This is a genomic window from Rhodoferax sp. ZS1R25 (genome assembly GCF_056521335.1).
The window spans coordinates 1-56,454 of the sequence record NZ_JBWMAZ010000001.1 but is presented as its reverse complement, the minus strand read 5'-3'; the positions used below and the strand labels follow the sequence as shown (position 1 = coordinate 56,454).

53 protein-coding genes (1 of these 53 only partly in view) are annotated in these 56,454 nt (G+C 63.5%); 36 read left to right on the top strand and 17 right to left on the bottom strand.

Annotated elements, in window-relative coordinates; genetic code table 11:
- Window positions 1–6: the final stretch of an Lcl C-terminal domain-containing protein gene (locus tag AC097R_RS00265; RefSeq protein WP_479595523.1), read on the top strand. 522 nt of this gene lie to the left of the window's left edge; only the last 6 of its 528 coding nucleotides appear in the window; its start codon lies off the left edge, out of view; it ends in the stop codon at window positions 4–6.
- A gap of 9 nt (window positions 7–15) precedes the next feature.
- Complete coding sequence (locus tag AC097R_RS00260) at window positions 16–1,599, top strand: methyl-accepting chemotaxis protein (protein ID WP_479595522.1); 1,584 nt, start codon at window positions 16–18, stop codon at window positions 1,597–1,599.
- A gap of 240 nt (window positions 1,600–1,839) precedes the next feature.
- On the opposite strand, the gene AC097R_RS00255 is transcribed toward AC097R_RS00260, so the two are convergent.
- Window positions 1,840–2,433 (bottom strand): nucleoside/nucleotide kinase family protein, encoded by a 594-nt coding sequence (locus tag AC097R_RS00255; protein ID WP_479595521.1) that lies wholly within the window; start codon window positions 2,431–2,433, stop codon window positions 1,840–1,842.
- A gap of 193 nt (window positions 2,434–2,626) precedes the next feature.
- On the opposite strand from AC097R_RS00255, the gene AC097R_RS00250 reads away from it, so the two are divergent.
- From AC097R_RS00250 to AC097R_RS00235, 4 genes are all read left to right on the top strand, one after another.
- On the top strand, window positions 2,627–3,613 hold the full coding sequence (locus tag AC097R_RS00250) for a substrate-binding domain-containing protein (protein WP_479595520.1): 987 nt from the start codon (window positions 2,627–2,629) through the stop codon (window positions 3,611–3,613).
- Window positions 3,614–3,723: 110 nt separating this feature from the next.
- Window positions 3,724–4,680, top strand: coding sequence for an ABC transporter permease (locus AC097R_RS00245; protein WP_310342664.1), 957 nt, complete (start codon window positions 3,724–3,726; stop codon window positions 4,678–4,680).
- A 1-nt stretch (window position 4,681) separates the two neighbouring features.
- The gene (locus AC097R_RS00240; protein ID WP_477892727.1) at window positions 4,682–5,479 is read left to right on the top strand and encodes an ATP-binding cassette domain-containing protein; all 798 of its coding nucleotides are present in this window, start codon (window positions 4,682–4,684) and stop codon (window positions 5,477–5,479) included.
- Between the two features lie 99 nt (window positions 5,480–5,578).
- Window positions 5,579–6,838, top strand: a complete 1,260-nt coding sequence (locus tag AC097R_RS00235) for an ROK family transcriptional regulator (RefSeq protein ID WP_479595519.1) — start codon at window positions 5,579–5,581, stop codon at window positions 6,836–6,838.
- Window positions 6,839–6,862: 24 nt separating this feature from the next.
- On the opposite strand, the gene AC097R_RS00230 is transcribed toward AC097R_RS00235, so the two are convergent.
- From AC097R_RS00230 to AC097R_RS00220, 3 genes are all read right to left on the bottom strand, one after another.
- Window positions 6,863–8,149, bottom strand: a complete 1,287-nt coding sequence (locus tag AC097R_RS00230; RefSeq protein WP_479595518.1) for a sensor histidine kinase — start codon at window positions 8,147–8,149, stop codon at window positions 6,863–6,865.
- A 2-nt stretch (window positions 8,150–8,151) separates the two neighbouring features.
- Window positions 8,152–8,868 carry a response regulator gene (locus AC097R_RS00225; RefSeq protein ID WP_479595517.1) on the bottom strand — a complete coding sequence of 239 codons (717 nt, stop codon included), beginning with the start codon at window positions 8,866–8,868 and terminating at the stop codon, window positions 8,152–8,154.
- 105 nt (window positions 8,869–8,973) lie between these two features.
- A complete protein-coding gene (locus AC097R_RS00220) occupies window positions 8,974–10,314 on the bottom strand; it encodes an AmpG family muropeptide MFS transporter (RefSeq protein ID WP_479595516.1) in 1,341 nt (446 codons plus the stop codon).
- A gap of 57 nt (window positions 10,315–10,371) precedes the next feature.
- On the opposite strand from AC097R_RS00220, the gene gntR reads away from it, so the two are divergent.
- From gntR to AC097R_RS00205, 3 genes are all read left to right on the top strand, one after another.
- Complete coding sequence (gene gntR / locus AC097R_RS00215; protein ID WP_479595515.1) at window positions 10,372–11,424, top strand: HTH-type transcriptional regulator GntR; 1,053 nt, start codon at window positions 10,372–10,374, stop codon at window positions 11,422–11,424.
- On the top strand, window positions 11,421–12,269 hold the full coding sequence (locus AC097R_RS00210) for a M48 family metallopeptidase (protein WP_479595514.1): 849 nt from the start codon (window positions 11,421–11,423) through the stop codon (window positions 12,267–12,269). The genes gntR and AC097R_RS00210 overlap by 4 nt, the downstream gene beginning before the upstream one ends.
- Window positions 12,270–12,382: 113 nt before the next feature.
- Complete coding sequence (locus AC097R_RS00205) at window positions 12,383–13,018, top strand: PEP-CTERM sorting domain-containing protein (protein WP_479595513.1); 636 nt, start codon at window positions 12,383–12,385, stop codon at window positions 13,016–13,018.
- A 58-nt stretch (window positions 13,019–13,076) separates the two neighbouring features.
- Here AC097R_RS00205 and AC097R_RS00200 read toward each other — a convergent pair whose 3' ends face one another.
- Entirely contained in the window at window positions 13,077–13,868 is a 792-nt protein-coding gene (locus tag AC097R_RS00200; RefSeq protein WP_479595512.1) for an exodeoxyribonuclease III, read from the bottom strand.
- 11 nt (window positions 13,869–13,879) lie between these two features.
- On the opposite strand from AC097R_RS00200, the gene pyrE reads away from it, so the two are divergent.
- Together pyrE and AC097R_RS00190 are read left to right on the top strand one after the other, a co-directional pair.
- Complete coding sequence (pyrE, locus tag AC097R_RS00195; protein ID WP_479595511.1) at window positions 13,880–14,563, top strand: orotate phosphoribosyltransferase; 684 nt, start codon at window positions 13,880–13,882, stop codon at window positions 14,561–14,563.
- Complete coding sequence (locus AC097R_RS00190; protein WP_479595510.1) at window positions 14,560–15,213, top strand: DUF4124 domain-containing protein; 654 nt, start codon at window positions 14,560–14,562, stop codon at window positions 15,211–15,213. Before pyrE ends, AC097R_RS00190 begins: the two co-directional genes overlap by 4 nt.
- Before the next feature lie 53 nt (window positions 15,214–15,266).
- Here the strand turns inward: AC097R_RS00190 and gatB are convergent, their stop codons facing one another.
- The 3 genes from gatB to gatC are packed head-to-tail and all read right to left on the bottom strand — an operon-like array spanning window position 15,267 to window position 18,586.
- Window positions 15,267–16,754 carry an Asp-tRNA(Asn)/Glu-tRNA(Gln) amidotransferase subunit GatB gene (gene gatB, locus AC097R_RS00185; RefSeq protein WP_479595509.1) on the bottom strand — a complete coding sequence of 496 codons (1,488 nt, stop codon included), beginning with the start codon at window positions 16,752–16,754 and terminating at the stop codon, window positions 15,267–15,269.
- Between the two features lie 2 nt (window positions 16,755–16,756).
- Window positions 16,757–18,274: an Asp-tRNA(Asn)/Glu-tRNA(Gln) amidotransferase subunit GatA gene (gene gatA, locus AC097R_RS00180; protein WP_479595508.1), complete on the bottom strand. Its 1,518-nt coding sequence runs from the start codon at window positions 18,272–18,274 to the stop codon at window positions 16,757–16,759.
- Window positions 18,275–18,286: 12 nt separating this feature from the next.
- Window positions 18,287–18,586 (bottom strand): Asp-tRNA(Asn)/Glu-tRNA(Gln) amidotransferase subunit GatC, encoded by a 300-nt coding sequence (gene gatC / locus AC097R_RS00175; RefSeq protein WP_479595507.1) that lies wholly within the window; start codon window positions 18,584–18,586, stop codon window positions 18,287–18,289.
- 201 nt (window positions 18,587–18,787) lie between these two features.
- Here gatC and AC097R_RS00170 point away from each other — a divergent pair, with 201 nt between their 5' ends.
- The 4 genes from AC097R_RS00170 (at window position 18,788) to mrdA (ending at window position 23,342) form a co-directional block, all read left to right on the top strand.
- Window positions 18,788–19,831 (top strand): rod shape-determining protein, encoded by a 1,044-nt coding sequence (locus AC097R_RS00170; RefSeq protein ID WP_029709391.1) that lies wholly within the window; start codon window positions 18,788–18,790, stop codon window positions 19,829–19,831.
- A gap of 15 nt (window positions 19,832–19,846) precedes the next feature.
- Window positions 19,847–20,767 (top strand): rod shape-determining protein MreC, encoded by a 921-nt coding sequence (gene mreC / locus AC097R_RS00165; protein ID WP_479595506.1) that lies wholly within the window; start codon window positions 19,847–19,849, stop codon window positions 20,765–20,767.
- Window positions 20,764–21,294, top strand: coding sequence for a rod shape-determining protein MreD (gene mreD, locus AC097R_RS00160; protein ID WP_479595505.1), 531 nt, complete (start codon window positions 20,764–20,766; stop codon window positions 21,292–21,294). Before mreC ends, mreD begins: the two co-directional genes overlap by 4 nt.
- A gap of 98 nt (window positions 21,295–21,392) precedes the next feature.
- The gene (mrdA, locus tag AC097R_RS00155; protein WP_479595504.1) at window positions 21,393–23,342 is read left to right on the top strand and encodes a penicillin-binding protein 2; all 1,950 of its coding nucleotides are present in this window, start codon (window positions 21,393–21,395) and stop codon (window positions 23,340–23,342) included.
- Window positions 23,343–23,344: 2 nt separating this feature from the next.
- Here the strand turns inward: mrdA and AC097R_RS00150 are convergent, their stop codons facing one another.
- From AC097R_RS00150 to AC097R_RS00135, 4 genes are all read right to left on the bottom strand, one after another.
- Window positions 23,345–24,106, bottom strand: coding sequence for a sulfite exporter TauE/SafE family protein (locus AC097R_RS00150; RefSeq protein WP_479595503.1), 762 nt, complete (start codon window positions 24,104–24,106; stop codon window positions 23,345–23,347).
- Between the two features lie 285 nt (window positions 24,107–24,391).
- Window positions 24,392–26,110 (bottom strand): GMC family oxidoreductase, encoded by a 1,719-nt coding sequence (locus AC097R_RS00145; protein WP_479595502.1) that lies wholly within the window; start codon window positions 26,108–26,110, stop codon window positions 24,392–24,394.
- A complete protein-coding gene (locus AC097R_RS00140; protein WP_479595501.1) occupies window positions 26,107–27,381 on the bottom strand; it encodes a putative Na+/H+ antiporter in 1,275 nt (424 codons plus the stop codon). The genes AC097R_RS00145 and AC097R_RS00140 overlap by 4 nt, the downstream gene beginning before the upstream one ends.
- A gap of 5 nt (window positions 27,382–27,386) precedes the next feature.
- Window positions 27,387–28,178, bottom strand: coding sequence for an enoyl-CoA hydratase/isomerase family protein (locus AC097R_RS00135; protein ID WP_479595500.1), 792 nt, complete (start codon window positions 28,176–28,178; stop codon window positions 27,387–27,389).
- 107 nt (window positions 28,179–28,285) lie between these two features.
- Between AC097R_RS00135 and AC097R_RS00130 the strand changes: the two genes are divergently transcribed.
- The 5 genes from AC097R_RS00130 to AC097R_RS00110 are packed head-to-tail and all read left to right on the top strand — an operon-like array spanning window position 28,286 to window position 32,576.
- A complete protein-coding gene (locus AC097R_RS00130; protein WP_479595499.1) occupies window positions 28,286–29,395 on the top strand; it encodes an MlaE family ABC transporter permease in 1,110 nt (369 codons plus the stop codon).
- Entirely contained in the window at window positions 29,392–30,189 is a 798-nt protein-coding gene (locus AC097R_RS00125) for an ABC transporter ATP-binding protein (protein WP_479595498.1), read from the top strand. Before AC097R_RS00130 ends, AC097R_RS00125 begins: the two co-directional genes overlap by 4 nt.
- A 12-nt stretch (window positions 30,190–30,201) precedes the next feature.
- Window positions 30,202–31,212 carry an MlaD family protein gene (locus AC097R_RS00120; protein WP_479595497.1) on the top strand — a complete coding sequence of 337 codons (1,011 nt, stop codon included), beginning with the start codon at window positions 30,202–30,204 and terminating at the stop codon, window positions 31,210–31,212.
- 38 nt (window positions 31,213–31,250) lie between these two features.
- On the top strand, window positions 31,251–31,916 hold the full coding sequence (locus AC097R_RS00115) for an ABC-type transport auxiliary lipoprotein family protein (protein WP_479595496.1): 666 nt from the start codon (window positions 31,251–31,253) through the stop codon (window positions 31,914–31,916).
- Between the two features lie 3 nt (window positions 31,917–31,919).
- Complete coding sequence (locus AC097R_RS00110) at window positions 31,920–32,576, top strand: LON peptidase substrate-binding domain-containing protein (protein WP_479595495.1); 657 nt, start codon at window positions 31,920–31,922, stop codon at window positions 32,574–32,576.
- A 27-nt stretch (window positions 32,577–32,603) separates the two neighbouring features.
- Here AC097R_RS00110 and AC097R_RS00105 read toward each other — a convergent pair whose 3' ends face one another.
- The gene (locus AC097R_RS00105; protein WP_479598075.1) at window positions 32,604–33,236 is read right to left on the bottom strand and encodes a MarC family protein; all 633 of its coding nucleotides are present in this window, start codon (window positions 33,234–33,236) and stop codon (window positions 32,604–32,606) included.
- A 166-nt stretch (window positions 33,237–33,402) separates the two neighbouring features.
- Between AC097R_RS00105 and AC097R_RS00100 the strand changes: the two genes are divergently transcribed.
- Genes AC097R_RS00100 through AC097R_RS00085 form a run of 4 tightly spaced genes read left to right on the top strand, consistent with a single transcriptional unit; the run spans window position 33,403 to window position 42,514 of the window.
- Window positions 33,403–34,551: a response regulator gene (locus AC097R_RS00100; protein ID WP_479595494.1), complete on the top strand. Its 1,149-nt coding sequence runs from the start codon at window positions 33,403–33,405 to the stop codon at window positions 34,549–34,551.
- Between the two features lie 4 nt (window positions 34,552–34,555).
- Window positions 34,556–36,142 (top strand): GAF domain-containing protein, encoded by a 1,587-nt coding sequence (locus AC097R_RS00095; protein ID WP_479595493.1) that lies wholly within the window; start codon window positions 34,556–34,558, stop codon window positions 36,140–36,142.
- On the top strand, window positions 36,139–40,926 hold the full coding sequence (locus AC097R_RS00090) for a PAS domain S-box protein (protein ID WP_479595492.1): 4,788 nt from the start codon (window positions 36,139–36,141) through the stop codon (window positions 40,924–40,926). The genes AC097R_RS00095 and AC097R_RS00090 overlap by 4 nt, the downstream gene beginning before the upstream one ends.
- Window positions 40,927–40,960: 34 nt before the next feature.
- A complete protein-coding gene (locus tag AC097R_RS00085; protein ID WP_479595491.1) occupies window positions 40,961–42,514 on the top strand; it encodes an ATP-binding response regulator in 1,554 nt (517 codons plus the stop codon).
- Between the two features lie 17 nt (window positions 42,515–42,531).
- On the opposite strand, the gene AC097R_RS00080 is transcribed toward AC097R_RS00085, so the two are convergent.
- Window positions 42,532–43,278, bottom strand: a complete 747-nt coding sequence (locus AC097R_RS00080; RefSeq protein WP_479595490.1) for an SDR family oxidoreductase — start codon at window positions 43,276–43,278, stop codon at window positions 42,532–42,534.
- Between the two features lie 43 nt (window positions 43,279–43,321).
- Here AC097R_RS00080 and AC097R_RS00075 point away from each other — a divergent pair, with 43 nt between their 5' ends.
- Genes AC097R_RS00075 through AC097R_RS00065 form a run of 3 tightly spaced genes read left to right on the top strand, consistent with a single transcriptional unit; the run spans window position 43,322 to window position 45,769 of the window.
- Window positions 43,322–44,068 carry an MgtC/SapB family protein gene (locus tag AC097R_RS00075; protein WP_479595489.1) on the top strand — a complete coding sequence of 249 codons (747 nt, stop codon included), beginning with the start codon at window positions 43,322–43,324 and terminating at the stop codon, window positions 44,066–44,068.
- 31 nt (window positions 44,069–44,099) lie between these two features.
- Window positions 44,100–45,083, top strand: coding sequence for a Bug family tripartite tricarboxylate transporter substrate binding protein (locus AC097R_RS00070; protein WP_479595488.1), 984 nt, complete (start codon window positions 44,100–44,102; stop codon window positions 45,081–45,083).
- Window positions 45,084–45,094: 11 nt separating this feature from the next.
- The gene (locus AC097R_RS00065; protein WP_479595487.1) at window positions 45,095–45,769 is read left to right on the top strand and encodes a dienelactone hydrolase family protein; all 675 of its coding nucleotides are present in this window, start codon (window positions 45,095–45,097) and stop codon (window positions 45,767–45,769) included.
- Window positions 45,770–45,806: 37 nt separating this feature from the next.
- Here AC097R_RS00065 and AC097R_RS00060 read toward each other — a convergent pair whose 3' ends face one another.
- The 3 genes from AC097R_RS00060 to hemB all read right to left on the bottom strand — a co-directional run bounded on the left by AC097R_RS00060 (window position 45,807) and on the right by hemB (window position 48,757).
- Window positions 45,807–46,550: a substrate-binding periplasmic protein gene (locus AC097R_RS00060; protein WP_479595486.1), complete on the bottom strand. Its 744-nt coding sequence runs from the start codon at window positions 46,548–46,550 to the stop codon at window positions 45,807–45,809.
- A gap of 66 nt (window positions 46,551–46,616) precedes the next feature.
- Window positions 46,617–47,738, bottom strand: coding sequence for a magnesium transporter CorA family protein (locus AC097R_RS00055; RefSeq protein ID WP_479595485.1), 1,122 nt, complete (start codon window positions 47,736–47,738; stop codon window positions 46,617–46,619).
- Between the two features lie 5 nt (window positions 47,739–47,743).
- On the bottom strand, window positions 47,744–48,757 hold the full coding sequence (gene hemB, locus AC097R_RS00050) for a porphobilinogen synthase (protein WP_479595484.1): 1,014 nt from the start codon (window positions 48,755–48,757) through the stop codon (window positions 47,744–47,746).
- A gap of 251 nt (window positions 48,758–49,008) precedes the next feature.
- On the opposite strand from hemB, the gene AC097R_RS00045 reads away from it, so the two are divergent.
- The 9 genes from AC097R_RS00045 to AC097R_RS00005 all read left to right on the top strand — a co-directional run.
- Window positions 49,009–49,437 carry a CopD family protein gene (locus tag AC097R_RS00045; protein ID WP_479595483.1) on the top strand — a complete coding sequence of 143 codons (429 nt, stop codon included), beginning with the start codon at window positions 49,009–49,011 and terminating at the stop codon, window positions 49,435–49,437.
- A 12-nt stretch (window positions 49,438–49,449) separates the two neighbouring features.
- A complete protein-coding gene (locus AC097R_RS00040; RefSeq protein ID WP_479595482.1) occupies window positions 49,450–50,544 on the top strand; it encodes a VanZ family protein in 1,095 nt (364 codons plus the stop codon).
- A 9-nt stretch (window positions 50,545–50,553) separates the two neighbouring features.
- On the top strand, window positions 50,554–50,904 hold the full coding sequence (locus AC097R_RS00035; protein ID WP_479595481.1) for a (2Fe-2S) ferredoxin domain-containing protein: 351 nt from the start codon (window positions 50,554–50,556) through the stop codon (window positions 50,902–50,904).
- 69 nt (window positions 50,905–50,973) lie between these two features.
- Window positions 50,974–51,603 carry an alpha/beta hydrolase gene (locus AC097R_RS00030; RefSeq protein ID WP_479595480.1) on the top strand — a complete coding sequence of 210 codons (630 nt, stop codon included), beginning with the start codon at window positions 50,974–50,976 and terminating at the stop codon, window positions 51,601–51,603.
- Between the two features lie 43 nt (window positions 51,604–51,646).
- Window positions 51,647–52,831 carry a D-alanyl-D-alanine carboxypeptidase family protein gene (locus tag AC097R_RS00025; RefSeq protein ID WP_479595479.1) on the top strand — a complete coding sequence of 395 codons (1,185 nt, stop codon included), beginning with the start codon at window positions 51,647–51,649 and terminating at the stop codon, window positions 52,829–52,831.
- Between the two features lie 115 nt (window positions 52,832–52,946).
- A complete protein-coding gene (gene rpsL, locus AC097R_RS00020; protein ID WP_011466063.1) occupies window positions 52,947–53,324 on the top strand; it encodes a 30S ribosomal protein S12 in 378 nt (125 codons plus the stop codon).
- A 177-nt stretch (window positions 53,325–53,501) separates the two neighbouring features.
- Window positions 53,502–53,975 (top strand): 30S ribosomal protein S7, encoded by a 474-nt coding sequence (rpsG, locus tag AC097R_RS00015; protein ID WP_310342548.1) that lies wholly within the window; start codon window positions 53,502–53,504, stop codon window positions 53,973–53,975.
- Between the two features lie 146 nt (window positions 53,976–54,121).
- Window positions 54,122–56,224: an elongation factor G gene (gene fusA / locus AC097R_RS00010; protein WP_479595478.1), complete on the top strand. Its 2,103-nt coding sequence runs from the start codon at window positions 54,122–54,124 to the stop codon at window positions 56,222–56,224.
- Window positions 56,225–56,337: 113 nt separating this feature from the next.
- Window positions 56,338–56,454: GTP-binding protein (locus AC097R_RS00005; RefSeq protein ID WP_479598074.1), on the top strand; the 117-nt coding region annotated here is incomplete at its 3' end.

Here is a 56,454-nt window from a genome sequence, read left to right as displayed (position 1 = left end):
GATTGAAGGACCCCCATGCACGCCAACAACATCCGCATCGCCACCCGGCTGGCCCTCTCGTTTGGCGCCCTGATCGGCGTGGTGGCCCTGGTGGCGCTGTTTGGCGCCTTCATCGCCAAAAACACCAACCAGTCCATCCGCGCCATCTACACCGACAGCCTGATCCCGCTGCGCCAGCTCACCAGCATTGCCGACACCTACAAAGTAGAGGTGCTGGACAGCGCCAACAAGGTGGCACTGGGCGGCCTGGAGCCCAAGGCCGCCCACACCAAGGTCAGCCAGGGGCTGGCCGCGGCGGCCACAGCGTGGGCCACCTACACCGCGCACGCACAGACCGAGGACGAGCGCAAGGGCATTGCCAGCATCAACGCGCTGCTGGAGAAGGCCCAACCCACGCTGGCTGAGCTGGTGGAGGCGCTGGACAAGGGCGACCGCTACAAGGTGTCGCTGGTCATGCTGAACCTGGACGACATGGTGACCCCAGTGGTGAAAGAGCTGAACACGCTGATGGCGCTGCAGTTGCAGCATGTGGAGGGCCAGTACACCGAGGCCAACCAGCGTTACGAGGGCAGCATTGCTGTGTTCTTCGTCACCGTGGTGCTGGCCTTGGTGGCGGGCAGTGTGGCGGCCTGGCTGATGACCAAGGCCATTACCCATCCGATCAACCGCGCAGTGGAGATCGCGCGCGATGTGGCCGAGGGCGATCTGCGCAAGGACATTGAATGCGAAGGCCGCAGCGAAACCGCGCTGATGCTGGCCGCACTGAAGGCCATGCAGGCGAGCGTGGTGCAGGTGGTGGCCACGGTGCGCAGTGGTTCCGAGGGTGTCGCGACGGTGAGCGCAGAGATCGCCCAGGGCAACAACGACCTGTCGGCGCGCACGGAGCGCCAGGCCAGCTCGCTGGAAGAAACGGCCGCGTCTACCGCGGCACTGAACGACGCGGTGCGCCAAAATGCCGACAACGCCAAAAAGGCCAACCAGCTGGCCCTGAATGCCACCGAGGTGGCTATGGCCGGGGGCAAAACCGTGGCGCAGGTGATCCAGACCATGGAGGGCATCAACCAGTCCTCCAAAAAGATTGGCGACATCATCAGCGTCATCGACGGTATTGCCTTCCAAACCAATATCCTGGCGCTGAACGCAGCGGTGGAGGCGGCACGCGCCGGCGAACATGGCCGCGGCTTTGCCGTGGTGGCCAGCGAGGTGCGCTCGCTCGCGGGCAGCAGTGCCGATGCCGCCAAAGAGATCAAAAAGCTCATCAACGAGAGCATGCAGCGCGTGCAGCAGGGCTCGGCCTTGGTGGACCAGGCGGGCGCCACCATGGGCGACGTGGTCAGCGCCATCCAGCACGTGACCGATCTGGTGGGCGAGATCAGCGCCGCCAGCCAGGCGCAAAGCGACGGTGTGGCCCAGGTGGGGGAGGCGATTGGCGAGCTGGACCGGGTGACGCAGCAAAACGCCGCCCTGGTGGAGCAAATGGCGGCTTCGGCCATGGATTTGCGCCACCAATCCACTGCTTTGGTGGATTCGGTCAGCGTTTTCAGGCTCCCAGCCGTTACGGGTATGCTGCAGGAAATGCCGCGCTTGCTGGCGGCGTAAAACTGCGCACAAAAAAAAGCCACCCGAAGGTGGCTTTGTAAAGTCCCCGAAGGGACGTCGTTGGAACCTGTTGAAGGAAACCTATTGGTGGTTTCTCTTCGATCCTTGTGAACTGTGACAGCAGCTGGGTTGAACTTTAGGCGTTGCAAACCGAAAGCGGTATCCCCCATTCGGGTGAATTTGCGATCTTTTTTGTAAATAAATCGTGGTTTTTGTACCGCCGCTGAACTTTTTGGGCGTTTAGCCCTCCGCGATAACCCAATCGGCCCGGTGTCGGCTTGCCTCAATGCGTTTTGCATTGGGTTCGTCGGTCTGCGCCATCCAGGCCAGCGCCTCTTCACGGCTGCGGCCAAACTGCATGTGGCGCGCCAGCAGGCGCGCGTGGCGCAGCTCGGGCTCCACGTCCAGGTACCACACCTCATCCAGCAAAGCACGTGCGCCAGCCCAGCCGTCGTCCTCCAACAGCAAGTAGTTGCCCTCCGTGATCACCAGCGGTATGTGGGACTCGATGGCAATTGCGCCCGCGACCGGCTCCTCGATGGCACGGCGGAAGTCCGGCCCATAGATGGTGGCATCGCCCAGCACCTGCTGGCGAACGCGCTGTAGCAGCGCCACAAACCCTGCGCTGTCAAACGTGTCCGGTGCGCCCTTGCGCTGGGCACGACCCAGGCGCTCCAGCTGTGCCTGCGCCAAGTGAAAACCATCCATGGGCAGGTACTGGCTGTGCGGGGCGAAATGGGCGGCCAACCCCTGGGCCAGGGTGGACTTGCCCGCCCCCGGCGGGGCCACGATGCCCACGACGTTGCGCCGGCCCGTGGCCAGTAGCCCGGCCATGCGCTGCACGGTATCAACAGGGGGTAAAAAAAGTACCAATGGGTTAGGGTTTTCCATAACTAAAGCAACTTGATTTAAGTAGATGAAAAGAACTATAGTCCATCCACGCCGTGACCGACAGCGTAATTCCCCGGGGGGCTCACCCCCGACATTCCAGCCCAAAACAAGGTCGCACAGACCGAGGAGCAATCGCATGAAAACGTCCACCACCCTGATCCTGACCGCCCTGGCCCTGGCCACCAACGTCGCGTTTGCCGCTGACCAGCCCATCATTGGCCTGATCACCAAAACCGAAACCAACCCCTTCTTCGTGAAGATGAAGGAAGGCGCCGAAGCCGAAGCCAAGAAAATCGGCGCCAAGCTGCTGACCGCCGCCGGCAAGCAAGACGGCGACACCGCCACGCAAATCGCCGCCATCGAAAACATGGTGTCTGCCGGTGCCAAGACCATCCTGATCACCTCCAGCGGCGACGCCATCATCCCCACCGTGAAAAAGGTGCAGGCCAAGGGTGTGCAAGTGATCGCGCTGGACAGCCCGTTTGACGGCGCCGACGCCCTGTTCGCCACGGACAACTACAAGGCCGGCGAGCTGATTGGCCAGTACGCCAAGGCCGCCCTGGGTGGCAAAAAAGCCGTGATCGCCACGCTGGACCTGTTTCCTGGCCACCCCGTGGGTGCCCAGCGCCACAACGGTTTCATGAAGGGTTACGGCCTGCCCGCCCTGGACGCCAAGTCCAACGAACTATCCAAGGACGCCGCCGTGGTCTGCATGGCTGACAGCTTTGGCGATGCGGCCAAGGGCCAGACCGCCATGGAAAACTGCCTGCAAAAGAACCCTGACATCAACCTGGTCTACACCATCAACGAACCTGCAGCCGCCGGTGCCTACAACGCACTGAAGAAGGCCGGCAAGGAAAAAGGCGTGACCATCGTGTCGGTGGATGGCGGTTGCCAGGGCATCAAGGACACCACGGCCGGTGTGATTGCTGCGACCTCGCAGCAATATCCCCTGAAGATGGCCGCCATGGGTGTGGCCGCAGGTGCTGACTATGCCAAGGGCGGCAAGAAAGCCTCCGGCTATGTGGACACCGGCGTGACCCTGATCGCTGGCAAGTCGGTTGCTGGCGTAGACAGCAAGGACACCAAAGTGGGCCTGGACCTGTGCTGGGGCAACAAGTAATCTGACCTGCGTATCCGCGTGATCCTCTGAGAAGAAAGGCGTGCCACGGCGCGCCTTTCTTTCTGTTTCTTCTTTGCTTTATTCGTTTTCTGCAACTACGGTATTTCGCTATGAATACATCCACCCGCCATATTCCTTGGGGCGCGCTGGGGCCCTGGCTGGCCCTGGCGGCCGCATGCCTTTTCTTCGCCACCCAGTCCGACCGTTTTCTGACCGGTGAAAACCTGTCGCTGGTGGTCCAGCAGGTCATGGTGGTGGGTGTGCTGGCCATCGGCCAAACCCTGATTATTTTGACGGCCGGCATCGACCTGTCCTGCGGCATGGTGATGGCGCTTGGCTCCATGGTGGTGACCAAGCTGGCGGTGGAAAACGGCTTGCACCCCGCGCTGGCCATGGTCTGCGGCGTCGCGGTGACCAGCCTGTTTGGCCTGCTGAACGGCCTGTTGGTAACCCGCGCCAAGCTGCCGTCGTTCATCGTGACCCTGGGCACCATGAACATTGCGTTCGCCGTGACCCAGCTCTACTCCAAATCGCAAACGGTGACGCACCTGCCCACCTTCCTGACGGACATCGGCAATACCTTCACCGTGGGCGGCACGGAAGTCAGCGTGGGCACGCTGCTGATGGTGGGCCTGTACCTGCTGGCCTGGCGCACGCTGTCAGACACGGCTCCAGGTCGACACCTGTACGCTGTGGGCAACAACACCGAGGCCGCGCGCCTCACCGGTATCAACGTGGACCGCGTGCTGATCGGTGTGTACGTGATGGCGGGCTTCTTCTACGGCATCGCCGGTCTGTTGTCGATTGCGCGCACCGGCGTGGGCGATCCGCAAGCGGGTCAGACCGAAAACCTGGACACCATCACCGCAGTGGTGTTGGGCGGCACCAGCCTGTTTGGCGGGCGCGGCATCATTTTGGGCTCGCTGGTGGGTGCCATCATTGTGGGTGTGTTCCGCAATGGGCTGACGCTGATGGGCGTGGCCTCGGTGGTGCAGACGCTGATCACCGGTGTGCTGGTCATTCTGGCCGTGGCCACCGACCAAATGTCGCGCAAAGGAGGCCGTTGATATGAACGCCCCCCAACAACATACTTTGGTCATGCAGGCCAAAGGCATCGTCAAACGCTATGGCCAGGTGACGGCGCTGGACGGCACCGACTTCGAGCTGCGCGCCGGAGAAATTCTGGCGGTGATTGGCGACAACGGCGCGGGCAAGTCCTCGCTGATCAAGGCCCTGTCGGGTGCCACCGTGCCCGACGAAGGCGAGTTGCTCCTGGACGGCAAGCTGGTGCACTTCAAGTCCCCCATCGACGCACGCCGTGCCGGCATCGAGACCGTGTACCAGGACCTGGCCGTGGCCCCGGCGATGACGATTGCCGAGAACCTGTTTCTGGGTCGTGAGCTGCTCAAGGACCACCCGCTGGGCCGAGCCCTGCGCCTGCTGGACAAAAAAGCCATGCTGGCCCAGGCCGTGCAGCGCATGAATGACCTGAAGGTCGGCATTCGCTCGATGACGCAGGCGGTCGAGACCTTGTCCGGCGGCCAGCGCCAGTGCGTGGCTGTAGCGCGTGCGGCGGCGTTTGCGCAGCACGTGGTCATCATGGACGAGCCCACTGCCGCGCTGGGCGTGAAGGAGGGCAATATGGTGCTGGAGCTAATCCGCCGCGTGCGCGACAAGGGCCTGCCGGTAATCTTGATCAGCCACAACATGCCGCATGTGTTCGAGATTGCTGACCGCATCCACATCCAGCGCCTGGGCAAGCGCGCGGCCGTGGTCAACCCCAAGGTCATCAGCATGAGCGACACTGTGGCGGTGATGACAGGAGCCAAACTGGTGGAAGAGTTGCCTGCAGAAGCGCTGGCTTAAGCCGGTGAGGCCCTAGCCTGCATGCCCCGGATGCCGATGCAGCCGGGGCATGAAAATGTTTTCAGCAAGCTGGCGGACATGGGTGAAAATCATCCCACCATGAACTTTGCCGACACCCTATCTCCCGCCCGCAGCGATGCCAGCGCTGCGCCTGCCGCGGCATCGCCGCCTGTGTTGCGGCCACGCGGCTCCAACCATGTGGGCATGCGCCAGTTCAATGAGCGCGTGGTGTTGCAGGCGGTGCGCCTGAACGGCAGCTTGCCCAAGGCTGACCTGGCCCGCCTGACCGGGCTCACGGCACAGACCATTGGTCTCATCACCACCCGACTGGAAGACGACGGCCTGCTGCTCAAGCAGGACCGTGTGCGTGGCCGCATTGGCCAGCCCTCGGTGCCGCTAACGCTGAACCCGGACGGCGCGTTCGCCATGGGCATCAAGATTGGCCGGCGCAGTGCGGACTGGCTGCTGGTGGACTTCACCGGCAAGGTGCGGGTGCGCGAGACACTAGCCTACGATTTCCCCGATGCCGATGTGTTGCTGCCCATGGTCCAGTCGCACATGCGCACCATCCTCGACGGCATGGGGCCATTGGCCTCGCGCCTTGTGGGGGTGGGTGTGGCCGCACCGTTCAACCTGGGCGGCTGGCACAAGATGCTGGGCCTGTCCGAGGCGGTGTCCGACCAGTGGAACCATATCGATTTGTGCGCCCAGGTGCAGGCCATGACCGATGCGCCCGTGAGCTTTGCCAAGGACACCTCGGCGGCCTGTGTGGCCGAATTGGTGGCGGGCCGGGGGCGCGACCTCAAGAGCTTTCTCTACCTGTTTGTGGATACCTTTGTGGGTGGCGGGCTGGTGCTCAATTCGCACTTGCACGGTGGCATCCACGGCAATGCGGGCGCGGTAGCGTCCATGCCGCTGGGTGTGGCCGAAGGCAGCGCACCGCCCGAGCAGTTGGTGGCCCATGCCTCGCTGTGGGAACTGGAGCAGCACTTCAAGGCAGCCGGGCTGGAGGCCAGCGCGGCCTATGACGACCGTGCCATGACCGGTGCTTACGCGGTGCACACCCACGCCTGGATTGCCAGCGCCGCGTTGGGGCTGGCGCACAGCGTGGTCAGCGCCACGGCGTTCCTGGATATTGATGCGGTGGTGATCGATGGCTCGTTCTCGCGCGCCATGCTGCAGCGCTTGATCGAGGAGACCGGCACCGCGCTGCGACGCTACAACTGGGAGGGTCTGTGGCCCGCCACGGTAATTGCGGGCAGCATTGGCTCCGACGCGCGCGCGCTGGGCGGCGCACTGCTGCCGTTGCACGAAAACTTCGCCCCTGACCGCGACCTGTTTCTCAAAGTCGCACCCTGAGCCGCGCAGGCTCAGGCGGTTTCCTCAGGCTGCTTGGGCTGCTGAGAGCGGCAGGCGAATCTCAAAACACGCACCGCCGCCGACGCGGTTGCTGCAGGTCACCCCACCGTGGTGGCGCAGCGTGATGGACCTGACCAGCGCCAGACCCAGGCCCACCCCACCATCGCGTTCGGAAGCACCAGGCAGGCGGTAAAACGGCTCAAAGATGCGGCTTTGCAAGGCCTCAGGCACGCCGGGCCCCCGGTCGCACACGCGCACGATGGCGTGCGTGCCGTCTTGCTCCAGCTGCAGGCTGACCTCGCCTGCGCCATAGCGGCGGGCGTTTTCCAAGAGGTTGCGCACCGCGCGACGCAATAGCTTGGCGACGCCGGGCACCACCAGTTCGCCGGTCGTGGCTTCCAGCGCGGCCTGGGTGCGGGCGCACTCCTCGGCAGCCAGGCCGACCAGGTCCACGGGCTCGATGGTGCCCAGGTCTGCCTCCTTCGCGTCCAGCCGGCTGGCCAGCAAAATCTCTTCGATCAGCTGGTCCAGCTCACTGATGTTGCGCGAAATCTCTTGTTTGAAGCTGGGGCTGGGCGTGGCGCCCATGAGTTCCAGCCCCATGCGGATGCGCGTGAGCGGTGAGCGTAGCTCGTGCGAGGCATTGGCCAGCAGCGACTTTTGGGAGGCCAGCAGCGATTCATGCGACTTCACCAGCGTTTCAATCTGCTGGGCCGCGCGGTTGAAGCGCGAGGCCAGAAAGCCCACCTCATCGTCCCCCGTCATGGGCACGCGCACGCTCAGATCCCCATCGCCCCAGCGCTCCACGCCGTTTTGCAGGGTTTCCAGCCGACGCGTCAGGCGGCGCACGATGGGGTAGGTGCCCAGGGCCACGGCCACGGCGACCAGCCCCAGCGTCCACAGAAAGCCAAACGGCGCGCGCATGCTGGACTGTGGGGGGCGCGGCAGGTGCAGGTGCATGGTCTGGCCGTCCTGCATGCGCACCAGAAATTCAGGGCCGCGGCCAAACCGGCCGGGCGCGTCGTCATCGGGGCCATCACCGGGTGGCTCGCCCGTGGGGGCTTGTTTGTCGTCTGGTGGTGAGGGCGGCGGCCCGCCAAACGGGCGGTCCAGGCGCCAGCCTGAAGAGGGCGGCCTGCGCAGGCGGGCCTGGCCATTGCCAATCACCTCGCCCGCTTCGTTGCGCACGACCACTTCACGCAGCGGTGGCTCGGCGGCCATACGCCAGGCCCAGCCCACCAGCATGGTGAGTACGACCACGGCCAGCACCACGGCCAGCCAGATGCGGACGTACAGCTTGTTGAAGAACATGCTCAGTCCTGCTGGCGCGCGAAGACGTAGCCCACGCCGCGCACGGTCAGGATGCGTTTGGGGTCCTTGGGGTCAGCCTCAATGGCGGCGCGGATGCGGCCCATGTGCACGTCGATGGAGCGGTCAAAGGCGTCCAGTTCGCGGCCGCGCACGGCTTCCATGATCTGGTCACGCGTGAGCACGCGCCCGGCGCGCTCTGCCAGCGCCACCAGCAGGTCGAACTGGTACGAGGTCAGGTCGCACGCCGCACCCGCCACCACCACGGTGCGGGCGTCGCGGTCGATTTCCAGCGTGCCAAAGCGCAGGGTCTTGCCGTTGGGCGTGGGGTTGTCCACCTTGCGGCGCAGGATGGCGCGGATGCGCGCGAGCAGCTCGCGTGGCTCAAACGGTTTGGGCAGGTAGTCGTCAGCGCCAATTTCCAGGCCGATGATGCGGTCCATGGCATCGCCCTTGGCCGTCAGCATCAGCACCGGCACGGTGCTCAGCGGTGCGGGCAGCGCGCGGATGCGGCGGCAGACTTCCAGGCCGTCGATATCAGGCAGCATCAGGTCCAGCACCACGAGTTCAGGTGCAGCGCCGGCCGGGGGCTGGGTCAGGTGGGCCAGGCCGCTCAGGCCGTCGCCGCAGTGGTTGATGGAAAAGCCGGACTGTTCCAGGTACTCAGCCACCATGGAGGCCAGGCGGGCGTCGTCTTCGATCAATAGCAGGTTTTGGGGCATGGCGGCAGTCTATCGCCGCAGCCCCGTATCCGCCATGCCTGCGGTTTGAAGCAGCGGTAAAGTTAGGTAAAAATCGCTACCAAAATAATAGCTGCTCGCGCAATGCTAACGGGGGCTAGAGGGCGATTTGATGCGTGAAGCGAATCCCACCAGCACCAGCACGGGCACCCCCAGCAGGGCGGTGCCCGTGAAGAAGCTGGGGTAGCCAAAATGGTCCACGTACATGCCCGAATAGCCCGCCAGGAACTTCGGGGCCAGTAGCATCATGGAGCTGAACAGCGCGTACTGTGTGGCCGAGTAATTGACGTTGGTCAGCGAGGACAGGTAGGCAATGAAGGCCGCGCTGGCAATGCCGCTGGACAGGTTGTCGGCCGAGATGACGAACACCAGCGCGCTCAGGTCGTGCCCCCGGCTGCCCAGCCAGGCAAACAGCAGGTTGCTACCCGCGCTCAGGGCTGCGCCCAGCATGAGCACGCGCATCACGCCCAGCCGCAGCGCCATCACCCCGCCAATGAAGGCGCCCACCAGCGTCATGATCACGCCAAACACTTTGCTGACGGCGGCCACCTCGTCCTTGGTGAACCCCAGGTCCACATAAAACGGGTTCGCCATGATGCCCATGACCACATCGCTGATGCGGTAGGTGGCAATCAGCGCGAGGATCAGTACCGCCTGCCAGCGGTAGCGGCCCACAAAGTCGGTGAACGGTTCCACCAGGGCGCCACGCAACCACTCGGCGGCGTTGCGAGCCGGGGCCAGTGCCTGCCGCACGGGCTCGCGGGAGAACAGCACGGTCAGCACGCCCGGCAGCATGCTGGCGGCCATGACTAGGTAGGCGGTGCGCCAGGCACCGTACTGGTAAAGCGCAGCATTGGGAACCTCGGCCCGAGCGGCGATCCACAGGGCACCGGCACCGGCCCAAATCATGGCCAGCCGGTAGCCCGCCTGGTAGACAGCGGCCAGCGCGGCCTGGTGTTCGGTGTCGGCCGACTCGATGCGGAAGGCATCCAGCGCAATGTCTTGCGTGGCCGAACCAAACGCCACGGCCACCGCGCAATAGACCATGGGCGCCAGTGCCAGCGTGGGGTCGGTCAGCGCCATCATCACCAGCGCGACCATGATGATGGCCTGCGAGAGCAGCAACCAGCTGCGTCGGCGGCCCAGCAGGCGCGTGAGCACGGGGATCGGCAGGCGGTCCACCAGCGGGGACCACACCCACTTGAAGCCGTAGGCCAAGCCCACCCAACTGAGAAAACCGATGGTGGTGCGGTCTACCCCGGCCTCGCGCAGCCAGAAACTCAGCGTGCCAAACACCAGCAACAGCGGCAGGCCCGCCGAGAAGCCCAGCGACAGCATGCGCAGCGAGGCGGGTTCGGCGTACACCCGCAGGGTGGCGAGCCAGCCGGTGGGTGCGGGGGAGGGCGGCGTGGTGCTAGGCTGGGACATGCGGGAATAATACCTGTCACATTCGCAGGCATGCGGTGCCAACCGCGAGGAGTTCCATTGAGTAACGAGGGCAAGCCCGAACCCATCACCAGCCCGGTGCGCAAAAGCCGCGCCTCCGGCCGCATCACGCTGGACGACGTGGCGCGGTCCGCGGGCGTGAGCCGCATCACTGCGTCACGCGCACTGCGCGCCGAGCGCAGCGTGGACAAGGCGCTCGTGGCGCGGGTGGAAACCGCAGCACAGGCACTGGGCTACGTGCCGGACCCGGCGGCCCGTGCCCTGGCCAGCGCGCGCAGCAACATCGTGGTGGTGCTGATTCCCCTGCTATCGAACCACCTGTTTGTGGACCTGTTGGAGGCCGTGCACCGCACGCTGCACCCGGCGGGCTATCAAATCCTGATCGGCGTGACCCACTACGACGCGGCCGAAGAAGAAGCCCTGCTGGCCAGCTACCTGGCGCACCGGCCTGCTGGTATTCTGGTCACAGGCACCGAGCGGACCGCGCGCAGCCGCGCCCTGCTGGCAGGCAGCGGCGTGCCCTGTGTGCACCTGATGGAGATTTCGCAGGACCCTGCGCTGCACTGCGTGGGGTTCTCGCAGGCGGACGCCAGCCGGGCCATGACCGAGCACCTGCTGTCCACGGGTCGCCGCCGCATTGCGTTTGCGGCCGCCCAGCTGGACCCCCGGGTGCTGCAGCGGCTGGAGGGCTACCGCCAGGCGCTGCAAGCTGCGGGCCTGCACGACTCCACACTGGAATGGCTGCGTAGCGAGCCGTCATCGCTGGCGCTGGGTGGGGAACTGCTGACCAACCACCTGAAAGACTACCCCGACGTGGATGCCATCTTCTTTTGCAATGACGATTTGGCGCAGGGCGGTTTGCTGGCAGCGCTGCGCCTGGGTATTGCGGTACCGCAGCGGGTGGCCATTGCCGGTTTCAATGACCTGGCCGGCAGCGACCAGATGTTGCCCGCACTGACCACCATCCGCACGCCGCGGGCCGAGATTGGCGAGAACGCCGCGGCCATGCTGCTGCAGCGCATGCGCGGCGATACGGTGGCGGCCAGCTGTGTCGATGTTGGCTGGGAACTGAAAGTAAGGCAAAGCACATGAAACAAACAACAACGCGAAGTGGCGCGCGCCATTGGGGTGCCACGGTCCTGCTGGCCACGGCGCTGTGGGCCGCAGCCCCTGTGGGCGCCCGTGAAGGGGTGGACGTGGGGGGCAATTCGGCGTTCAGCAACCTGGTGTCGGCTGAAGAGGTAGAGCACGCTGCGGCGCAGCAGTACGCCCAAATGGTGTCGGCCGCCGCCTCCAAAAACGCCGTGGGCGGCAAGGACGATCCACAGGTGCGGCGCCTGCGCGCCATCGCACGCCGCATCATTCCGTTCACGCTGAGCTGGAACGCGCGCGCCAAGGCCTGGACCTGGGAGGTCAACCTGCTGGGCTCCAACCAGATCAACGCGTTTTGCATGCCGGGCGGCAAGATTGCGTTCTACAGCGGCATTCTGCAAAAGCTCAAGCTCACCGACGACGAGGTGGCCATGGTCATGGGCCACGAGATTGCCCACGCGCTGCGCGAACATGCGCGTGAACGCATGGGCAAAAACGCCGCCACGGGGCTGGGAGCCAGTTTGCTCAGCCAGGTGCTGGGCCTCGGCCAGGTGGGGCAAACGGTGACGCACTACGGGGCGCAACTGCTGACGTTGAAGTTTGGCCGCGAAGACGAGTCCGAGGCCGACCTGGTGGGCATGGAGCTGGCCGCCCGGGCGGGTTTTGACCCGCGGGCGGGCATCACACTGTGGCAAAAAATGGGCGCAACCAACAAGGGGGCGCCCCCGGAATGGCTGTCCACCCACCCGTCCGGCAACTCCCGCATTGCAGACATTCAAGCGGCATTGCCACAGGTCATGCCTCTGTACGAGAAGGCCAAGCGGACGCCTGCCGCAGCCCCCTAGGCCGAGTTTTTGCGCAAAAAGTGATGAATATCACGCCGGATTAGCTCTTTCGGACTACGCCCCCTCGATTTGTAACTGCGAAAATTACGTCTAGTTACAAGTACGGGAGTCCAATGAAAAATCTAAAAGCCTTTGTGAGTGTGTCCACCGTGTGGGCCGCTTTGGTCAGCCCCGCCGCCATGGCCACTCCGGTGCCTGCGGGCCCCACGTTCTCGTCGGTGGGTGGCCATAGCACCCATCTGGGCAACGACTTTGATCCGACCTGGGTCGCTGGCTTCAGTGCCGCCGGCTTCAACCTGCACAACATGCAGAAAAGCGGCGAGCTGGTGTTGAGTTCCGCTGCCACCCTGTCGTTCAGCTTTGTGGGCAAGGAAGCCAGCTTCAACAACGGCTTTTACTTTGGCAACAGCGATGGCGCCGTGATCAACTCCACCACCAACAGCGCAGGCGCGTATACCTTTGACGCAGGCTCCAAGATTGGTGGCGCACTGGACTTCTGGTTCAAGTCCAACAACCTCGGCGGCGCCATTCACAATGGTGCCGACGCCTTGGGCCTGATCCTGTCGCATGACAAGAAGAATGCTTTGGTGCTGTTCAATGACAACTACCGCGGTGACAAAGACTACGACGACATGATCATCAAGATCTCGATCACCACGCCAGTCCCTGAACCCGAAACCTACGCACTGATGCTGGGTGGCTTGGCGCTGTTGGGTGCCGTGGCACGCCGCCGCAAGAACGGCGTCTAAGCGGCACGCAGACAAAAAAAGGGCCCTCAAGAGGGCCCTTTTTCATGGCGGGGAGGGCTTAGAGACCGAAGTCGTAGCTGATGGTGATTGGTGCGTGGTCCGAAAACTTCTCGGTCTTGTAGATGTCCACCGTGCGGGCGCCTGCCGCCAAGCTAGGGGTGGCCAAGTGGTAGTCCAGCCGCCACCCCACGTTGTTGGCATAGGCCTGGCCGCGGTTGCTCCACCACGTGTAGCACGCATCGGTAGTGTCGGGTTCCAGTTGGCGGTAGACGTCAACAATGCCGCCCTCACTGGTCAGCTTGGTCACCCAGGCCCGCTCTTCGGGGGTGAAACCGCTGTTCTTCTGGTTGCTGCGCCAGTTCTTCAAATCCACTTCGCGGTGGGCGATGTTGATGTCGCCGCACAGAATGAAATCGCGCTCGGCCTTGAGCGCCTGCAGGTGCGGGTACATCGCGCCCAGAAACCGGAACTTGGCCAACTGGCGCTCTTCCCCCGACGAGCCACTGGGAAAGTAGGAGCTGATGATGGAGTGTTTGCGCGACGGGGTGTCAAAACGCAGTTCCACGTAGCGGCCTTCGCCATCGAACTCTCCCCCATCAAAGCCGATCACCACGTCGCTGGGCTCCAGATGGGTATAGACGCCCACGCCCGAGTAGCCTTTTTTCTCGGCAAAGTGAAAATAACCCTTGAGCCCGGCCAGGGACTCGAACTTGTCGGCCACATCGGCGGCCTGGGCTTTGACTTCCTGCACGCAAATACAATCGGGCCGGGCCTGGGCGAGCCAGGCTTCAAGCCCTTTGCTGGTGGCGGAGCGAATGCCGTTGAGGTTGAGGCTGGTTAATTTAAACAAGGAATACTCCCATGTCGGATCGAGACCCGTTGGCGCAGGATTTTGTGCGGTTTGCCGTGGATTGCGGGGTGCTGCGGTTCGGCGAGTTCAAAACCAAGGCCGGGCGCATGAGCCCCTACTTCTTCAACGCGGGCCTGTTTGACGACGGTGCCAAACTGGGGCGTTTGGCCGAATTCTATGCCCAGCGTTTGCTGGCCAGCGGCATGGAGTTCGATATGGTGTTTGGCCCCGCCTACAAGGGCATTCCTTTGGGCGCTGCCGTCGCTATCGAGCTGGCGCGGCAGGGCCGCAATGTGCCGTTTGCCTACAACCGCAAGGAAGCCAAGGACCACGGCGAGGGCGGCACCTTGGTCGGCGCGCCGCTGCAGGGCCGGGTGCTGGTGATTGATGATGTGATGTCGGCTGGCACCGCCGCCCGCGAATCCATTGCCATCATCCAGGCCGCGGGTGCTACGCCCCATGCTGTGTGCATCGCGCTGGATCGCCAGGAAAAAGCCACCGAAAACGGGCAGGACGTGCCCTACAGCGCCGTGCAGTACGTGCGCAACCAGCTAGGCCTGCAGGTATGCGCAATTGCGAAGCTGGGCGATTTAATGCAGTATCTGGAGTCCCGCAATGGGTCCGGCTCGGATGCGGACCACCAAAGGGTGCTGGCCTACCGCCAGCGCTATGGCGTGGAAGAAGGAGACGCATGAGAAGAACTATGAAGGCCGTGCTGGTGTGTCTGGCGGCTATGGGGACAGTGGTCACTGCATGGGCGCAAAACGCACCCATCGCGGGTGGCGTTTACACCTGCATCGATGCCAAAGGGCGCAAACTCACGGCCGACCGGCCGATTCCGGAATGCGTAGACCGTGAGCAAAAGGTGCTGAACCCCAGTGGTACCGTGCGCGCCAAGGTGGGCCCCACGCTGACCGCGCAGGAAAAGGCCGAGCTGGAGCAAAAGGAAAAACGCGCGCAAGAAGAGCAGGGGCGTGCGGCCGAGGAAAAGCGCCGTGACCGTGCGTTGCTCACGCGTTACCCCAACAAGACGGTGCACGACCAGGAGCGTGCCGATGCGCTGGCACAGATTGCCGCGGTGACCAAAGCGGCCACCACCCGGTTGGAGGAGCTGGTACGCCAGCGCGTGGCGATTGACGAGGAGATGGAGTTCTACAAAAAGGACCCCAGCAAGGCGCCCGCCTACCTGCGCCGCCAGTTTGACGAAAACACGCAAAGCCAGTCGGTGCAAAAACGCTTCATTGGCGAGCAGGATGCCGAGTCCAAACGCGTGAATGCACGGTTTGACGACGAGTTGGTGCGCCTGCGCCAGCTCTGGGCCCAGCTGGGGCCCGCAGCCAAATAAAAAAAGGCCTCGCAAGAGGCCTTTTTTTCCGGGCAGCGCTTCTACGGCGTGCGTTAGGCGAGCTTGCTGCGCAACAGGTCGTTCACCTGCTGTGGGTTCGCCTTGCCCTTGCTGGCTTTCATGATCTGCCCCACCAAGCCGTTCAGCGCCTTCTCGTTGCCGGCCTTGAACTCCGCCACGTTCTTGGCGTTGGCTGCCAGCACCTCGTCGACGATCGCTTCCAATGCGCCGGTGTCGTTCATTTGCTTGAGGCCCTTGGCTTCGATCACCGCGTCCACATCGGTGGCGCCGTCCCACAGCGCATCGAACACCTGCTTGGCGGCGCTGTTCGAGATGGTGCTGTCGCTGATGCGTGCGACCAGTTGTGCCAGGGTCTGCGCGGACACTGGCGAATGCTCAATGGACAGGTCTTGACCATTGAGCCGACGCGCGAGCTCACCCGTGATCCAGTTGCTGGCCAGCTTGGCTTGGCCACTGGCTTTGGTGGCCGCTTCGAAGTAGGTGGCGAGCGCCAAGCTCTGCGTGAGCTGCGTGGCGTCGTACTCGCTCAGGCCGTACGTGGTTTCAAACCGCTGTGCCATGACACGCGGCAATTCGGCCATTTGCCCGCGCACATCTTGCACCCACTGCTCCGAAATACATAGCGGCGGCAGGTCGGGGTCGGGGAAGTAGCGGTAGTCCGCTGCGTCTTCTTTGGTCCGCATGGCACGCGTCTCGCCCGTGTCGGGGTTGAACAGTACCGTGGCCTGCTGGATCGCGTGGCCGTCTTCGATCTGCTCAATCTGCCAGCGCACTTCATAGTCGATGGCCTGCTGCATGAACTTGAAGCTGTTCAGGTTCTTGATCTCGCGCCGCGTGCCAAGTGGGCTGCCGGGCTTGCGCACCGAGACGTTGGCATCGCAGCGGAACGAGCCTTCCTGCATGTTGCCGTCGCAGATACCGATCCAGGTCACGATCTTGTGCAGTTCCTTGGCATAGGCCACCGCCTCTGCGCTGGAGCGCATGTCGGGCTCGGTCACGATCTCCAGCAGCGGTGTGCCGGCACGGTTCAGATCGATACCGCTTTGGCCAATGAAGTCTTCGTGCAGCGATTTGCCCGCGTCTTCTTCGAGGTGGGCACGCACCAGGCGAACCGATTTTTTCTCATCACCGAGGAAGAATTCCACGGCACCGCCTTGCACCACCGGAGTCTCAAACTGGCTGATCTGGTAGCCCTTGGGCAGGTCGGGGTAGAAGTAGTTCTTGCGCGCAAAGATGCTGCGCGGCGCAATGTGGGCGCCGATCGCCAGACCAAACTGAATGGCACGTTCGACGGCGCCCTTGTTCATCACGGGCAGCGTGCCAGGCAGGGCCAGGTCCACCGCGCAGGCCTGCGTGTTGGGCTCGGCACCAAATGCGGTGCTGGCGCGCGAAAAAATCTTCGATTGGGTCGAGAGCTGGGCGTGGGTTTCAAAGCCGATGATGACTTCGTAGCCGTGCACCAGCGGGCCCGTGGGGCGGCCCTGTTGTTGTGCTTCAAATGTGTTCACGGTTTCGCTCATGGTCAGAATCCTGCGGGCTTGGCCAGGTGGTAGTCGGTCGCTTGCTGGAAGCGGTGCGCGGCGTTGAGCAGGCGCGCCTCCTGGCAGTAGTTGCCCAGCAGCTGCATGCCAATAGGTAAGCCCTTGTCAGCCTCCGCCTTCGCAAACCCCACGGGGATGCTCATGCCGGGCAGGCCAGCCAGAGAGCCGGAGAGCGTAAAGATGTCCGCCAGGTAGTTGGCCACAGGGTCGTCCGACTTTTCGCCAATCTTCCAGGCCACGGTGGGGGCCACGGGACCGGCAATCACATCGCAGTCCTTGAAAGCGTTCTGGAAGTCGTCGGCAATCATGCGGCGGATCTTTTGTGCCTGCAGGTAGTAGGCGTCGTAGTAGCCGTGGCTCAGCACATAGGTGCCAATCATGATGCGGCGCTTCACCTCGTCGCCAAAGCCCTCGGCGCGCGTTTTCTTGTACATGTCGGCCAGATCGCCATGCTGCTTGGCGCGGTGGCCAAACTTGACACCATCAAAGCGGCTCAGGTTGCTCGAAGCCTCGGCTGGCGCAATGATGTAGTACACCGGAATCGACAGCTCGGTGCGTGGCAGCGTGATGGGCACGAGCTTGGCGCCCAGCGCTTCGTACTGCTTGAGCGCGGCGTCGACGCTGGCGCGCACATCGGCGCTCAGCCCTTCGCCAAAAAACTCCTGGGGCACACCAATACGCAGGCCTTCAATGGAGTCGTTCAGCTGGAGCGCAAAGTTCTCGGCGGGCACGTCCAACGAGGTGGAATCGCGGTCCGGGTCGGGGCCGCACATGGCCGAAAGCAGCAGCGCGCAGTCTTCAGCACTGCGCGCCATGGGGCCGGCCTGGTCCAGGCTGGACGCAAAGGCCACCATGCCGTAGCGCGAGGCCCGGCCATAGGTGGGCTTGATGCCGGTGATGCCGCAAAAGGAGGCGGGCTGGCGAATCGAACCGCCCGTGTCGGTGCCTGTGGCGGCAGGTGCCAGACGGGCGGCGACCACGGCGGCACTGCCACCCGACGAACCGCCTGGGATGCGCTCGGTATCCCAGGGATTGCGCACCGGTTGCAGGCTGTCGCTGCCCAAGGGCGCGATGGCGGAGTTTTCGTTGCTGGAGCCCATGGCGAACTCATCGCAGTTGAGTTTGCCCAGGGTGACGGCGCCGGCCTGGGCCAGCTTGCCCACCACCGTGGCGTCAAACGGCGAGCGGTAGCCCTTGAGCATGCGCGAACCGGCCGTGGTGGCAAAGTCACGCGTCACAAAAATATCCTTGTGCGCGATGGGCAGGCCCTCCAGCGCGCCTGGGGTACCCGCCGCGATGCGCGCATCGGCGGCACGGGCTTGCGCCAAGGTTGCGTCTTCGTTGGTGTCGACATAGGCGCCCAAAGCGGCATGGTCACGGCCGCGCTGCAAAAAGTGCTGGGCGGCTTCAACAGCCGACACCTGCTTGGTCTGCAATGCCTGGGTCAGTTCTTGCACGCTGAGGTCGTGCAAGGCAGTGTGAGAGAGGGGAGTCGTCATAGGGGCTGCGGTTTACTCAATGACCTTGGGGACCAGGAACAGGCCGCGTTCCACGGCAGGGGCACTTCGCTGGTTGGCTTCGCGCTGGTTGGCTTCGCTCACCACGTCGTCGCGCAGGCGCAGGGTGACGTCCCGGATGGCGGCCACCGGGTGTGCCAGCGGTTCGACACCGGTAGTGTCTACCGCGCGCATCTTTTCCACGATGCCGAAAAAACCATTGAGTTGTGAGAGCAGGCGCTCACTCTCTGCCGTCTGCAATTCGAGGCGGGCCAAATTGGCGATGCGTGCGATATCGGAAGATGTCAGGGACATGGGAGTAGAAGAGTTGAAACCAAGGGTAAATCGTGCGGAAACGTTGTCCAGCGGGCGAGTTGTTCACAGGCGATGGGGTATTATCCTGCCTTTGGCGCGGGGGCCGTTTTCCTGCGGACTTTGACGCCAAGCTTACGATTTGAAACGCTAATACCCGGCGATGCGGGGCCGAAGTGCCCGGCGTGCCTGAGAGGACTTGTAATGTTTGGAGCTTTCCGTCGGTACTTCTCCACCGACCTGGCGATTGACTTGGGTACCGCCAACACCCTGATTTTTGTACGCGACAAGGGCATCGTGCTCGACGAACCCTCGGTCGTCGCCATCCGCCACGAAGGCGGCCCCCAAGGCAAAAAAACCATCCAGGCCGTAGGCCGCGAAGCCAAGGCCATGCTGGGCAAAGTGCCTGGCAACATCGAAGCCATTCGCCCCATGAAAGACGGCGTGATTGCCGACTTCACGGTGACTGAGCAGATGCTCAAGCAATTCATCAAGATGGTGCATCCCCGTGGCGTGTTCAAGCCCAGCCCCCGCATCATCATCTGCGTGCCCTGCGGCTCCACCCAGGTTGAGCGTCGCGCCATCCGCGAATCGGCCCTCGGCGCTGGCGCCAGCGATGTGTACCTGATCGAAGAACCCATGGCAGCCGCCATCGGTGCCGGCCTGCCGGTATCCGAAGCCTCCGGTTCCATGGTGGTGGACATCGGTGGTGGTACCACCGAGGTCGGCGTGATCTCGCTGGGCGGCATGGTCTACAAGGGCTCTGTGCGCGTGGGCGGTGACAAGTTCGACGAAGCCATCATCAACTACATCCGCCGCAACTACGGCATGCTGATTGGTGAACCCACTGCGGAAGCCATTAAGAAGCAGATTGGTTCTGCGTTCCCGGGCTCTGAAGTCAAGGAAATGGAAGTGCGCGGACGCAACCTGTCCGAAGGCGTGCCCCGCAGCTTCACCATCTCTTCCAACGAAATCCTGGAAGCCCTGACCGACCCGCTGAACAACATCGTGTCGGCCGTGAAAAACGCGCTGGAACAAACCCCTCCCGAACTGGGGGCCGACATTGCCGACCGCGGCATGATGCTCACCGGTGGTGGCGCGCTGTTGCGTGATCTGGACCGCCTGCTGGCCGAAGAAACCGGTCTGCCCGTGCTGGTGGCCGAAGATCCTCTGACCTGTGTGGTGCGCGGTTGCGGCATTGCGCTGGAACAGATGGAACGCCTGGGTTCCATTTTCACCAGCGAATAATTTTCGGGTACAGCGATGCCACTTGGTACGCTGGACAGAGATCCTCCCCCCTTCTTCCGCCAGGGCCCTTCGGCCCTGTCCAAGCTGGCCGTCTGCAGCGCCCTGGCGCTGTTCCTCATGGTGGCCGACGCCCGCTTCAAGGTGATGCAGCCACTGCGCGTGGCACTGGCCGCGGTGCTGTACCCGGTGCAGTGGCTGGCCCTGCAGCCGGTGGCCTTGGTGGAAAGCAGCAGCGCCTACTTCACCACCGTGGCCACGGCCGAAACCGCCCAGGAACAATCCCGCCGCAAGCTCAGCGCCCAGTCGCTGCGCGCCAACCAGGTGGAGCAGCTGGAGCTGGAAAACAACCGGCTGCGCAAGCTGCTGGACCTGAGCCCGCGCCTGAGCGCACCGTTCAAGGCCGCGCAAGTGCTCTATGACGCCGCTGACCCCTACACCCGCAAAGTCATCGTGGACAAGGGGCTGGCCCAAGGCTTGGCACTGGGCTCCCCGGTGCTGGACGAGTTCGGGGTGATTGGCCAGGTCACGCGCGTCTACCCGATGGTGAGCGAAGTGACGTTGATCACCGACCGCGACCACGCCATTCCCGTGCTCAATGCGCGCACGGGCGCACGGGGCGTGGCCTTTGGTGACACGTCGACCCACGCCGATGCGCTGGAGCTGCGCTACATGGCTGCCAATGCCGACGTGGCCGTGGGTGACCTGCTGACCACCAGTGGCGTGGACGGCGTGTACCCGCCCGGCCTGCCGGTGGCGCGCGTGGAAAAAGTGGAGCGCCGTGTGGACGCGGTGTTTGCGCGCATTTACTGTGTGCCGCTGGCCATGGTGTCTGGCGCCGAGCACGTGATCGTGCTGGACCCGCTGAACGCACAGATGGCGGCCCGGCCTGCGGCTGAGCCCGCACCGGTGGCACCCAAACGGGGCGAAGTGAAATGATCATGCGTCAAGGGCAGCAACTGCTGCTGCCGGCCAACCCCCTGTTTATCTGGATCAGCCTGGTGGCGGCGTTGTTGCTCAACATGTTGCAGAACATGGGCCTGTGGGGCCGTGCGGCCTGGGCGCCCGATGTGCTGGCCGTGGTGCTGGTGTTCTGGACCGTGCACCAGCCCCTGCGCGTGAGCATTGGTGCAGCCTTCGTGTTTGGCCTGCTGATGGACGTGCACCAGGGTGGCTTGCTGGGACAGCACGCCATGGCCTACACCGCGCTGAGCTTTCTGGCCATCACCGTGCACCGTCGCCTGCTGTGGTTCTCGGTGCCCTCACAGGCCGCGCAAGTGTTGCCGCTGTTTGCCGTGGCCCATGGGCTGGAGCTGATACTGCGCCTGTTGGGTGGCGGCACGTTTCCCGGTTGGTGGATGGTGCTGGCCCCGCTGCTGGAGGCCGCGCTCTGGCCGGTGGTCAGCATTGTGTTGCTGGCCCCGCAGCGCCGCGCGCCCGACCCCGACGCCAACCGCCCCCTGTGAATATGACCCCCACGCTTGCCACTGCGTGTGCTGCGCTGCCCCCCGAGGGGGCTGGTTCGCCTTGGGGCGGCCCGGCGGCGAACCATCTGCCCTGACCCATGACAGAACTGCGCAACGTTCAGGTCGATCTGGCGCGCTTTCGCACGCGTGTGTTTGTGGTCAGTGTGGTGGTACTCACCTGCTTTGTGCTGCTGGCGCTGCGCCTGGCCTATTTGCAGATCGTGCGCCACGAAGACCTGCGCGCACAGGCCGAGAGCAACCGCACCTCCATTGTCCCTATCGTGCCCAACCGCGGGCTGATCCTGGACCGCAACGGGGTGGTGCTGGCCAGCAACTACTCGGCCTACACCCTGGAGATCACGCCGTCCAAGAGCCTGGGTGTGGAGCAGACGCTGGACAACCTGTCCAGCGTGATCGATATCACCGCGCGTGACCGACGCCGTTTCAAAAAGCTCATGGAGGAGTCCAGAAGCTTTGAGTCGTTGCCGGTGCGCACGCGCCTGACCGACACCGAAGTGGCACGCTTCGCGGCTCAGCGTTTCCGGTTCCCCGGTGTGGAAATCAAGGCGCGGTTGTTTCGCAGCTACCCGTATGGTGAGCTGGCCAGCCATGTGATTGGCTACATCGGCCGCATCAACCCGTCGGAAAAAGAAAAGATCGACGACAGCGAGGATCAGGCCAACTACCGGGGTACCGAATACATCGGCAAGCTGGGTGTGGAGCAGAGCTTTGAGCACGAGCTGCATGGCATTACGGGCGTCGAGCGCATGGAAACCTCGGCTGGAGGACGCGCGGTGCGCAAGCTGGCCAGCACACCCTCCACGCCGGGCAACGTGGTCGTGCTGTCCATCGACATCAAGCTGCAAAAACTCATCGAAGACATGTTTGGCACGCGCCGTGGCGCGCTGGTGGCGCTGGACCCCAAGACCGGCGAGGTGTTGGCGTTTGTCAGCAAGCCCACGTTCGACTCCAACCTGTTTGTAGAGGGCATTGACCAGGAGAACTGGCAGATGCTCAACGAGTCCATCGACAAGCCGTTGCTGAACCGCGCCCTGCGCGGCACGTACCCGCCGGGTTCTACCTACAAGCCCTTCATGGCGCTGGCCGCGCTGGAGACGAATACGCGCTCTGCCACCACGCTGATCAACGACCCGGGCTTTTACATGTTTGGTGGCCACCGCTTTGGCAGCCCCGAGAACGAGCGCGGTGGCGTGATGGACATGCGCCGCGCGATCGTGGAATCCAGCAACGCCTATTTCTACTCCCTGGCCAACGAGCTGGGCGTGGACACCATGCACGACTTCATGAAGCCGCTGGGCTTTGGCCAGATCACCGGCATCGACATCAATGGCGAGGTGCGCGGTGTGCTGCCCAGCCAGGACTGGAAGAAGCGCTACTACAAGCGCCCCGAACAGCAGAAGTGGTACGCCGGTGAGACCATCTCGCTGGGCATTGGCCAGGGCTACAACAGCTTCACCATGCTGCAGATTGCCCAGGCCGTGTCCACGCTGGCCAACAACGGCGTCAAGCACAAGCCGCAGCTGGTGATCGCCACGCAGGACGCTACGACGCGGGTGCGTGTGCCCGTGGCCCCCGAACCGCCGCAGGACCTGGGCTACAAGCCGGAAAACGTGGCGCTGGTGCGCAACGCCATGGTGGGCGTGACCCAGGGCGGCACCGGGACCCGCGTGTTCGCCGGGGCGGGCTATGTGAGCGGTGGCAAGACCGGCACCGCCCAGGCCGTGAGTCTGGGCAAGAACCAGAAGTACAACGCGTCCTCGATGGAGGAGCACCAGCGCGACCACTCGCTGTACATCGCGTTTGCACCGGCGGACGACCCCAAGATTGCGCTGGCGGTGATTGTGGAGAACGCCGGCTTTGGTGCTGCCTCCGCCGCGCCCATTGCGCGGCGCACCTTTGACTATTGGCTGCTGGGCCAGTACCCCAGCGAAGAAGACTTGGCTGCGGTCAGCCGTGGCCAGGCCACAGCGCCGATTGGCAAGCCGCGCAAGGCCGACGACATCGCCTGGCCCCCCGCCCCGCGCTGAGCCTAGCCGCGCAAGAACGCGTCGTAGCCGGTCTTCAGTATCAGGGCCGACACCACCACAATGAAGACGCTGCGCACAAAGCCTGTGCCGTGCTTGAGCGCCAGGTGTGTGCCGGCCAGGCTGCCCAGCACATTGGCCACCGCCATGGCCGCCACAAAGTGCCACCAGACATGGCCCTTGAGCGTGAACAGCAGCAGCGCCGCGAGGTTGGACGCGGTGTTGAGCAGCTTGGCCCCGGCCGAGGCGTTCAGGAAGTCATAGCCCAGCAGCCGCACCAACAAAAATACAAAGAAGCTGCCCGTGCCCGGGCCGAAGAAGCCGTCGTAAAACCCGATGCCCAGGCCGATGGCACAGGCCGCCAGCGTCTCGTGCTGGCCGACAAAGCGCGGCACATGGTGGCGCCCCAGGTCTTTCTTGGCCAGCGTGTAGGCCAGCACCGCCAGCAGCACCAGGGGCAAAGCCTTGCGCAACTGCTGCGGTGACACCACGGTGACCAGCCAGGCCCCCCCCAGCGCAGCGGCAAAGCACACGGCTGCCGCGGGGCCTATGGTTTGCCAGCGCAGCTGCACCTTGCGGTTGTACTGCACCGTGGCAATGGCCGTGCCCCAGACCGACGCGGCCTTGTTGGTGCCCAGCAGTGTGGCCGGAGGCGCCTGGGGGAAGACGGCGAACAGCGCGGGGGTCAGCACCAGGCCGCCTCCGCCCACGATAGAGTCGATAAAACCGGCCAGGAGCGAGGCCAAGGTGACAAACAGCATTTCCATTTCCGAATTGTCGCATCCGGGGTTGAGGGACTGTTTGCTATAAATTTGATAGCTGCTGGCGCAATGTTGACGGGGGCTGGGGGGCGAAAAGGCATAAAAAAGCACCGGGGGTGCCGGTGCTTTTGTAAAACTGCATCTTGGTGTGCAGGGTTTGTAGTTCGTTGTTAGCCGTCTCCTCGGCGTCGTTTCAAGCTTGGTCTTTGCAGACCTCGCAGTTGCTGTCAGGTGCTGCGTTAGAAAGAAATGTATCCGCCTTGCGGGCCTTGCGGCATCGGGACAAACCCTTCATTGGCGCACTGCCGCTGCATCTTCTGCAATCCATTGCGCGGCCTTCTCCGCAATCATCAGTGTGGGTGAGTTGGTGTTGCCGCTGGTGATCAACGGCATCACGCCCGCGTCCACCACACGCAGCCCCGCCACACCCCGCACCTGCAGACGGCTGTTCACCACGGCCGTCGGGTCGTCCTCACGCCCCATCTTGGTGGTGCCTACGGGGTGGAAGATGGTGGTGGCAATGTCGCCGGCCAGTTGGGCCAGCTCGGCATCGCTTTGGAACTGCGCGCCGGGCTTGTACTCCTCGGGCTGGTACTTGGCCAGCGCAGGTTGCGCCACGATCTTGCGCGTCACGCGCAGCGAGTCGGCGGCAATCTGGCGGTCGGCCTCGGTGCTCAGGTAGTTGGGGGCAATGGCGGGCGCGGTGTGGAAGTCGGGCGACTGGATCTGCACCTTGCCGCGGCTGGTGGGGTTCAGGTTGCAGACGCTGGCGGTGAAGGCGTTGAAGGTGTGCAGTGGCTGACCAAACGCGTCCAGGCTCAGGGGCTGCACGTGGTATTCCAGATTGGGGTGGGGCTGGTTGGCGTCGCTGCGCGTGAAGGCGCCCAGCTGGCTGGGCGCCATGCTCATGGGGCCGCTGCGCTTGAAGGCGTATTCCAGCCCGATCTTGGCCTTGCCCCACAGGCTGTTGGCCTGCACGTTCAGCGTGGGTGTGTTCTTGACCTTGAAGACCGCGCGTATCTGCAGGTGGTCTTGCAGGTTGGCGCCCACGCCCGGCAGGTCATGCTGTACCGGCACGCCATGGCGTTGCAGCAGCTCGGCAGGCCCCAGGCCCGAGAGTTGCAAGATCTGCGGCGAGCCCACGGCGCCGGCGCACAGCAGCACCTCGGCACGCGCGGTGGCGGTCACCATCTCCCGGCCATCCCACACCTGCACACCGGTGCAGCGCAGGGGCGCGTCGCCCTCGGTCTGTGGCTCCACCACCAGCTTGGCCACCTGGGCCGCTGTCCACAGTTCGAAGTTGGGGCGGGCGTAGCACAAGGGGCGCAAAAAGGCCTTGGCCGTGTTCCAGCGCCAGCCGGCTTTCTGGTTCACCTCAAAGTAGCCCACACCTTCGTTGTTGCCGCGGTTGAAATCGTCGGTGGCCGGAATGCCAGCCTGCGTGGCGGCCTGGGCGAACGCGTCCAGCACGTCCCAACGCAGGCGCTGTTTTTCCACACGCCATTCGCCGCCTGCCTGGTGGTGGCGCAGCACCTTGCGGTAGTCGGTGCCACTGTCTTGCAGCAGGGGCGAAGGTGCACCCTTGGCACCATGCAGCGCGTTGGCACCTTTGTGGTGGTCTTCGTGCAGCTTGAAGTAGGGCAGGCTGTTCTCCCAAGTCCAGTTCGCGTCACCCGTCAGCTTGGCCCACTGGTCGTAGTCGCGCGCCTGGCCGCGCATGTAAATCATGCCGTTGATGCTGGAGCTGCCCCCCAGCGTTTTGCCGCGCGGGTAGCGCAGGCTGCGGCCGTTCAGGCCGGCCTCGGCCTCGGTGTTGTAGAGCCAGTCGGTGCGCGGGTTGCCAATGCAGTACAGGTAGCCCACGGGAATGTGGATCCAGTGGTAATCGTCCTTGCGGCCTGCCTCGATCAGCAGCACGCGTTTGGACGCATTGGCGCTGAGCCGGTTGGCCAGCAGGCAGCCGGCCGTGCCCGCGCCGATGATGATGTAGTCGAAGGTGGTGTCGTTCATAGCAGCAAAAAGAAGGCGGCAGACACCGCGGTAGGAAGCAGGGCGCCCAGCAACAGGCCGCCCGCACCGATGGAACTGTCCGCAAAGCCCGCGCGCAGCAGCGCTACGCCCGCGGGGTTGGGGGCATTGGCAATCACGGTCAGGCCGCCGCCTGCGACGGCACCGGCCACCAGCATGTACTTGGCGGGGTCAGACATGCCCACGATCAGCGAGCCCAGGTAAGTCAGCGCGGCGTTATCGGTCATGGCGGTCAGGCCCAGCGCGCCGAAGAACAGCGCCGTGGGCGCCAGGCTGGACACGATGGGCTGCAGCCACCACTGCTGCATGCCGCCCAGCACCACCAGCCCGGCCAGAAAGAAGCCCACCAGCAGGCCCTCTTTGAGGATCAGCGGGTTCTGAAAGCGCGCATAGGCCTGGGTGTAGCCCAGGAAAAACAGGAACAGGCCCAAAAACAGCACCGGGTGGTGCGCCATGAGCACCACGCCGGCCAGAAACACCAAGTGCACCAGGCTCACGAACCAGGGCACCGGGGTGTCGGCCGCAGGGGCCGCGTGGGGGACGACCCGTTTGAGCTGCGGCCGCAGGTACAGCACCAGGGCCGTGGCATTCACCAGCACCGCCAGCGCGGCTTTCCAGCCAAAGGTGTGGGCCATGAAGGCCGTGTCCCAACCCCAGGTACCAGCCACCATGAGCACAGGTGGCGCGGCATACGAGGTCAGCGTGCCGCCAATGGAGATGTTCACAAACAGCACGCCCAGCGCCGCGTACTTGTGGCGCTCGGGCATCTGGGGGGTGAAGATTTGCGGCGCCAGCATCAGCGCGGCCAGCGTCATGGCTGCGGGCTCGGTGATCAGAGAACCCAGCAGCGGCACTACCGCCATACCCAGCCACACCAGCACCGTGGTGGTGGGCAGGGGCACGGCGCGCGCCACGGCCAGCAGCAGCGCCCGCACGGCTTCGAGCACCGGGCGCGAGGCGGCCACCACCATCACCACGCAGACAAACAGCGGCTCGGTGTACTGGCGCGATTCGGCGTAGTCAATCGCCTGCTGGCTGCCCGATAGCAGCGCCATGCAGGCGATCAGCACAAAGGCCCAGAAACCAAACACCACCTCCACCTCGCCCAGCAGGTGCAGCAGCCCCGCGTGGCGCGGGTGGCGGTGGGCCAGGCGCTCAAAGGCCTTGGCGCCAAAGGTGTGCAGCAGCGCGATGCCAAACAGCACTGCGCCCACGGTGTGCATCAGGTCCCCCTGCAGGGGTTCGCCGGCCATGCGGCTCAGGTCCCGGTCCAGACGGGTTTGCGCTTTTCCTGGAAGGCCTTTTGGCCTTCCTTGGCATCGTCCGTCAGCGTGAACAGCGCAATCTGGCTTTCGGTGAACGCCATGGATTCTTCAAACGCCATGGCCTCTACCGTCTTCATGGTGTACAGCCCGCGGCGGATGGCTGCGGGGGATTTGTCCAAGATGCGGTCCAGCAGCCACTGCAGCTTGGCATCCACGTCATCGTCCACATGGTTCACCAGCCCGCACTGCAGCGCCTGCGCGCTGGTGAGGGGCTCACCGGTGATGCACATCTCGGCCAGCGTGCGCCGCGGTATCAGGTGCTGCAGCACGCTGAGTACCTGGGCCGGGAACACGCCCACCTTCACCTCGGGCAGGCCAAACGTGGCGTGGGTGGACGCCACCGCCATGTCGCACATGGCCAAGAGGCCCATGCCGCCCGCCAGGCAAAAACCGTTCACCCGCGCCACCATCGGGATGTGGCTGGCGCGCGCCACGCGCAGCAGCTTGGCCAGATGGGCGTGCGGCTCGGAATAGTCGGAGGTGAACACCTTGGAGGCCTGCAAATCCGCCCCCGCACAAAAGGCCTTGGGGCCCGCACCGGTGATGACGATGGCGCGGATGCTGCGGTCGCTTTGTGCGCCGGCAATGGCCTGGGCCATGCCCGCAATCACGGCGTGGCTCATGGCGTTGCGCCGTTCTTCGCGGGTGATGGTGAGCCACAAAACCGGGCCGCGTTGTTCCACCTGCAGTTCGGTGGCGCTGTCTGCGTTGTTCTGAATGTCCATGGTGTCTCCTGAAGGCTATTTTGCTTGTATTTCGTAGCGGGTACGATGCGAACCTCATCCACTCTCTCCCAGACCCGCCCGTGGAGGACTCCCAGCCCCGCATTGCCTTGCAGACTGCCACCGCACCGTCGGTCGTGGCGCTGCATGGCCGTTGGACCGCCGACCACCTGGCCGTGCCCGCCACTTGGCAGGCCCTGCAGCAGGGCCTGGGCCAGGCGCAGACGGCCAGTGCCGGCGGCCGCGCCCCGTTGTGGAATCTCAGCAGCCTGCAGCGCCTGGACCACACCGGTGCCCAGGTACTGTGGAATGCCTGGGGCCGCCATTGGCCCGAACAGCTGGAACTGCTGCCCGCCCAACGCGCCATGCTGGAACGGGTGGCGCAGTTTTCGGTACCTCCGCCCCCTGTGCAACGCACCTCGTTGACCGCCCTGCTGGCCGTGTTGGGCCGCCGCATGCTGGGCTTGCTGGCGCACCTGGAGGGCGCCGTGCGCCTCATCGGCCAGCTCTGGCTGGACCTGCTGCACCTGGCGCGCAGCCCGCTGCACGCGCCTTGGCGTGATATTTCGGGGCACCTGTACCGCATTGGCGCTACGGCGCTGCCCATCACCGCGTTGGTGGGCTTTTTGATTGGCGTGGTGCTGGCCTACCTGATGTCGCAGCAGCTGCGCCAGTTTGGGGCGGACACCTTCATCGTCAACATCCTGGGCATCGCGTTGATCCGTGAGCTGGGGCCGGTGCTGGCCGCCATCCTGATTGCGGGGCGGTCTGGCTCGGCCATCACCGCGCAGATCGGGGTGATGCGTGTGACCGAAGAGCTGGACGCCATGCGTGTGCTGGGCATCGCCAAGGGCTACCGCCTGGTGATGCCGCGCACCCTGGCCATGGCGCTGGCCATGCCCCTGCTGGCGGTGTGGACCACGCTGGCCGCCCTCTTGGGCGGCATGCTGGCGGCGGACTTGGCCATGGGCCTGTCGCCGGCCTACTTTGTCACCGCGCTGCCCAAGACGGTGGACATTGCCAACCTCTGGCTGGCGCTGGCCAAGAGCACGGTGTTTGGCGTGCTGATCGCCCTCATCGGCTGCCACTACGGCCTGCGCGTCAAGCCCAACACCCAGAGTCTGGGGCAGGGCACCACGGCCTCGGTGGTCACCTCCATCACCGCGGTGATCTTGGTGGACGCGCTGTTTGCCGTGCTGTTCAAGGGGGTGGGTGTATGACCGAGGCACGCAAACCCATTGTGCAGATTGACAAGCTGTGGTCGTCGTTTCGCACCGCGGGCCAGACCAGCGTGATCCACCAGGACCTGGACCTGACGATTGAACGCGGCGAGCTACTGTCGATCGTGGGTGGCTCGGGCAGCGGCAAGACCGTGCTGCTGCGCCAGATGCTGGGGCTGGAGACGCCCACGCGCGGCAGTGTGACGGTGCAGGGCCGCCCGGCCGACGAGTTGGGGCGCGCGGGCGCCGCCAGCCGCGTGGGCATGCTGTTTCAGCATGGCGCGCTGTTCTCATCATTCACTGTGCTGGAGAACATCGCATTTCCGCTGCGCGAGCTGGGCACGCTGCCGCCGAACCTGGTGCGCGATGTGGCCATGGTGAAGTTGCAGATGGTGGGGTTGGAGGCACGCCACGCCCACAAAATGCCGGCCGATTTGTCGGGCGGCATGGTCAAGCGCGTGGCGCTGGCGCGTGCACTGGTGATGGACCCGCCGCTGCTGCTGCTGGACGAGCCCACCGCCGGGCTGGACCCTGATAGCGCCGACGGCTTTTGCACCTTGCTGCAAAGCCTGCACCGCGAGCTGGGCCTGACCGTGGTGATGGTCACCCACGACCTAGACACGATTTTTGAACTCAGCACCCGGGTGGCCGTGGTGGCGGACAAGCATGTGGTGATCAACGCCCCGCCCAGCGAGGTGGTGGCCTTTGCGCACCCGTTTGTGCAGGATTTTTTCCGCGGTGGGCGCGGGCACCGGGCCATGGCCCTGTTGCACCCCACCCCGGATGCCGTGTAGAAAGACAAACTTATGGAAAACAAATCCCACGCCTTTGCCGCCGGTGCCTTTGTGCTGGTGGTGGCGGCCCTGCTCACGGCGCTGGCCGCCTGGCTAACGCGCGACACCGCGGAGCAGCGGGTCTTCGAAATCTCCAGCGCCGAGGGGGTGACCGGCCTGCAGTCGCAAGCCGGTGTGCGCTACAAGGGCGTGATGGTGGGCCGCGTGACCGACATTGCGTTGGATAGCAAGCAGCGCGGCAATGTGCTGGTGCGCATTGCGGTGAACGACGTGGCGCCCATCACCACCACCACCTTTGCGACGCTGGGCTTTCAGGGCGTTACGGGCCTGGCCTTCATCCAGCTGGACGACAGCAACACCGCCAGCCCCGCGCTGGAGGGCAGTGGCGGCACGGTGCCGCGCATTCCCATGCGCGCCAGCATGTTCTCGCGCCTGACCGACCAGGGTGGCAACCTGCTGACCCAGCTGGAGCAGGCCAGCGTGCGCGTGAATGGCCTGCTGGCGGTGGACAACCAAAAGCAGTTGCTGACAGCGATCAACAACCTCGGCCGCGCCGCCGCCAGCGTGACCGCGCTGACCGAGCATGCCGACCAGGTGCTGGGCCCCAAGACCGGCCCCGACGCCGTGAGCCTGCCACGCATGGCGGCGCAGGCCGATGCCACGCTCAAGAGCATGCAGGCCACGTCAGACCGTTTGGGCGCCAGCGCCGACGCGGTGCGCACCTCGGCCGCGGCTTTCCAGCAGACCAACCGCCGCATGAACGAGCCCGGTGGCACGCTGGACAAAATCGCCCAGAGCACCGAGGCGCTGGCCCACACCAGCCGCCAGGTCAATGCCCAGCTGCTGCCCCGCCTGAGCCGCGCCACCGACGACACCGCCCGCGCCGTGCGCCAGGTAGGCCGCGCAGCCGATACCGTGGGCGACAATCCCCAGTCCCTGCTGTGGGGCAAGGGCGCCGCCACCCCTGGTCCGGGCGAACACGGCTTTGTGGCGCCCGCCGCTGCCGGTGCGGCCGCCCCATGAACCCGGCCCCATTGACGATGAATTTTTCAGGAAGTGCTATGAAAAACCTAGCTGCTCGCGCATATTCCACGGGGGCTAGAGGCCTATTTGGCTTGTTTTTTCTGGGCGCACTGGCCGGGTGTGGTTCCACCAAGCCCGGGGCCAATGCCGCCGTTTACGACTTTGGCCCTGGCATGGTGACCGAGCAGCCCAGCAATCGCATGGCGCCCCTGCCCCCGCTGGCGCTGGGCGAGGTGCAGGCCAGCACTGCGCTGGACAACCTGGCTCTGGTTTATCGCCTGGGCTACAGCGACTCCCAGCAGCTGCGCCCCTACGCGCAGGCGCGCTGGAGCATGCCGCCGGCCCAGCTGCTGCGCCAGCGCGTGCGCGAGGCCCTGGGCCAGCGCCGCGCCGTGGTGAACCTGGCCGACGGTGTGTTGCCCGCGCCGGGCACCCTGGTGTTGCGCTTGGAGCTGGAAGAATTCAGCCAGCTGTTTGAAACCGCCGATCGCAGTGCCGCCGTGTTGCGCCTGCGCGCCACCCTGGCCCAGGTGGGCAGCGGTGGCGACAGCCTGGTGGCCCAGCGCAGCTTTGTCGCCCAGCAGCCCAGCATCAGCGCGGACGCGGCCGGTGGCGTGCGCGCCCTGACCGTGGCCACCGATGCGGTGGTCGAGCAGCTGGAGCAGTGGGTGCAGCAAACCCAGGCCAGCCTGCCCGCGCGCTAACCCATGCCTGAACGCCTGGCACTGACCTCGCTGCCGCTGTTCCCGCTGAACACGGTGCTCTACCCCGGTGGCACGCTGCAGCTGCAAATCTTCGAGGTGCGCTACCTGGACCTCATGGGCAAATGCCACAAGACCGGCGCGCCATTTGGCGTGGTCTCACTCACCCAGGGCAGCGAAGTGCGTCGCGCCGACCCGCAGGGGCCTAGCGGCGACGGCTTTGCACAGGAGGCCTTTGTGGATGTGGGCACGCTGGCCACTATCTCCGAGTTTTCGTCGCCCCAGGCCGGGCTGATGCTGCTGCGCTGCACGGCGGGCGAACGTTTTCGCATCACCCAGCGCAGCCGCCTCAAACATGGGCTGTGGGTGGCTGACGTGCAGGGGCTGCCGCCCGATCTGCCCACCCCGGTGCCCGAGGATTTGCTGTCTGTGGCGCAAGCGCTGGACAACCTGATCCAGCGGCTCAAAGACCACCCCAATGGCCAGGCACTGCCCGTGGAGCCGCCTTACCGGCTGGATGACTGTGGCTGGGTGGCGAACCGCTGGTGCGAGCTGCTGCAGTTGGCGCCCCACCTCAAGCAAAGCCTGATGCAGCTGGAAAACCCGCTGCTGCGGTTGGAGCTGGTGGGCGACATCCTGAACCGTTCCGGCATCGGCCCCTGAATCGGCCGTGGATGCCGCGCCGGGCGCTCAGTGCGCCAGCGCGGGGAACAGCTTGGTCAGTCCGTCAGACATGACCTCCACCGCCAGTGCGGCCAGGATCAGGCCCATAAGTCGGGTCATCACGTTGATGCCGGTCTTGCCCAAAATGCGTGCAATCGGTTGCGCGAGTGAGAAGCAGATGGCCGTGGCCAGCGCAATCACCACGCCGTAGCCCACCAGCGTGGTGAGCTGCAGCACGGTCTTGGCCTTGTCGGCATAAATCACGACGGTGGACATGGTGGCCGGGCCGGTCAGCAGCGGAATGGTCAGCGGCACCACGGCAATGCTGGCGCCCATGGCGGCCTTCTCGGCGCCGTCTTCCAGTTCGTGGGTGTTCGTCTTGGCCTCGGCTGGCTGGGCGTTCAGCATGTTCAGCGCACTGGTCAACAGCAACATGCCGCCGCCCACCTGAAAGCTGGCCAGCGAGATGCCGAAGAACTCCAGGATCTGCAGGCCCAGCATGGCGCTGATGGCAATCACCACAAACGCGCTGAACGACGACACCCACACCGTGTTGCGCCGCTGTTCGTAGCTGAAGCCCTGGGTGTAGTGGATGAAGAACGGCACGATGGCCAGCGGGTTCACGATGGCCAACAGGGTGATCAGCGGTTTGAGGTCCATGGGCACGTCCTGGAAATGGGGTCGTGGCATGGTAATCCACCGCGAGGCTGTGCACGATCCAAATTAGTGTCTGCAGAACGCTGGCTTGTAGCGCTTGGGCGCGGTATAAATGCCGGGTTGCCACTCCCGGGCTGCCGGGTACTCGGTGGCCCCAGGGAGGAAGAACATGACAGATTCGCTTGATTTTTTCACCAAGCCTGCGGTGTTGGTGGTGGACGATACGCCGGACAACCTGGCGTTGATGACCGAACTGCTGAAGGGCACGTACCGGGTCCGGGTTGCCAACAATGGCGAAAAGGCCCTGCAGCTGGTGCGCAGCAGCCCTCCGGACTTGATCCTGCTGGACATCATGATGCCGGGGCTGTCCGGGTACGACGTCTGCAAGACCCTGAAAGCGGATGCCACCACCCAACACATTCCCATCATCTTCCTCACGGCCATGATTGCCAAGGAAGAGGAGAAGAAAGGCCTGGAACTGGGGGCGGCGGACTTCATCACCAAGCCGGTCAATCCGCCCATCATGCTGGCCCGCGTTGCCACGCAGTTGCAGGTCAAGGCTGCGGCTGATTTCCTCAAGGACCAGAACGCCTACCTGGAAGCGGAAGTGCAACGTCGTGGGCAGGAACTGGCCGCCATTCAGGACGTGACCATTTTGGCCATGGCCTCGCTGGCCGAAACCCGCGACAACGATACCGGCAACCACATCCGCCGCACCCAGCACTACCTGCTGTGTCTGGCCAACCATTTGCGCGACCACCCACGGTTCTCCTCCTTCCTGACCGAGCGCACCATCGACATGCTGTTCAAGTCCGCGCCGCTGCACGATATCGGCAAGGTCGGCATTCCGGACCGCATCCTGCTCAAGCCCGGGCGCTTTGAACCCCATGAGTTCGAGATCATGAAAACCCACTGCAAGCTGGGCCGCGATGCCATCCAGCACGCCGAAGACCAGCTCGGGCTGAAGGTGGACTTTCTGGCCTTCGCCAAGGAAATTGCCTATGGTCACCAGGAGAAGTGGGATGGCAGTGGCTACCCCGAAGGCCTGGCCGGCGACGCCATTCCCATCTCGGCGCGCCTCATGGCCGTGGCCGATGTGTACGACGCGCTGATCAGCCGCAGGGTCTACAAGGAAGGCATGCCGCACGAGAAGGCGGTAGCCATCATCCGCGAGGGGCGCGGCACCCATTTCGACCCGGACATGGTGGACGCCTTCCTGGCGTTGACTGAGCAGTTTCAATCCATTGCAGCGAGGTACGCCGACAGCGACGAGGACTTGGCACACAAGGCGGCAAGCCTGAAGACCATCTCTGGTTGAGCGCATGCGGGACGACGACGATCTGATGCACAGGATCTCCGGCCTGCGCAGTGGCGGGTGGGTGGTGGCTGTGTTGGCCGTGTGTGTGGCCTTGCTAACAGGCGCACTGGACGGGTACTGGCGTTCGCAGCAGCGCGTGGGGCTGCTGGAAACCGAGGCCCAGCGTAGCAGCCTCGATCTCATGTCGGCGACGCTCAACGGCAGCCTCATGGGCTCGATTGCGTTGCTCGGGTTGATTGACGGTGACATCAAGCAGGAGGCCACGGACGGTCTGCTGTCCGACGATGCCGACACGGAAACCCGGCTCGGCATCCTGGGGCGGGCCTTCAGTGCAGAAGGGGTGTTTGTGGTCGGGCGTGACGGCATCGTGCGTTCGTCCTGGGATAGGGTCAACAAATCCTCCAAAGGGCTGGACGTGCGTTTTCGGCCCTACTTCCAAAGGGCGATGGATGGCAAGGCCAGCGTGTATGCCGCGGTAAGCCTCGCGCGCGGTGACCGCTCGCTGTACTTTGCGGCGCCGATCTTTGCGGAGATGGCCCAGTCCCGCAGTGGCGTGGGTGCGGTGGTGGCTCGCATCGGGCTGGATAGATTGAACACACGGCTCAAAGGGCGGTTTGACACCGCCTTGTTGTTATCCCCCCAAGGCGTGGTGTTTACGAGCAGCCGCGACGACTGGGTCGGACGCATCGAAGGGGCGTCCACGCCGCAGCGGTTGCTGGAAATTCGGCGGCTCAAGCAATTCGGCGCGCTCTTCGAGCAACATGACCCACTGACCTTGCCGGTGGAGAACCGCACAGGGCTGCAAACGGTGGAGGGGCGTTCGTTCGCAGTGGCCCAGGCCTCGGTGGACTGGAACGACCCCAGTGGGAATTGGACCTTGCTGGTCATGGAAGACGTGTCTCGCACGGTACCCTGGCCTTCCGTGGTGTGGAAGGGCGTCGCAGCCGGTCTGATCGCCGCGCTGCTGGGTGGCATGGGTTTGCGTTTGCTGCGGGGACGGCGTATCCAGGCCTTGGCGGCCCAGCAATTGCAGCGCTACGCGCACGAACAAGAGCACCAGCTGCAAAGCCGCCGTGCACTCGCAACCCTTTCCACCGCCTTGCAGCACAGTACCGATCTGGAGAGCTTTTCCACGGCCTTCTTCCAAGGCGCGCGTGCCATGGTGGGCCTGGTGCAAGGCACGCTGTACAGCGCTACTGACGAAGAAGGACACAACCTGGCTTTGGCCGGTGTGAGTGCCTGCGCGGATCTGCCGCCCGCCACCGTTCGGGCCGGCGAGGGGCTGTTGGGTCAAGTGGCCCAGGAACGGCGCAGTTTGGTCGTGCCGCTGCCGGATGACGCGCGCTGGGTCCTGCGCTCCGGCACTGGGGGCACCCGTGTGGCCGTATTGCACATGGTGCCGCTGCTGGTGCAGGAGCGGCTGGTCGGTGTGGTGGAAATGGCTTTCTTGCAAATGCCCGACGCGCAGCACATGGAATTGATCAACGAACTGGTAATGCTGCTAACCAACCACCTGGAAATCTTGCGCCGCACCTTGCATCTGGAGCGACGGGCGGCACATCCCACGCATGCAATCGAGGATCCCGTATGAACTCCCTCAGTCTCTTGTTGGAAAGACGCGCCTTGCGGGTCAAATTGGCCCTGGGTCTTTTCATTTTGCTGGCCTTTGCCGCCGCCGTGGGCGTAGTGAGCCTGCAGTCGCAGCTGCGTCTGATCGACAAAATCGACCGCCTGTACCAACAGGAAATGCTGGGTTTGGGCAATGCCAAGAGTGTGCAAATGCTTTACCTGGTGATCGGCCGCGAACTGCGCCAGGCAGCCTTGGTCGGGCCGGGTGCGGCGCGTGAGGAGACCTTGAAGGGCGTTGCCCAGACCGACACCCAGCTTATGGTCGAGTTGCAGGAGTTGCGGCCACGCCTGTTGATCGACGACCAGAAGCGGCTGCTCGGGGCCTTTGAAATGGAATACCAGGCCTACAAGGCCAATGTGCAGAAAACCGTCAGTCTGCTGGCCCAGGGTAACGAGGCCCAGGCGGCGGCCTACCTGACCTCGGCAGAGTACCGTGCGCCCGGCCAGCGTGCCAATGCCGCTCTGGAAGAGCTCACCCGGGCCAAGGAGGGCGCGGCCAAGCAGGCTGCCCAAGACTCTGTGCGCAGCGCCGACGCAGCGATTCGGCAGATCACCTTTCTGCTGGTAGCCGGGGGCGTGACCAGTCTTCTGATCGGTTGGTTAATCACCCGCTCCATCCGTCGTCCGTTCGATGCGATCGAGCGGGCGGTGCGTGGCCTTGCGCAGGGCGATCTTGCGGTCGTGGTGCCGCATGCGGACTACGGGAACGAAATAGGCAGCTTGGCACGCTCGGTCCAGGTCTTGCAGCAGGGCGCCCAGCAGATGGACGACCAGAGCTGGATCAAGAGCCATCTGGCGCAGATTTCCAACGCCCTGCAGTCTGCGGATAGCTTTGCGGGGTTGTCCCAAATATTGTTCTCCCATCTGGGACCCTTGGTACGCATTGGTCATGCCGCGTTCTACGTGTTCGAGGCCGACGAGCAGCGGCTGCGCCTGCTGGGGGGCTACGCACTGCGCGAGCGCAAAGAGCTGGGGCAGTACTTTCGCCTTGGCCAGGGGCTGGTGGGGCAATGTGCGCTGGAGCGCGCGCCCATCACACTGACGCAGCCGCCGGCCGACTACATCCGTATTGCGTCCAGCCTGGGCGATGCCCCGCCCGCGACCATCGCCGTGCTACCGGTCGTGCGCGGCGAACGCTTGTTGGGGGTGCTGGAGATAGCCACCTACAGCCCCCTGCACGCCCGTGAGCAAGCGCTTTTGGACGGATTGCTACCGGTGCTGGCCATGAACCTGGAAATCCTTGAGCGCAGCGTACGAACGAACAAGCTGCTGGAAGAGACCCAGCGCCAAACTGCCGCGCTGGAAGAGCAGGCGGAGGAACTGGAAGCCCAAAAGAGCGCCATCCAGGCCACGGAGGCCTGGTACCGGGGCATCATCGAGTCAGCACCAGACGGCCTGCTGATTGCCGATGCGGACGGCAACATCGTGATGGTCAATCACCAGTTGGAACGCATGTTCGGCTATGCCGCCGGCGAGTTGCTGGGCCAACGTATTGAGCAGTTGGTCCCCGAGCCATTGCGCGCCCACCACCCGGCCCTGCGCGCCGGCTTCATGGAGGCCGGTGGCACACGGACGATGACGGCTCGCGACGGCGTACTACAGGGCCGCCGCAAGGACGGCACCCTGTTCCCGGTGGACGTTGGCCTCTCGCGCCTGCCAGGCCAAGGGGGGCGCGGCGTCTGCGTCTGCGCCTCGGTCCGCGACGTGACCGCACGTTTGGAGGCCGAAAAGGCGTTGGCCGAGAGCGCGCAGCGTCTGAACTTCGCTTTGCGTGGCGGCAACCTGGGTCTGTGGGACTGGAACGTTCCCGCCGGCACCAGCAAAGTCAACGACATCTGGGCCGAAATGCTGGGCTACCGGCTGGACGAGGTGGTGGACGAGCATGGCAGCGCCGCCGCAGCGTGGGATCGGCTGCTCCATCCCGAGGACGCCGACGAAGCGAAGCGACGTTTCGCACAGTGCATCGAGACGCCGACCATGTCCGAGTACGAGGCGCTGTGCCGCATGCGCAGCAAGAGTGGTGATTGGCGCTGGATCCTCTCCGTGGGCCGTGCCATCCAGCGGGACGAGAACGGCCGTGCGCTGCGCTTTGTGGGCATCCACCAGGACATCACCGAACGCAAGCGCGCCCAAACCGAGCTGGAAAACAACCGGCAGTTCATGGAGGCGGTACTGGAAAACATGAACTCAGCGGTCTACGTCAAGAACGCTCAGGGGGTGTACACCTACGTCAATTCTGATTGGGAACGGGCCACCGGGCTGCAGCGCGCCGACGTTCTCGGACGCTCCACACTGGATATTGACCACATGGGGCGGGGACAGGCCTACCACGATGCCGACATGGCCGTCATCCATAGCGACCAGCCCACCGTCGTCGAAGAATCGGCTGGCGCGGTTGGTGGCGAGCGCACCTACCAAGTGACCAAGGTTCCCATGCACCAAGGGGGACAGGTGTCGGGCCTGTGCAGCATTGCAGTGGACGTGACAGAGCGCAAGAAGTCGGAGGCGGAGATTCGCCGCGCCAAGGAAATTGCCGAGGACGCGACCAAGGCCAAGAGCGAATTCCTGGCCAACATGAGCCACGAAATTCGCACCCCCATGAACGCCATCATCGGCATGAGCCATCTGGCCTTGCAGACGGATCTTGACAAGAAGCAGCGCAATTACATCGAGAAGGTGCACCGTTCTGGCGAGAACCTGTTGGGCATCATCAACGACATCCTTGACTTCTCCAAGATCGAGGCCGGCAAGATGGGCATGGAAGTCATCGACTTCCGGCTGGAGGATGTGCTGGACAACTTGGCCAACCTGATTGGCCTTAAGGCGGAAGACAAAGGGCTGGAGCTGCTGTTCGACACAGCAGCCGATGTGCCGACGGCCTTGCGGGGCGACCCACTTCGCCTGGGGCAGGTGCTGATCAACCTGGGCAACAACGCGTTCAAATTCACCGAACACGGCGAGGTTGTGGTGGGTGTGGAAAAGATCACTGACGGCGATGCCGACGTGGAGCTGCACTTCTGGGTGCGCGACAGCGGCATTGGCATGACGCCTGCGCAGTGTGCCTCGCTGTTCCAGAGCTTCAGCCAGGCCGATGCATCGACCACACGTAAATATGGTGGCACCGGGCTGGGTCTGGCGATATCCAAAAATCTGGTGGAGATGATGAAGGGCCGCATCTGGGTGGAGAGCGAGCCCGGCAAAGGCTCGACCTTCCATTTCCACGCCCGCTTTGGCCTGCAGACGGACAGCGCAGAGAGTACGCCACGGCGCATGCTGCGCGCCGACGAACTGCGTGGCACGCGCGCGCTGATCGTGGACGACAACGCCAGTGCCCGTGAAATCCTGGGAAGCATGGCGCGCGGGTACGGCCTGTTGATCGACCTCGCGCACAACGGGCAGCAGGCGCTGGACATGCTGAATGCCGCACAGGCGCAGGCACCCTACGATCTGGTGCTGATGGACTGGAGGATGCCCGGCATGGATGGTGTGAAGACGGTGCAGCGTATGCAGGCGCAGTTTCAGCAAGCCATGCCTTCCGTCATCATGGTTACAGCGTATGGCCGTGAAGAAGCCATGGGCGAGGCCCTGCAGTTTGGCGTGCAGTTTTCAGGGGTGCTTACCAAGCCCGTCACTCCGTCCACCTTGTTGGAAGCGATTGGTGTGGCTTTGGGCAAGAGCATGGAGGTCACGAGCCGCGCGGATCAGAAGGCCGTGCGCTACGGCGAGGCCATGACGCAGCTTGCGGGTGCCCGCCTGTTGCTGGTGGAAGACAACGACATGAACCAGGAATTGGCACTGGAGCTGCTGCGCGGTGCCGGTATCGAGGTGGTGCTGGCGGTCAACGGCCAGGAAGCACTGGACACGCTGGCGCGTGACGCGGCTTTCGATGGCGTGCTGATGGATTGTCAGATGCCGGTCATGGACGGGTACACCGCGACCCGCGAAATTCGCAAGCTGGCAGCGTTCGACCATTTGCCCATCGTCGCCATGACGGCCAATGCCATGGCCGGTGACCGCGAGAAGGTACTGGAGTGCGGCATGCAGGACCATATTGCCAAGCCGCTGAACGTGGAGGCGATGTTCAACACGCTGGCGCGGTGGATACACCCCAAGACGCTGGCGCTGACTGAGGGTGGAGCGGCGGTCGCAAGCTCGGCAGACCTGCCGCCGCTGCCTGGAATAGACACCCAGGCGGGACTGGCTACAACGTTGAACAACGGCGGCCTCTACAAGCGTTTGTTGCTGAAGTTCCGCGACAGCCAAAGTAACCTGCGGGAGCGCTTTGCCGCTGCCTGCCAAGACGCGGACCAGAGCGCTCCAGCCCGCTTGGCGCACACGCTCAAGGGTAACGCCGGCAACATAGGTGCACACGGGGTGCAGGCCGCAGCTGGTGTGCTAGAACAGGCCTGTCTGGCTGGCACCAGTCCTACGCAATGGCAGCCACTGCTGGACACGCTGGAGTCGGAATTGATGCCCGTACTGGAGGGGCTGCAAGCCTTGCCCGCATCGAGTGATCAAGCCCAGGCGGTAGTGCAAGTGACCGATCCACAGGCGCTGGACCAGGCGCTGCAGCGGCTGCGGCATCTGCTGAGTCGGGGCGAAGCCGATGCGGATGAAGCCCTGCAGCAGGCGCAGCGGTCGGCCACGGGCACGGCCTGGGCGGGCAAGCTGCAGCGCGCAGCGCGCGCGATGTCTGACTTCGATTTCGATGCCGCCTTGGCATGCTTGCAAGAACCGGGGGTTTGATATGGGCGTGTTTGATGCCAAAAGTCTTCCGACGTTGAACAAGAGCACTGTGTTCTTGGTGGTGGACGATTTCGAGGTGATGCGCAAGGTGAACGCCAACCAATTGCGCCAACTCGGTGCCGAAAATATTTTGGCGGCGAAAGATGGCGCCGAGGCGCTGCGCATACTACAGAGCCGTCCCGTGGATGTGGTGCTGTCAGACTGGAACATGCCAGTGATGAGCGGCCTCGAATTGCTGCAGGCCATGCGGGCTGATCCCAAGTTGCACGCGATCCCTCTGGTGATGATTACCGCCGAGGCCGAGCGCGACAAGGTAGAGCAGGCCATTGCCAGCGGTGTGACCTCGCTGCTGCTCAAACCGTATTCGCCAAGTCAGTTGCTGGCACGTGTGGGGAAGGCACTGGAGTGGAAGCCCCAGCGCCAACCTGGGGCGGCGCCTGCGTCCATACCTGCGCCGGTGGAGGCGGTTACAGCGCCGGTAAGGCCTGCTGGCGAGCAACGTCCCAGCATCCTGCTGGTGGACGACACCGCGGACAACCTGCTGCTGCTGTCGGAATTGCTCAAGGGCGACTACCGCATTCGCCTGGCACGTGGCGGCATCAAGGCGTTGGAAATTTGCACCTCTGACGATCCGCCAGACCTGGTTTTGCTGGACGTAATGATGCCGGACATGGACGGCTTCGAGGTGGCCCGGCGAATGCGCGAGCATCCCCAGTCAGAAAGCACCCCGGTAATCTTCATCACGGCCTTGACAGCCAGCGACGCCCACCTGAAGGGCATGGACCTGGGGGCGGTAGATTTCATCACCAAGCCCATTGTTCCTGAGTTGCTCAAGCCCCGCGTACGCAACTTCATGCGTTACGTGCAGATGCGAAAAAATCTTCAGGCCGATTACGACAGCATGGTGGAGTTGAGCCAGTTGCGCGAGAACGTTGCACAGATCACCCGCCACGACATCAAGGGTCCGCTGGCCGGTGTGCTGGGCTTGTTGCAGGAACTGGCGTCTGACGATGCACTGGGGCGCAAGCAAATTGAACAGGTGCGCCTGCTGGAAGAGACCACCCTGCAAGTGCTCAATATGGTGAACATGTCCAATGAGCTTTTCAAGATCGAGACCGGCCGCTTTGAGTTGAAGGCACAGCCTGTGCCGGTCGCGAATATCCTGCGCCGCATTGCTGAACTGGATCGGGCCAGTTTTGCCAGCAAGCAGCTGACTATTTCGATTGATGCCGACCAGGCGGTGGGTGAAGAACCGCCACTGGCCCTGGGCGATGCGATGCTGTGCTATTCGCTGTTCCACAACCTGCTGAAGAACGCCTGCGAAGCGGCGCCCACAGGCACACGCGTGTCGGTGCGGCTCATCGATGCTTCGCCCCTGCGGGTGGTTTTGACCAATAAGGGGGCGGTGCCCGTCGCCATACGTGAGCGCTTCTTCGACAAGTTCGTCACGTCTGGCAAAGCGGGAGGCAGTGGCATAGGCACCTACTCAGCGCGCTTGTTGGCCCAGGCCCAGCATGGCGACGTTCGCCTGCAGGTGGATGACGATGCCAACACCACGACGCTGGAAGTCTCCCTGCCACGCACCTGACGTCGTAGGGACTGTCGTCAGCGCCCGCCGCCTACATCCAGAATCGCGCCCGTGGTGTAGCTGGCCGCATCGCTGAGCAACCAGACGATGGCGTTGGCAATTTCCTGTGCGGTGCCGGGGCGCTGCATGGGCACCTGCGGCGCCAGACGCTGGGCGCGGTCGGGCTGGCCGCCGCTGGCGTGGATCTCGGTGTCGATGATGCCGGGGCGTACTGCGTTGACGCGGATGCCCTCGGCCGCGACCTCGCGTGCCAGGCCCACGGTGAAGCTGTCGATCGCGCCTTTGCTGGCCGCGTAGTCCACATACTGACCCGGTGAGCCCAGCGTGGCCGCCACGCTGGAGAGGTTGACGATGGTGCCACCGCTTCCGCCATGGCGGGTGCTCATGCGCAGCACCGCTTCGCGTGCGCAGACCATGCTGCCCAGTACGTTCGTGTTCAGCATGCGCTGCAACCGCGCGGTAGACATGGTGTCCACCCGGCTGGCCACATCCACCACGCCGGCGTTGTTGACCAGGGCCGTCAGCGTGCCCAGCTTGGCATCCACCTTGGCAAACATGGCCAGCACTTCAGCCTCGACAGCCACGTCGGCCTTCACGGTGATGGCGTTGCCACCCTGCGCGCGAATCTGGCGCACCACCTCGTCGGCGGCCAGGGAGTTGTCGCGGTAGTTGACGGCCACAGCGTAGCCGGCTTGCGCCAGAGAGAGGGCGGTGGCTGCGCCAATGCCGCGGGAGGCGCCGGTGATGAGTGCGATGGCTTGCATGGCGCCATGGTAGCGCGCCAGTTTTTGGGGTATGTTTGTGCCCATGCTCAATACCCAAACCTTTGCTGCCTACTGGTCCACCCCGGTGGTGGAGGCCAACATCTTCGTGCTGCTGCACCTGCTGGGGGCGTTGGTGCTGGGGCTCATGGTGGGTTACGAGCGCTCGTACCACGGGCGCGCGGCCGGTATGCGCACCTATGGGTTGGTGTGCATGGCCTCGGCCGCGCTGGCGGTCATGGGCGGCTACTCGCACTTCTGGTACGGCGGCATGAGCACCACGCTGTTTAGCAACGGTGATCTGTCGCGCGTGATGCAGGGCATCCTGACCGGCATTGGTTTTTTGTGCGCCGGCGTCATCATGAAAGAGGGCTTCAACATCAGTGGCCTGACCACGGCGGCCTCGCTCTGGGCCTCGTCGGTGATCGGCATTTTGGTGGGTGTCGGCCTGTATGTGGCGGCCATGTCGCTGGCCTTGCTCAGCGCGTTCTGCATGGTGTGGGTGTCCAAGCTGGAGAGCTGGTTGCCCTCGCGCCAGGCCGTGGCCATCCGACTCACGTTTGACCCGGGCTATAGACCCGTAGAGGCGGCCTTGCGCGCCATGGCGCATGACCGCGGCTACGACATTGCGGGTGGCACCATCGTGATTTCGATGGATGCAGGCTCTTTCACCTGGAACTTTGTGGCCGTGGCGCGTAGCCGGAAAAAGATGGCACCGATTTCTGACCTCGCGTCGGAGATGGGGCAGTTTCCTGGTGTGCAGCGTTTCCATGTGGCGTACGCGCGCAATTGATTTTTTTTGTTTCTTACTTTCAGGAGTTTGTATGGATCTGTTGATGAAGCCATGGGTACGTTCTCTGCGTCGGGTGGGAGTTGTGGCGGCGCTGCTGGCGTGCGGCTGGGCACAGGCGCAAACGGGGCCCGTGCATTTGTTGGTGGGCTTTCCTCCGGGCGGCGGCACCGACGCCATTGCCCGCACGCTGGCCGACAAGCTCAAGGACCAGCTCGGTATGCCCGTGGTGGTGGAGAACAAGGCCGGTGCTGGGGGCCAACTGGCCGCGCAGGCGCTGAAGGCGGCCGCGCCGGATGGTCTCACGCTGTTCCTCTCGCACGACCACACGATCTCCATCCTGCCCCAGGTGGTGAAGAACCCCGGTTTTGACCCGACCAAGGACTTCGTGCCCGTGGCTGGTTTTGCCACCTTTGTGAATGCACTGGCCGTATCGGGTGGCACGCCAGCCAAGTCGGTCAACGAGTACGTGGCCTGGGTCAAATCTCAGGGCGGTGGCAAGGGCACGGTGGGTGTGCCCGCACCGGCTTCTACGCCCGAGTTTTTGGTGGGGGTGATTGGCAAAAAATACGGCTTGGACTTGCAGGCGGTTCCCTACCGCGGTAGCGCGCCCATGATGGCCGACATGCTGGGCAACCAGATCGCTGCCGGTACGGGTTCGGTGCCCGACTTCATCGAAAACCACAAGGCCGGGAAGATTCGCGTTGTGGCCGTGCTGGGCGCGCAGCGCCAGGCGACGTTGCCCGAAGTGCCCACGCTGGCTGAGCTGGGGTTGGCGGGCTTTGAAGACATGCCTTACTACGGCATCTTCGCCCCCGCAGGGACGCCCAAGGCCATCATCGACAAGTTCTCCGAAGCCTTGGCCAAGGTGGTGGCCCAGCCCGACGTGAAGGAGCGCCTGACGAATATGGGTCTGACGGTGGGCTTTGTGGACCAGGCCACGCTGGCCAAGCGGGAGCAGGCTTACACCAAGGTGTGGGCCAAACTGATCAAAGACAGCGGCTTTGTCGCGCAATGAAAGCTGACACCATGAACTTGACATCGACCGACGGCTTTGTGTTCCCCGCCTATGTGGCCCGCCCTGAGGGCACGCCCCGCGGCGGCATCGTGGTGCTGCAGGAAATCTTTGGCATCAACGCCCATATCCGCGCGGTGGCAGACAGCTATGCCGCCGAGGGCTACCTGGTCATCGCCCCGGCCACCTTCCACCGCGTGCAAACCGGGGTGGAGCTGGGTTACACGGCGGAAGACGTGGCCGCCGGCGTGAAGCTGAAGGCTGCAGTAGAAGGCCTGCCCCCACCCGGCGTGCTGCAGGACGTGCAGGCCGCCGTGAACGCGGCCGCCGAGGCCGGCCCGGTGGGGGTGGTGGGCTACTGCTGGGGCGGCTTGCTGACCTGGCGTGCTGCGTGCGCGGTCTCGGGCATTCACGCCGCCGTGCCCTATTACGGCGGTGGCATGACCGCGCCGGCCGAAGTGGCACGCCAGCCGCAGTGCCCGGTGCTGGCCCATTTCGGTGAGCAAGACCACGGCATTCCGCTAGAAGGCGTGCGCGCTTTCCAGGCGGCGCATCTGGACGTGCAGGTCCAGATATACAACGCCCAGCATGGGTTCAACTGCGACCACCGCGGTGCGTTTGACGCGCCCTCGGCCGCGCTGGCAAGGGAACGCACACTGGCCTTCTTTGCCGCGCACCTGAAGGGTTAGGGGCCGCGTACCGGGCCCTGGATACTGCCCGGTGCCGCTATTGCGGCAAGTTGTAGCGGGCCAGTGTGCGGCGCACCACGCCGTCGCGCACCAGCTGTTTCATGGCGCTTTGCCACAGCGCTGCGTCGGACTCCGGGATGTCCAGCGAACCCGCCAGCCAGATTTCTCCGTAGTCCAGCGACTTGCTGGTTTGCAGCTTGGCGCGGGCGATGCCGTAGTCTGCGAGTACCGCGATGTTGATGGCCTCGCCGCCGTAGATGGCATCGACCATGCCGCGCTCCAGCATGCGCGCCATGTCTACCACCGAGCTGGCAAGGACAACGTTCTTGAAATTGCGGCTCGTTAGTTGCACTTCATTGGGCGAGCCGCGCAGAACGGCAATGCGCAGATCGCGCAACTTGTCCATCGAGTCGACAGGGATCTCGGCGCCTCGCATGGCTATGAATACGAATTTTTGCCGGTACAGCTTGACCAGCCAGCGGTAGTTCGCCTCCCGCTCGGGCGTGCGGGTCAAGGGGATTGTTATGGTGCGCGGCTGTGTGCCCACCAAGGTCAACGCACGTGTCCAGGGATAGAACTGGATATCTCCAGGGATCCCCAGGTGCGAGGCCATTTCCTGGACCAGGATGCCCAAGGCCCCCGGCGCGTCGGGGCCCTTTTCGGTGACGAAGGGCGGCAGGTCGCCGCTGACAATCTGGTACGGCGCCAGCGGTTCCGAACGCCCTTGCAACGCCGCGACCAGCAGCAAGAGTGAGAGCAGGAAGCGCATCTGCGGGGCCATGTACTTTTCTTTCAACGACAGATCCATTGTAACTTTTGTTACATGTCCTTCGTGCGCAGCGGGGCGCTAGCGTTCGGCCCGTGCCAGGTAGCGTTTGCGCCAGAAGAATACTGCCAGCACCGTGGCGGTGAATAGCATGGTGCCCATCGCCCACCAGAAGCCGTTGTGCACGTGGATCAGCGGGATGAATTCAAAGTTCATGCCAAAGATGCCGGCAATCAGGTTCAGCGGCAGAAAGATGGCGGTCAGCACGGTCAGCGTGCGCATGATGTCGTTGGTGCGGCTGCCCTGCACGCTGAAGTGCATTTGCACGGCGGTCTCGGCGCTTTGCTCCAGCCGACGCACATGGTGCACCACGCGCTCGATGTGCTCCAGCACGTCGCGGCTGCGCACCTGCAGCAGCTCGCGTTCGCGGGCCTCGACTGGCGTTTGGGGCTCGGGCCAGGTCTTCACGGCCTCAATCCAATCCTGAATGCTGGAGCGCTGCTCTTCGCAGGTTTCGTCCAACTGGTGCAGTGCCATGCGCGCATCCAGCAGCGACGACCAGTTCTTGAACCGCGTGCGCGGGCTCAGGAGCTCTGACTGCCAGTGGTCCAGCTGCTGCGTAAGTTCGCGGCGCAGGGCCAGGTAGCCGTCCACCATCTGGTTGACGATGCGCAGCATCAGGTCGGCGGGGCTGGTGGCAATGCGCGCACCAGCCGCGCGCGATTCGCTGCTGGCCGCTTGCATCAGTTTGGAGGCATAGGCGTCGCGCACACTGCAGTCGGCGGGGTGCACGGTGAGCAGCACGCGGTCAAACACCGCAAAGCCCACGGGGCTGGTGTCAATGCGCCGCAAGATCGGGGGGCCACCGCGCGCAGGTGTCTGGTGCAGGGGCTGGCCGGGTTGGTCCAGGTCGGTGGGGCGGCTGCCCGCAGCCAGGCGGCGGAACACCAGCACGTCGTACTGCGAGGTGTAATCGTAGTGCGAAGGCAGTTGGTTATTGATCAGGTCCGACACATGCAGGTCCACCAGCTGCGTGCCGCACAGGGTTTGCAGCGTCGCTTGGATCTCGGCCTGGGTGACCTCAAATTCGCGGCGCGCGCAGGCGATCCACACAAAGCCCTGCTCAGGCAGTCCACTGGTGTTCAGGGTGGCCAGCTCCTGGCTTTCGGTCACGCCGTTGGGCTGGATATGGAAGATGCGCATGGCGATCAGGCTTTCAGGGCTTTGGCCGCATCGATGGCAAAGTAGGTCAGCACGCCATCGGCACCCGCGCGCTTGAAGGCCAGCAGGCTCTCCAGCATCACCGCGTCGTGGTCCAGCCAGCCGTTCTGCGCGGCGGCCTTGAGCATGGCGTACTCGCCACTCACTTGGTACGCAAAGGTCGGCACCTTGAATTCGTCCTTCACGCGGCGCACCACGTCCAGGTAGGGCATGCCGGGTTTGACCATCACCATGTCCGCACCCTCGGCAATGTCCATGGCCACTTCGCGCAGAGCCTCGTCGCTGTTGCCGGGGTCCATTTGGTAGACCTTTTTGTTGCCTTTGCCCAGGTTGCCCGCGGAACCCACGGCATCGCGGAACGGGCCGTAGAAAGCGCTGGCGTACTTGGCGCTGTAGGCCATGATGCGGGTGTGCACCAGCTTCTCGGCTTCCAGCGCGGCGCGGATGGCGCCAATGCGACCATCCATCATGTCGCTGGGTGCCACGATGTCCACACCGGCACGCGCTTGCGTCAGCGCCTGTTGCACCAGTTGGGCCACCGTTTCTTCGTTGAGGATGTAGCCGTTTTCCTCGGGCCGGGTGTCGGGCAGGCCGTCCTGGCCGTGGGTGGTGAACGGGTCCAGTGCCACATCGGTCATCACGCCCAGTTCGGGAAACTCCTTTTTCAGAGCCCGCACGACGCGCGGCACCAGGCCGTCGGGATTCAGGGCTTCGGCGCCGTCGTAGGTTTTGAGCGACTGCTCCACCACCGGGAACAGCGCCATCACCGGAATCCCCAGCTTCACGCATTCTTCGGCCACGGGCAGCAGCAGGTCCAGGCTCAGGCGCTCCACGCCGGGCATGGAGGCAATCGGTACGCGCTGTTTTTGGCCGTCCACCACAAACACGGGGTAAATCAGGTCGTGGGCGGTGAGGGCGTTTTCACGCACCAGGTTGCGGGTAAAGCTGTCGCGGCGCAGGCGGCGTGGCCGGCCTGCGGGAAAGGGAGCATAAGAGGTCATGGGGAAAATTGTGCCTGAATCCCGCGGGGCGCTGTTGTGCTGACCATGCGGTCAGCTTGGGCCAATATCCGCTGTGTGAAGAGGAATTTACAAAAAAGTGCTTGTCACATGGCCGCAACATTGGTAAATTCTGTTCCGGGTAGCTTGCTATCCCCCGCTTTTCCTCCCTGAGCGGGGCCTTGATGTGTGACAGCAAATAGGCTTACTACCCCAGCCCTGTGCTGGGGTTTTTTTTGCCCTAAACTGACCGCATGCTCTGGGTCAAATCCTTCCACATCGTCTTTGTCGCCAGCTGGTTTGCTGGTCTGTTCTACCTTCCCCGCATCTTTGTGAATCTGGCCCTGGTGCCACCGGGCTCTGAGGCCGAGCGCGCGCGCCTGCTGCTCATGGCGCGCAAGCTGCTGCGCTTCACCACCCTGCTGGCCGTGCCGGCCATTGCGCTAGGTGCCTGGCTCTGGCTGGGCTACGGCATCGGGCGTGGCCCGGGCAATGGCTGGATGCATGCCAAGCTGGCCATGGTGCTGCTGGTACTGGGCTACCACCACGGCTGTAGCGTGCTGCTGCGCAAACTGGAGGCTGGCACGCTGCAGCGCAGCCACGTGTGGTTCCGCTGGTTCAACGAAATTCCCGTGCTGATGCTGGTCGTGATCGTCGTGTTGGTGGTGGTTAAACCCTTCTGACGGATTCGCCGTATGCACAAGTCCGCCGCCTGGCCCCTGGCCCTGTTGTATGCGGCACTGGTGGTGTATGCCAGCCTCTACCCATTTGTAGATTGGCGCGACCAAGGCATCGCACCCTGGGAGTTTCTGCTGGCGCCCGTGGCGCGCTACTGGACCGGCTTTGACGTTGGCATGAATGTGGTGGGCTATGTGCCACTAGGGGGGCTGTTCACCCTGGGGGCGTTGCGCACCGGGCGCAGCCGCCACCCGGTGTTGGCACCTATCGTCGGCGTGGCCCTGATCTCGCTGCTAATGGAAAGCCTGCAAAGCTACCTGCCCGTGCGCGTGCCCTCCCGCGAAGATTTTTTGCTCAATACGCTGGGCGGCGCCATGGGCGCGACCGCGGCCTTGCTGTTGGAAAAACTCGGGGCGATAGACCGCTGGAGCCGCATCCGGGCGCGCTGGTTTGTGCCGCAGGCGCGCGGCGGCCTGGTGCTGCTGGCGCTGTGGCCCGCGGCGCTGTTGTTTCCCGCCTCGGTGCCGCTAGGGCTGGGGCAGGTGCTGGAGCGCCTGCAGCAGGCACTGGCCGAGGGCTTGGCCGACTCCCCGTATCTGGTGTGGTTACCCGTGCCGGATGCCGGGCGCAGTGCGCTGGTGCCCAGTGCCGAGATGCTGTGTGTGGCACTGGGCCTGCTGATTCCGTGTTTGCTGGGTTTTTGCATTATTCGGGTGCTGGCGCGGCGCTGGGTGTTGGTGTTCCTGGCGCTGGTGGTGGCGGTGGCGGCCAGTGCATTGTCCGCCGCGCTGAGCTGGGGCCCCGCCCACGCCTGGGCCTGGCTGGACCTGCCTGCACAAATGGGGCTGGTTGTCGGGCTGCTGCTGGCGCTGGGGTTTGCCTTCATGCCCTGGCGCGGCAGCGCCGCGTTGGCGCTGGTGGCGCTCGGTGTGTACCTGAGCCTGTTAAACCAGGCGCCTGAGAGCCCCTACTTTGCCCAGACCCTGCAAGACTGGGAACAGGGGCGCTTCATCCGTTTTCATGGGCTGGCCCAGTGGTTGGGCTGGCTGTGGCCCTACGGAGCCATGCTGTATTTGCTGTCACTGGTAGGGCGGCCCAGCGCAGAAAACTAAAATCGCTGCATGAGCGAAACCACCCCTCCTCCCGCCTCGTACTACGAGCGCCACATCTTTTTCTGCCTGAACCAGCGCACCAACGGTGAAGACTGCTGTGCCCAGCACCAGGCGCAAGAGGCGTTTGACCGCTGCAAACAACAGGTCAAGGCCGCCGGCCTGTCTGGCCCCGGCAAGGTGCGGGTCAACAAGGCCGGTTGCTTGGACCGTTGCGCGGCAGGCCCGGTGGCCGTGGTCTATCCCGAAGCCGTCTGGTACAGCTTTGTGGACACCCAGGACATCGACGAGATCGTCGAATCCCATCTGAAAAACGGCAAGGTGGTGGAACGCCTGCTCACGCCTGCGCATCTAGGTCGTTGATTCAGAGACTTTTAGATCTCTAGCCCCCGCCGATACTGCGTAAGCAGCTATGGAATTGATAGTGAACGAATGAACGCTTCCACCCAAAAATTCACCGTGGCAGGTCCGGTGGGCACCATTGACGCCCTGCTGGACTTGCCCGCCGATGGCGTGACTCCGCGCGGCACTGCCGTCATCGCCCACCCGCACCCCCTGTTTGGCGGCACCATGGACAACAAGGTGGTGCAGACCATCGCGCGTGCCTTCGTGCAGTCGGGCTGGCGCGCCGTGCGCTTCAATTTCCGCGGTGTGGGTGCCAGCGAAGGCGCGTACGACGAAGGCCGGGGCGAGCTGCAGGACCTGCTGGCCGTTGTTGCCCACAGCGCTGCCGAAGGGGAGCTGGCCCTGGCTGGCTTCTCGTTTGGGGCTTTTGTCACCAGCCATGCGGTGGCCGCCGTGGCGCCGCGCCAGCCTGAGGCCGTGGTGCTGGTAGGCACCGCCGCCAGCCGCTTCACGGTGGCGCCCCTTGCCGCTGATTTGCACGACCGCACCCTGGTGCTGCACGGCGAACAAGACGATACCGTGCCATTGGCAGACGCCATGGCCTGGGCCCGCCCGCAAACCCTGCCCGTGACGGTAGTGCCCGGTGGCGGTCACTTCTTTCATGGACAATTGCCGCTTCTACGCAGCCTGGTCGCGCGCCACCTGCGCACCCTTTGAGCTTCTTGCTTTTCTTTTCTCCCTCTTTTCTCCTTATTCCCCCATGAAATCCTTTTTTGCGGCCCTGTTGGCCACCTTGAGCCTGGCCGTTGCAGCGCAGGCGCCCCAGCCCCCAGAAGTGGCGGCCCGCGCCTACCTGCTGCTGGACGTCACCTCCAACCAGATCCTGGCCTCCAAAGACATGGATATGGCGGTAGAGCCGGCCTCGCTGACCAAACTGATGACGGCCTACCTGGTGTTTGACGCCTTGCGCAGCAAAAAGATCGACTTCAAGCAAACTCTGCCCGTGAGCGAGCGGGCCTGGAAGATGCCTGGTTCGCGCATGTTCATCGACCCCAAGATGCAGGTGCCGGTGGAAGACCTGATCAAGGGTCTGATCGTGCAGTCTGGCAACGACGCCACCATGGCCTTGGCCGAGGGCGTGGGCGGCACGGCCGAGCGCTTTGTGCAGATGATGAATGACCAAGCCAAGGTGCTGGGCATGAAGTCCACCACCTACAAAAACCCCGAAGGCCTGACAGAAGCCGGCCACACCACGACGGCCCGCGACCTGAGCATCCTGGCGACCCGGCTGATGGCGGACTTCCCGGAGTACGTGGGCTTTTACGCCATCAAAAAATACCGCTACCCCGGCTCCCCTGCGGCGAACGACAGCAACCGCAACCTGCTGCTGTTCCGAGATCCCACGGTGGACGGCCTGAAAACCGGCCACACCGACGCCGCCGGCTACTGCATGGTGGCCACCGCCAAGCGCGACTTTCCCCAGCTCGTCACCGCCGGTGCGCCAGCCGGATCGCCCGGCGCCACCGGCAGCCGCCGTTTGTTGTCCATCGTGTTGGGTGCCGACAGCGAAAACTCCCGCGCCAACGAGTCCCAAAAGCTGCTGAACTGGGGTTACACCGCGTTCGAGGCGGTGAAGTTGTTCGATGCCAACCAGGCGGTGGTCAGTCCCAAGGTCTGGAAAGGCGCGTCCTCTGCCGTCAAAGCAGGGCGCCTGCAATCCATCGTGGTGGCCATGCCGGCCGGTACCGCCGGACGTCTGAAAACCGAAGTGGTGCGCGCGGAGCCCCTGATTGCGCCTGTGGCCAAGGGCCAGCAAATCGCCACCCTGCGGGTGCTGGCGGGGGATCAGGCGGTGGCGGAAGTGCCATTGCTGGCGCTGGAAGCCGTGGAGCAGGCGGGCATTTTTGGCCGTGCCTGGGACGCCATGCGCCTGTGGATTCGCTGAGTTTGCGTCCCACGATTGCGCGTAAACCCTCGATCTGATACATTAGAAGGCTTTTCGGAAATTCCGAAGGGATTCACGTTTTCATTTAGTTTCAAACGTTTAGGGACGTTTTTCAATGCCAACCATTAACCAGCTCGTGCGTCAAGGCCGTGAGGTCGAGACCATCAAGTCGAAGAGCCCTGCTATGCAGAACTCTCCGCAGCGTCGCGGTGTGTGCACCCGTGTGTACACCACAACGCCTAAAAAGCCCAACTCCGCTCTGCGTAAAGTCGCCAAAGTGCGCCTGACCAACGGTTTTGAAGTCATTTCCTACATCGGCGGTGAAGGCCACAACCTGCAAGAACACAGCGTCGTGCTGGTTCGCGGCGGTCGTGTCAAGGATTTGCCCGGTGTGCGTTACCACATCGTCCGCGGTTCGCTGGACTTGCAAGGCGTGAAAGACCGCAAGCAGTCTCGCTCCAAGTACGGTGCGAAGAAGCCAAAGGCCAAATAAATTGGCCTGGATGCAAGGCTGAAAGCCCTGAATCCGAAAAAGTAAAAGGTGTTTGTTTGCTGCGTGGCGCAGTAGATGAACGGAGTGACCCACTGTTCGGGTCGAGTAAGTGAGAGTCTTATTGATTAACTCTCGCGGTACTTGCAAAAGTACCAACTGAAGCAAAGAGGTGAAAAAATGCCACGTCGTCGCGAAGTCCCTAAACGTGAAATTCTGCCGGACCCCAAGTTCGGCAACGTAGAGCTGTCCAAATTCATGAACGTGATCATGGAAGGCGGCAAGAAAGCGATCGCTGAGCGCATCATTTATGGTGCTCTCGAACTGATCGCCAAGAAGCATCCTGACAAAGACCCAGTGGAAGCTTTCACTGTGGCCATCAATAACGTCAAGCCCATGGTGGAAGTGAAATCCCGCCGCGTGGGTGGTGCTAACTACCAAGTGCCTGTGGAAGTGCGCCCTGTCCGTCGTTTGGCTTTGTCCATGCGCTGGATCAAGGAAGCTGCCCGCAAGCGTGGTGAGAAGTCCATGGCTCAGCGTCTGGCCAACGAAATGTTGGAAGCCACTGAAGGCCGTGGCGGTGCCATGAAAAAGCGTGACGAAGTTCACCGCATGGCTGAAGCCAACAAGGCCTTCTCCCACTTCCGCTTCTAAGAGCGGCGCCCGCGGCTTTCAAGTGCGCGGGCGGTCCTGGCGGCGCAATAGCGCTGTCATCTTGACCGCCCACACTTTGAAGGCCGCACGCCACGCTGCGCTGTGCAGCTGGCGGTTTACAGAATTTGATCAACCAAGGATCCATCATGGCTCGCCATACTCCCATTGAGCGTTACCGCAATATCGGTATTTCCGCTCACATTGACGCCGGTAAAACTACGACGACCGAGCGCGTACTTTTTTATACCGGCGTGAACCACAAAATTGGTGAAGTGCACGATGGTGCAGCGACCATGGACTGGATGGAGCAAGAGCAAGAGCGCGGCATCACGATCACATCGGCTGCTACGACCTGCTTCTGGAAGGGTATGGACAAGTCCCTGCCTGAGCACCGCATCAACATTATTGACACCCCTGGACACGTGGACTTCACGATTGAAGTTGAGCGTTCCATGCGTGTGTTGGACGGCGCCTGCATGGTTTACTGTGCCGTGGGCGGTGTTCAGCCTCAGTCTGAAACCGTATGGCGTCAGGCTAACAAGTACAAAGTGCCTCGTTTGGCCTTTGTGAACAAGATGGACCGTACTGGCGCCAACTTCTTCAAGGTCGTGGACCAGATGAAACTGCGCCTGAAGGCCAGCCCTGTGCCCATGGTGATCCCAATCGGCGCTGAAGAAAACTTCACCGGCGTGGTGGACTTGATCAAAATGAAAGCCATCATCTGGGATGAAGCTTCGCAAGGCATGTTGTTCGACTACAAAGACATCCCCGCCGAGCTGGTGGAGTTGGCCAAAGAGTGGCGCGAGAAGATGGTTGAGGCTGCTGCCGAAGCCAATGAAGAACTGATGAACAAATACCTTGAAGAAGGTGATTTGACTGAAGAAGAAATCAAGTTCGGTATTCGCAAGCGCACCATTGCCAGCGAAATCCAGCCCATGTACTGTGGTTCTGCCTTCAAGAACAAGGGCGTGCAACGTATGTTGGACGCTGTGATTGAGTTCATGCCATCGCCCGTGGACATCCCACCTGTGAACGGTACGGACGAAGATGAAGCGCCTGTGGTGCGTCAAGCGTCTGACACCGAAAAATTCTCGGCATTGGCCTTCAAGCTGATGACGGATCCGTTTGTGGGTCAGCTGACGTTCGTGCGCGTGTACTCCGGCGTTCTGAACAAAGGCGACACCGTATTCAACCCGATCCGTGGCAAGAAAGAGCGTATCGGCCGTATCGTGCAAATGCACGCCAACAAGCGCGAAGAGGTGAGCGAAATTGTCGCTGGCGACATCGCTGCCTGTATCGGTCTGAAGGACGTCACCACGGGCGAAACCCTGTGCGACCCGTCGGCCATCATTATGTTGGAGCGCATGGTGTTCCCTGAGCCCGTGATTACGCAGGCTGTGGAACCCAAGACCAAGGTAGACCAGGAAAAAATGGGTATCGCTTTGCAGCGTTTGGCCCAAGAAGATCCTTCGTTCCGCGTCAAGACCGACGAAGAGTCCGGTCAGACCCTGATCGCCGGTATGGGCGAGCTGCACTTGGAAATTATTGTTGACCGCATGAAGCGCGAATTCGGCGTGGAAGCCAACGTGGGCAAGCCCCAGGTTGCCTACCGCGAAACCATCCGCAAGACCATCGAAGATGCCGAAGGCAAGTTCGTGCGTCAATCCGGTGGTAAGGGCCAATACGGTCACGTGGTCTTGAAGATTGAACCCAATGAAGCCGGTAAGGGCATTGAGTTTGTCGACGCGATCAAGGGCGGTACCGTTCCTCGCGAATTCATTCCTGCGGTGGAAAAGGGCATCAACGAAGCTGTGACCCAAGGCGTGCTGGCGGGCTACCCCGTGGTGGACGTCAAGGTGACCTTGCACTTCGGTTCATACCACGACGTGGACTCCAACGAATTGGCGTTCAAGATGGCCGCCATCTTCGGTTTCAAGGAAGGCTGCCGCAAAGCAGGCCCCGTGATTCTGGAGCCCATGATGGCTGTGGAAGTGGAAACACCCGAAGACTACGCTGGTAACGTGATGGGCGATTTGTCCTCACGCCGCGGTATGGTCCAAGGTATGGAAGACATGGTTGGCGGAGGCAAAGCCATCAAGGCTGAAGTTCCTTTGTCCGAAATGTTTGGCTACTCGACCACATTGCGCTCTATGTCGCAAGGTCGTGCGTCTTACACCATGGAATTCAAGCACTACACCGAAGCGCCACGTAACGTGTCCGAAGCCATCATGGCTGCGCGCGCCAAGTAATTTGTTCCCTGTCTGCGACGGTGTGCCGCCCTGTTTCCCGTGCGGGGCGAACCAGCAACACCGTGCAGACATAAAACCAATACACGGGATTAGCTCTTTTGGAGAATTGAAAAATGGGTAAAGAAAAATTCACACGAACCAAGCCACACGTCAACGTAGGCACCATTGGCCACGTGGACCACGGCAAGACCACCTTGACGGCAGCCATCACCACCGTGCTGGCAGCCAAA

Coding starts and splice junctions, on each gene's coding strand:
- AC097R_RS00070 (WP_479595488.1), top strand. CDS start 44,100: ATGGATCTGTTGATGAAGCCATGGGTACGTTCTCTGCGTCGGGTGGGA.
- rpsL (WP_011466063.1), top strand. CDS start 52,947: ATGCCAACCATTAACCAGCTCGTGCGTCAAGGCCGTGAGGTCGAGACC.
- AC097R_RS00095 (WP_479595493.1), top strand. CDS start 34,556: ATGCGGGACGACGACGATCTGATGCACAGGATCTCCGGCCTGCGCAGT.
- AC097R_RS00250 (WP_479595520.1), top strand. CDS start 2,627: ATGAAAACGTCCACCACCCTGATCCTGACCGCCCTGGCCCTGGCCACC.
- mreD (WP_479595505.1), top strand. CDS start 20,764: ATGATCATGCGTCAAGGGCAGCAACTGCTGCTGCCGGCCAACCCCCTG.
- AC097R_RS00225 (WP_479595517.1), bottom strand. CDS start 8,868: ATGCCCCAAAACCTGCTATTGATCGAAGACGACGCCCGCCTGGCCTCC.
- AC097R_RS00125 (WP_479595498.1), top strand. CDS start 29,392: ATGACCGAGGCACGCAAACCCATTGTGCAGATTGACAAGCTGTGGTCG.
- AC097R_RS00220 (WP_479595516.1), bottom strand. CDS start 10,314: ATGTCCCAGCCTAGCACCACGCCGCCCTCCCCCGCACCCACCGGCTGG.
- AC097R_RS00255 (WP_479595521.1), bottom strand. CDS start 2,433: ATGGCCGGGCTACTGGCCACGGGCCGGCGCAACGTCGTGGGCATCGTG.
- AC097R_RS00145 (WP_479595502.1), bottom strand. CDS start 26,110: ATGAACGACACCACCTTCGACTACATCATCATCGGCGCGGGCACGGCC.
- AC097R_RS00105 (WP_479598075.1), bottom strand. CDS start 33,236: ATGGACCTCAAACCGCTGATCACCCTGTTGGCCATCGTGAACCCGCTG.
- rpsG (WP_310342548.1), top strand. CDS start 53,502: ATGCCACGTCGTCGCGAAGTCCCTAAACGTGAAATTCTGCCGGACCCC.
- AC097R_RS00040 (WP_479595482.1), top strand. CDS start 49,450: ATGCACAAGTCCGCCGCCTGGCCCCTGGCCCTGTTGTATGCGGCACTG.
- mreC (WP_479595506.1), top strand. CDS start 19,847: ATGCCACTTGGTACGCTGGACAGAGATCCTCCCCCCTTCTTCCGCCAG.
- AC097R_RS00120 (WP_479595497.1), top strand. CDS start 30,202: ATGGAAAACAAATCCCACGCCTTTGCCGCCGGTGCCTTTGTGCTGGTG.
- AC097R_RS00235 (WP_479595519.1), top strand. CDS start 5,579: ATGAACTTTGCCGACACCCTATCTCCCGCCCGCAGCGATGCCAGCGCT.
- AC097R_RS00150 (WP_479595503.1), bottom strand. CDS start 24,106: ATGGAAATGCTGTTTGTCACCTTGGCCTCGCTCCTGGCCGGTTTTATC.
- AC097R_RS00135 (WP_479595500.1), bottom strand. CDS start 28,178: ATGGACATTCAGAACAACGCAGACAGCGCCACCGAACTGCAGGTGGAA.
- AC097R_RS00045 (WP_479595483.1), top strand. CDS start 49,009: ATGCTCTGGGTCAAATCCTTCCACATCGTCTTTGTCGCCAGCTGGTTT.
- AC097R_RS00030 (WP_479595480.1), top strand. CDS start 50,974: ATGAACGCTTCCACCCAAAAATTCACCGTGGCAGGTCCGGTGGGCACC.
- AC097R_RS00065 (WP_479595487.1), top strand. CDS start 45,095: ATGAACTTGACATCGACCGACGGCTTTGTGTTCCCCGCCTATGTGGCC.
- AC097R_RS00055 (WP_479595485.1), bottom strand. CDS start 47,738: ATGCGCATCTTCCATATCCAGCCCAACGGCGTGACCGAAAGCCAGGAG.
- pyrE (WP_479595511.1), top strand. CDS start 13,880: ATGTCGGATCGAGACCCGTTGGCGCAGGATTTTGTGCGGTTTGCCGTG.
- AC097R_RS00210 (WP_479595514.1), top strand. CDS start 11,421: ATGAAACAAACAACAACGCGAAGTGGCGCGCGCCATTGGGGTGCCACG.
- gatB (WP_479595509.1), bottom strand. CDS start 16,754: ATGAGCGAAACCGTGAACACATTTGAAGCACAACAACAGGGCCGCCCC.
- AC097R_RS00170 (WP_029709391.1), top strand. CDS start 18,788: ATGTTTGGAGCTTTCCGTCGGTACTTCTCCACCGACCTGGCGATTGAC.
- AC097R_RS00025 (WP_479595479.1), top strand. CDS start 51,647: ATGAAATCCTTTTTTGCGGCCCTGTTGGCCACCTTGAGCCTGGCCGTT.
- AC097R_RS00090 (WP_479595492.1), top strand. CDS start 36,139: ATGAACTCCCTCAGTCTCTTGTTGGAAAGACGCGCCTTGCGGGTCAAA.
- gatA (WP_479595508.1), bottom strand. CDS start 18,274: ATGACGACTCCCCTCTCTCACACTGCCTTGCACGACCTCAGCGTGCAA.
- AC097R_RS00075 (WP_479595489.1), top strand. CDS start 43,322: ATGCTCAATACCCAAACCTTTGCTGCCTACTGGTCCACCCCGGTGGTG.
- AC097R_RS00240 (WP_477892727.1), top strand. CDS start 4,682: ATGAACGCCCCCCAACAACATACTTTGGTCATGCAGGCCAAAGGCATC.
- AC097R_RS00140 (WP_479595501.1), bottom strand. CDS start 27,381: ATGGCCGGCGAACCCCTGCAGGGGGACCTGATGCACACCGTGGGCGCA.
- fusA (WP_479595478.1), top strand. CDS start 54,122: ATGGCTCGCCATACTCCCATTGAGCGTTACCGCAATATCGGTATTTCC.
- AC097R_RS00260 (WP_479595522.1), top strand. CDS start 16: ATGCACGCCAACAACATCCGCATCGCCACCCGGCTGGCCCTCTCGTTT.
- AC097R_RS00110 (WP_479595495.1), top strand. CDS start 31,920: ATGCCTGAACGCCTGGCACTGACCTCGCTGCCGCTGTTCCCGCTGAAC.
- hemB (WP_479595484.1), bottom strand. CDS start 48,757: ATGACCTCTTATGCTCCCTTTCCCGCAGGCCGGCCACGCCGCCTGCGC.
- AC097R_RS00205 (WP_479595513.1), top strand. CDS start 12,383: ATGAAAAATCTAAAAGCCTTTGTGAGTGTGTCCACCGTGTGGGCCGCT.
- AC097R_RS00035 (WP_479595481.1), top strand. CDS start 50,554: ATGAGCGAAACCACCCCTCCTCCCGCCTCGTACTACGAGCGCCACATC.
- AC097R_RS00230 (WP_479595518.1), bottom strand. CDS start 8,149: ATGTTCTTCAACAAGCTGTACGTCCGCATCTGGCTGGCCGTGGTGCTG.
- AC097R_RS00115 (WP_479595496.1), top strand. CDS start 31,251: ATGAAAAACCTAGCTGCTCGCGCATATTCCACGGGGGCTAGAGGCCTA.
- mrdA (WP_479595504.1), top strand. CDS start 21,393: ATGACAGAACTGCGCAACGTTCAGGTCGATCTGGCGCGCTTTCGCACG.
- AC097R_RS00080 (WP_479595490.1), bottom strand. CDS start 43,278: ATGCAAGCCATCGCACTCATCACCGGCGCCTCCCGCGGCATTGGCGCA.
- AC097R_RS00245 (WP_310342664.1), top strand. CDS start 3,724: ATGAATACATCCACCCGCCATATTCCTTGGGGCGCGCTGGGGCCCTGG.
- AC097R_RS00060 (WP_479595486.1), bottom strand. CDS start 46,550: ATGGCCCCGCAGATGCGCTTCCTGCTCTCACTCTTGCTGCTGGTCGCG.
- AC097R_RS00190 (WP_479595510.1), top strand. CDS start 14,560: ATGAGAAGAACTATGAAGGCCGTGCTGGTGTGTCTGGCGGCTATGGGG.
- gatC (WP_479595507.1), bottom strand. CDS start 18,586: ATGTCCCTGACATCTTCCGATATCGCACGCATCGCCAATTTGGCCCGC.
- AC097R_RS00100 (WP_479595494.1), top strand. CDS start 33,403: ATGACAGATTCGCTTGATTTTTTCACCAAGCCTGCGGTGTTGGTGGTG.